53 protein-coding genes, 1 tRNA gene, 2 pseudogenes and 1 riboswitch (2 of these 57 only partly in view) are annotated in these 56,741 nt (G+C 64.2%); of the genes and pseudogenes, 16 read left to right on the forward strand and 40 right to left on the reverse strand.

The window, feature by feature from the left end; genetic code table 11:
• From C513_RS0102180 to creD, 4 genes are all read left to right on the forward strand, one after another.
• Positions 1–242, forward strand: the final stretch of a protein-coding gene (locus C513_RS0102180; protein WP_018714390.1) for a DUF808 domain-containing protein. Its footprint begins 670 nt before the window's first position; the window shows 242 of its 912 coding nt (coding positions 671–912); its start codon lies off the left edge, out of view; it ends in the stop codon at positions 240–242.
• 36 nt (positions 243–278) lie between these two features.
• Positions 279–986 (forward strand): two-component system response regulator CreB, encoded by a 708-nt coding sequence (gene creB / locus C513_RS0102185; RefSeq protein ID WP_018714391.1) that lies wholly within the window; start codon positions 279–281, stop codon positions 984–986.
• Complete coding sequence (gene creC / locus C513_RS0102190; protein ID WP_018714392.1) at positions 983–2,470, forward strand: two-component system sensor histidine kinase CreC; 1,488 nt, start codon at positions 983–985, stop codon at positions 2,468–2,470. Before creB ends, creC begins: the two co-directional genes overlap by 4 nt.
• An 89-nt stretch (positions 2,471–2,559) precedes the next feature.
• Positions 2,560–4,041, forward strand: a complete 1,482-nt coding sequence (creD, locus tag C513_RS0102195; protein WP_018714393.1) for a cell envelope integrity protein CreD — start codon at positions 2,560–2,562, stop codon at positions 4,039–4,041.
• A 77-nt stretch (positions 4,042–4,118) separates the two neighbouring features.
• Here the strand turns inward: creD and metF are convergent, their stop codons facing one another.
• The 4 genes from metF to ahcY are packed head-to-tail and all read right to left on the reverse strand — an operon-like array spanning position 4,119 to position 7,494.
• Positions 4,119–4,949 carry a methylenetetrahydrofolate reductase [NAD(P)H] gene (gene metF, locus C513_RS0102200; protein ID WP_018714394.1) on the reverse strand — a complete coding sequence of 277 codons (831 nt, stop codon included), beginning with the start codon at positions 4,947–4,949 and terminating at the stop codon, positions 4,119–4,121.
• Positions 4,950–4,985: 36 nt separating this feature from the next.
• Complete coding sequence (locus tag C513_RS0102205) at positions 4,986–5,744, reverse strand: TlyA family RNA methyltransferase (protein WP_018714395.1); 759 nt, start codon at positions 5,742–5,744, stop codon at positions 4,986–4,988.
• The gene (locus C513_RS0102210) at positions 5,744–6,016 is read right to left on the reverse strand and encodes a hypothetical protein (RefSeq protein ID WP_018714396.1); all 273 of its coding nucleotides are present in this window, start codon (positions 6,014–6,016) and stop codon (positions 5,744–5,746) included. Before C513_RS0102210 ends, C513_RS0102205 begins: the two co-directional genes overlap by 1 nt.
• 41 nt (positions 6,017–6,057) lie before the next feature.
• Complete coding sequence (ahcY, locus tag C513_RS0102215; RefSeq protein WP_018714397.1) at positions 6,058–7,494, reverse strand: adenosylhomocysteinase; 1,437 nt, start codon at positions 7,492–7,494, stop codon at positions 6,058–6,060.
• 74 nt (positions 7,495–7,568) lie between these two features.
• A riboswitch (S-adenosyl-L-homocysteine riboswitch) is annotated at positions 7,569–7,647 on the reverse strand.
• Positions 7,648–7,842: 195 nt separating this feature from the next.
• On the opposite strand from ahcY, the gene C513_RS0102220 reads away from it, so the two are divergent.
• Together C513_RS0102220 and C513_RS0102225 are read left to right on the forward strand one after the other, a co-directional pair.
• Positions 7,843–8,166, forward strand: coding sequence for a DUF485 domain-containing protein (locus C513_RS0102220; RefSeq protein WP_018714398.1), 324 nt, complete (start codon positions 7,843–7,845; stop codon positions 8,164–8,166).
• 11 nt (positions 8,167–8,177) lie between these two features.
• Positions 8,178–9,842 (forward strand): cation acetate symporter, encoded by a 1,665-nt coding sequence (locus C513_RS0102225; RefSeq protein ID WP_245552784.1) that lies wholly within the window; start codon positions 8,178–8,180, stop codon positions 9,840–9,842.
• Between the two features lie 116 nt (positions 9,843–9,958).
• Here C513_RS0102225 and C513_RS0102230 read toward each other — a convergent pair whose 3' ends face one another.
• Genes C513_RS0102230 through ruvA form a run of 3 tightly spaced genes read right to left on the reverse strand, consistent with a single transcriptional unit; the run spans position 9,959 to position 12,543 of the window.
• A complete protein-coding gene (locus C513_RS0102230) occupies positions 9,959–10,837 on the reverse strand; it encodes a hypothetical protein (protein ID WP_018714400.1) in 879 nt (292 codons plus the stop codon).
• Positions 10,838–10,854: 17 nt separating this feature from the next.
• Entirely contained in the window at positions 10,855–11,931 is a 1,077-nt protein-coding gene (ruvB, locus tag C513_RS0102235) for a Holliday junction branch migration DNA helicase RuvB (protein ID WP_018714401.1), read from the reverse strand.
• Between the two features lie 33 nt (positions 11,932–11,964).
• Positions 11,965–12,543, reverse strand: coding sequence for a Holliday junction branch migration protein RuvA (gene ruvA / locus C513_RS0102240; protein WP_018714402.1), 579 nt, complete (start codon positions 12,541–12,543; stop codon positions 11,965–11,967).
• Between the two features lie 51 nt (positions 12,544–12,594).
• Here ruvA and C513_RS12485 point away from each other — a divergent pair, with 51 nt between their 5' ends.
• Both C513_RS12485 and ybeY read left to right on the forward strand, forming a co-directional pair.
• A complete protein-coding gene (locus C513_RS12485; RefSeq protein ID WP_018714403.1) occupies positions 12,595–13,551 on the forward strand; it encodes a PhoH family protein in 957 nt (318 codons plus the stop codon).
• Positions 13,548–14,039 (forward strand): rRNA maturation RNase YbeY, encoded by a 492-nt coding sequence (gene ybeY, locus C513_RS0102250; RefSeq protein ID WP_018714404.1) that lies wholly within the window; start codon positions 13,548–13,550, stop codon positions 14,037–14,039. Before C513_RS12485 ends, ybeY begins: the two co-directional genes overlap by 4 nt.
• Before the next feature lie 22 nt (positions 14,040–14,061).
• Here the strand turns inward: ybeY and C513_RS0102255 are convergent, their stop codons facing one another.
• From C513_RS0102255 to C513_RS0102265, 3 genes are all read right to left on the reverse strand, one after another.
• Positions 14,062–14,931, reverse strand: a complete 870-nt coding sequence (locus tag C513_RS0102255; protein WP_156816016.1) for an EamA family transporter — start codon at positions 14,929–14,931, stop codon at positions 14,062–14,064.
• A gap of 156 nt (positions 14,932–15,087) precedes the next feature.
• Positions 15,088–16,383: an acetyl-CoA hydrolase/transferase family protein gene (locus C513_RS0102260; RefSeq protein WP_018714406.1), complete on the reverse strand. Its 1,296-nt coding sequence runs from the start codon at positions 16,381–16,383 to the stop codon at positions 15,088–15,090.
• 157 nt (positions 16,384–16,540) lie between these two features.
• The gene (locus tag C513_RS0102265; protein WP_026320458.1) at positions 16,541–17,887 is read right to left on the reverse strand and encodes an acetyl-CoA hydrolase/transferase family protein; all 1,347 of its coding nucleotides are present in this window, start codon (positions 17,885–17,887) and stop codon (positions 16,541–16,543) included.
• Between the two features lie 195 nt (positions 17,888–18,082).
• Between C513_RS0102265 and ilvD the strand changes: the two genes are divergently transcribed.
• Entirely contained in the window at positions 18,083–19,951 is a 1,869-nt protein-coding gene (ilvD, locus tag C513_RS0102270) for a dihydroxy-acid dehydratase (protein WP_026320459.1), read from the forward strand.
• A gap of 68 nt (positions 19,952–20,019) precedes the next feature.
• Here ilvD and C513_RS0102275 read toward each other — a convergent pair whose 3' ends face one another.
• From C513_RS0102275 to C513_RS0102300, 6 genes are all read right to left on the reverse strand, one after another.
• A complete protein-coding gene (locus C513_RS0102275; protein ID WP_018714409.1) occupies positions 20,020–20,628 on the reverse strand; it encodes an IMPACT family protein in 609 nt (202 codons plus the stop codon).
• Positions 20,629–20,703: 75 nt separating this feature from the next.
• Positions 20,704–22,140 (reverse strand): solute carrier family 23 protein, encoded by a 1,437-nt coding sequence (locus tag C513_RS0102280; protein WP_018714410.1) that lies wholly within the window; start codon positions 22,138–22,140, stop codon positions 20,704–20,706.
• 164 nt (positions 22,141–22,304) lie between these two features.
• Positions 22,305–22,745 carry a D-aminoacyl-tRNA deacylase gene (gene dtd / locus C513_RS0102285; RefSeq protein WP_018714411.1) on the reverse strand — a complete coding sequence of 147 codons (441 nt, stop codon included), beginning with the start codon at positions 22,743–22,745 and terminating at the stop codon, positions 22,305–22,307.
• Positions 22,742–23,371, reverse strand: a complete 630-nt coding sequence (locus tag C513_RS12490) for a 2-hydroxychromene-2-carboxylate isomerase (RefSeq protein WP_018714412.1) — start codon at positions 23,369–23,371, stop codon at positions 22,742–22,744. The genes dtd and C513_RS12490 overlap by 4 nt, the downstream gene beginning before the upstream one ends.
• Positions 23,372–23,394: 23 nt before the next feature.
• The gene (locus C513_RS12495) at positions 23,395–23,643 is read right to left on the reverse strand and encodes a DUF1289 domain-containing protein (protein WP_018714413.1); all 249 of its coding nucleotides are present in this window, start codon (positions 23,641–23,643) and stop codon (positions 23,395–23,397) included.
• Positions 23,644–23,685: 42 nt separating this feature from the next.
• Positions 23,686–24,624, reverse strand: a complete 939-nt coding sequence (locus tag C513_RS0102300; protein ID WP_018714414.1) for a hydroxymethylglutaryl-CoA lyase — start codon at positions 24,622–24,624, stop codon at positions 23,686–23,688.
• Between the two features lie 134 nt (positions 24,625–24,758).
• Between C513_RS0102300 and C513_RS0102305 the strand changes: the two genes are divergently transcribed.
• Positions 24,759–24,834, forward strand: a tRNA-Lys gene (locus C513_RS0102305).
• Positions 24,835–24,884: 50 nt separating this feature from the next.
• Here C513_RS0102305 and C513_RS0102310 read toward each other — a convergent pair.
• From C513_RS0102310 to C513_RS0102345, 8 genes are all read right to left on the reverse strand, one after another.
• Positions 24,885–26,927 carry an acetyl/propionyl/methylcrotonyl-CoA carboxylase subunit alpha gene (locus tag C513_RS0102310; protein ID WP_018714415.1) on the reverse strand — a complete coding sequence of 681 codons (2,043 nt, stop codon included), beginning with the start codon at positions 26,925–26,927 and terminating at the stop codon, positions 24,885–24,887.
• Between the two features lie 29 nt (positions 26,928–26,956).
• Positions 26,957–27,691 carry a DUF4126 domain-containing protein gene (locus C513_RS0102315; RefSeq protein ID WP_026320460.1) on the reverse strand — a complete coding sequence of 245 codons (735 nt, stop codon included), beginning with the start codon at positions 27,689–27,691 and terminating at the stop codon, positions 26,957–26,959.
• Positions 27,692–27,788: 97 nt separating this feature from the next.
• Complete coding sequence (locus C513_RS0102320; protein ID WP_018714417.1) at positions 27,789–28,571, reverse strand: enoyl-CoA hydratase/isomerase family protein; 783 nt, start codon at positions 28,569–28,571, stop codon at positions 27,789–27,791.
• 15 nt (positions 28,572–28,586) lie between these two features.
• Positions 28,587–29,456, reverse strand: a complete 870-nt coding sequence (locus tag C513_RS0102325) for an alpha/beta hydrolase (protein WP_156816006.1) — start codon at positions 29,454–29,456, stop codon at positions 28,587–28,589.
• 15 nt (positions 29,457–29,471) lie between these two features.
• Positions 29,472–31,094, reverse strand: coding sequence for a carboxyl transferase domain-containing protein (locus tag C513_RS0102330; protein ID WP_018714419.1), 1,623 nt, complete (start codon positions 31,092–31,094; stop codon positions 29,472–29,474).
• Positions 31,095–31,112: 18 nt separating this feature from the next.
• Complete coding sequence (locus C513_RS0102335) at positions 31,113–32,858, reverse strand: AMP-binding protein (RefSeq protein WP_018714420.1); 1,746 nt, start codon at positions 32,856–32,858, stop codon at positions 31,113–31,115.
• Positions 32,859–33,012: 154 nt separating this feature from the next.
• On the reverse strand, positions 33,013–33,684 hold the full coding sequence (locus C513_RS0102340) for an HAD family hydrolase (protein WP_018714421.1): 672 nt from the start codon (positions 33,682–33,684) through the stop codon (positions 33,013–33,015).
• On the reverse strand, positions 33,681–34,118 hold the full coding sequence (locus tag C513_RS0102345; RefSeq protein WP_018714422.1) for a YchJ family protein: 438 nt from the start codon (positions 34,116–34,118) through the stop codon (positions 33,681–33,683). The genes C513_RS0102340 and C513_RS0102345 overlap by 4 nt, the downstream gene beginning before the upstream one ends.
• A gap of 154 nt (positions 34,119–34,272) precedes the next feature.
• On the opposite strand from C513_RS0102345, the gene C513_RS0102350 reads away from it, so the two are divergent.
• The gene (locus C513_RS0102350; RefSeq protein ID WP_018714423.1) at positions 34,273–34,905 is read left to right on the forward strand and encodes a hypothetical protein; all 633 of its coding nucleotides are present in this window, start codon (positions 34,273–34,275) and stop codon (positions 34,903–34,905) included.
• A 62-nt stretch (positions 34,906–34,967) separates the two neighbouring features.
• Here C513_RS0102350 and C513_RS0102355 read toward each other — a convergent pair whose 3' ends face one another.
• The 8 genes from C513_RS0102355 to C513_RS0102390 all read right to left on the reverse strand — a co-directional run bounded on the left by C513_RS0102355 (position 34,968) and on the right by C513_RS0102390 (position 43,245).
• A complete protein-coding gene (locus C513_RS0102355) occupies positions 34,968–35,771 on the reverse strand; it encodes an HNH endonuclease (RefSeq protein ID WP_018714424.1) in 804 nt (267 codons plus the stop codon).
• 64 nt (positions 35,772–35,835) lie between these two features.
• Positions 35,836–36,963, reverse strand: coding sequence for an acyl-CoA dehydrogenase family protein (locus C513_RS0102360; RefSeq protein WP_018714425.1), 1,128 nt, complete (start codon positions 36,961–36,963; stop codon positions 35,836–35,838).
• A gap of 51 nt (positions 36,964–37,014) precedes the next feature.
• A complete protein-coding gene (locus tag C513_RS0102365; RefSeq protein ID WP_018714426.1) occupies positions 37,015–37,689 on the reverse strand; it encodes an SDR family oxidoreductase in 675 nt (224 codons plus the stop codon).
• 57 nt (positions 37,690–37,746) lie between these two features.
• Positions 37,747–38,928, reverse strand: coding sequence for an acetyl-CoA C-acyltransferase (locus C513_RS0102370; protein ID WP_018714427.1), 1,182 nt, complete (start codon positions 38,926–38,928; stop codon positions 37,747–37,749).
• A gap of 5 nt (positions 38,929–38,933) precedes the next feature.
• On the reverse strand, positions 38,934–40,754 hold the full coding sequence (gene aceK / locus C513_RS0102375; RefSeq protein ID WP_018714428.1) for a bifunctional isocitrate dehydrogenase kinase/phosphatase: 1,821 nt from the start codon (positions 40,752–40,754) through the stop codon (positions 38,934–38,936).
• Between the two features lie 45 nt (positions 40,755–40,799).
• The gene (gene can, locus C513_RS0102380) at positions 40,800–41,480 is read right to left on the reverse strand and encodes a carbonate dehydratase (RefSeq protein WP_018714429.1); all 681 of its coding nucleotides are present in this window, start codon (positions 41,478–41,480) and stop codon (positions 40,800–40,802) included.
• A 66-nt stretch (positions 41,481–41,546) separates the two neighbouring features.
• Complete coding sequence (locus C513_RS0102385; RefSeq protein WP_018714430.1) at positions 41,547–42,728, reverse strand: isovaleryl-CoA dehydrogenase; 1,182 nt, start codon at positions 42,726–42,728, stop codon at positions 41,547–41,549.
• Between the two features lie 94 nt (positions 42,729–42,822).
• Positions 42,823–43,245 (reverse strand): MerR family transcriptional regulator, encoded by a 423-nt coding sequence (locus C513_RS0102390; RefSeq protein ID WP_018714431.1) that lies wholly within the window; start codon positions 43,243–43,245, stop codon positions 42,823–42,825.
• 231 nt (positions 43,246–43,476) lie between these two features.
• On the opposite strand from C513_RS0102390, the gene C513_RS12500 reads away from it, so the two are divergent.
• The 4 genes and pseudogenes from C513_RS12500 (at position 43,477) to C513_RS0102410 (ending at position 48,789) form a co-directional block, all read left to right on the forward strand.
• Entirely contained in the window at positions 43,477–44,064 is a 588-nt protein-coding gene (locus C513_RS12500) for a septal ring lytic transglycosylase RlpA family protein (protein WP_018714432.1), read from the forward strand.
• Positions 44,065–44,296: 232 nt separating this feature from the next.
• Positions 44,297–45,495 (forward strand): annotated as a pseudogene (locus C513_RS13510) (tyrosine-type recombinase/integrase).
• Positions 45,492–46,601 (forward strand): annotated as a pseudogene (locus C513_RS13515) (PDDEXK nuclease domain-containing protein). The pseudogenes C513_RS13510 and C513_RS13515 overlap by 4 nt, the downstream one beginning before the upstream one ends.
• A gap of 385 nt (positions 46,602–46,986) precedes the next feature.
• Positions 46,987–48,789 (forward strand): relaxase/mobilization nuclease domain-containing protein, encoded by a 1,803-nt coding sequence (locus C513_RS0102410; RefSeq protein ID WP_018714435.1) that lies wholly within the window; start codon positions 46,987–46,989, stop codon positions 48,787–48,789.
• A gap of 5 nt (positions 48,790–48,794) precedes the next feature.
• Here the strand turns inward: C513_RS0102410 and hemH are convergent, their stop codons facing one another.
• From hemH to C513_RS0102450, 8 genes are read right to left on the reverse strand one after another with little or no spacing between them, the layout of a single operon-like run.
• A complete protein-coding gene (gene hemH, locus C513_RS0102415; protein WP_026320465.1) occupies positions 48,795–49,808 on the reverse strand; it encodes a ferrochelatase in 1,014 nt (337 codons plus the stop codon).
• A gap of 47 nt (positions 49,809–49,855) precedes the next feature.
• Complete coding sequence (locus tag C513_RS0102420; RefSeq protein ID WP_018714437.1) at positions 49,856–50,758, reverse strand: TIGR01777 family oxidoreductase; 903 nt, start codon at positions 50,756–50,758, stop codon at positions 49,856–49,858.
• Positions 50,759–50,787: 29 nt separating this feature from the next.
• On the reverse strand, positions 50,788–51,486 hold the full coding sequence (locus tag C513_RS0102425) for an SDR family NAD(P)-dependent oxidoreductase (protein ID WP_026320466.1): 699 nt from the start codon (positions 51,484–51,486) through the stop codon (positions 50,788–50,790).
• A 24-nt stretch (positions 51,487–51,510) separates the two neighbouring features.
• Positions 51,511–53,049, reverse strand: coding sequence for a cryptochrome/photolyase family protein (locus tag C513_RS0102430; protein WP_018714439.1), 1,539 nt, complete (start codon positions 53,047–53,049; stop codon positions 51,511–51,513).
• Positions 53,046–53,210: a DUF2256 domain-containing protein gene (locus tag C513_RS13825; protein WP_018714440.1), complete on the reverse strand. Its 165-nt coding sequence runs from the start codon at positions 53,208–53,210 to the stop codon at positions 53,046–53,048. Before C513_RS13825 ends, C513_RS0102430 begins: the two co-directional genes overlap by 4 nt.
• A gap of 3 nt (positions 53,211–53,213) precedes the next feature.
• Entirely contained in the window at positions 53,214–54,761 is a 1,548-nt protein-coding gene (locus C513_RS0102440) for a cryptochrome/deoxyribodipyrimidine photo-lyase family protein (protein WP_018714441.1), read from the reverse strand.
• Positions 54,762–54,774: 13 nt separating this feature from the next.
• Complete coding sequence (locus C513_RS0102445; protein WP_018714442.1) at positions 54,775–55,377, reverse strand: lipocalin family protein; 603 nt, start codon at positions 55,375–55,377, stop codon at positions 54,775–54,777.
• A gap of 18 nt (positions 55,378–55,395) precedes the next feature.
• Positions 55,396–56,370, reverse strand: a complete 975-nt coding sequence (locus tag C513_RS0102450; protein WP_018714443.1) for a MerR family transcriptional regulator — start codon at positions 56,368–56,370, stop codon at positions 55,396–55,398.
• A gap of 118 nt (positions 56,371–56,488) precedes the next feature.
• Here C513_RS0102450 and C513_RS0102455 point away from each other — a divergent pair, with 118 nt between their 5' ends.
• Positions 56,489–56,741 carry the start of an NAD(P)/FAD-dependent oxidoreductase gene (locus C513_RS0102455; RefSeq protein WP_018714444.1) on the forward strand. Its footprint extends 1,052 nt past the window's final position, so the window shows 253 of its 1,305 coding nt (coding positions 1–253); the start codon lies at positions 56,489–56,491; the stop codon falls past the right edge of the window.

A 56,741-nucleotide genomic window follows, 5' to 3' on the forward strand; every position in this document is an offset into this window, starting at 1 on the left:
TGATGCGCGGCCTGTCCTTTTTCGGTACGCTGGCGATGTTCCTGGTGGGCGGCGGCATTCTGGCGCACGGCATCGGCCCGCTGGTCAGCTGGCTGCATGAAGTGTCGCTGGACTGGGGCGGTATGGTCGGCTCCATCACCGGCATGCTGGCCAACCTGGTCGTCGGCATCATCGCCGGTGCCATCGTGCTGATGGTCGTCACGCTGATCCAGAAGTTGCGCGGCAAGCAGCCGGCGCACTGAACCTGATCCGGCAGCAGGCTGTGGCACACTGCGCCCATGCACCCTGCTGACACCCTGCCCCTGCTGCTGGTCGAGGACGATCCGGCCATTGCCGACACCGTGGTGTATGCCTTTGCCCGCGAGGGCATGTCCATGACGCATTGCCTGCTGCTGCAGGATGCGCGCCAGCAGCTGGCGCATGCCCGTTTTGCCGCCCTGATCCTCGATATCGGCCTGCCCGATGGCAGCGGGCTGGATTTTTGCCGCAGCCTGCGCCAGGACGCCGCCACCGCCACCCTGCCGATTCTGCTGCTGAGCGCACGCAGTGACGAGCTGGACCGCGTACTGGGGCTGGAGCTGGGGGCCGATGACTACCTGACCAAGCCCTTCAGCCCGCGCGAGCTGGTCGCCCGCCTGCGCGCCCTGCTGCGTCGCAGCGCCATGCCCACCTCCGCACCGGTTGCCACCGCCCGGCTGCAGCACGATGCTGCCGGCCAGCGCATGCTGCTGCAGGGTAGCCCCCTGCCGCTGACGCGCATGGAATACGGGCTGCTGGCCTGCCTGCTGGAACACCAGGGCCGCATTCTGGCGCGAGACTACCTGCTGGACCGTGTCTGGGGGCTGCAGGCCGACAGCGCTGATCGCACCGTGGATACCCATGTGAAAACCCTGCGCGCCAAGCTGCGCGAGGCCGATCCGGCCCATGACTATATTGTCACGCACCGTGGCATGGGCTACAGCCTGACACTGCCGGCCACGCCATGAAGCGCACTTTCCGTATCGGTCTGGGACTGCGCCTGCTGTTCGGCTTTTTCCTGATCAACGGGCTGGCGGCGCTGTTCGTCCTGCAGATCTTCACGGCCGAAATCAAGCCCAGTGCACGTGAGGTGATGGAGGACACGCTGGTCGATACCGCCCATGTGCTGGCCGAGCTGGCGGCTGGCGACTTCGCGCCCGATGCCCCCGATGTGGCGGCCATCCAGGCCGGGGCCATCGCACCTGCGGCAACATTTGACCGGACACGCTTTGGCCGTGCCGTTGACGCCTATGTGCAGCGCCCGGTGCAGGCGCGCATCTGGGGGCTGCACAAGACCCGGGTGGACTACCGCATTTACGTGACCGATGCCCGTGGCATCGTGCTGTATGACTCCACGGGCCAGGACACGGGGCGCGACTTCTCGCAATGGCGCGATGTCTACCTGACCCTGCGTGGCCAGTACGGTGCCCGCACCACCCGCGACCAGCCGGACGATGAGGCCAGTTCGGTCATGCATGTGGCGGCGCCCATCTACCGGGGCCATGCCATCATCGGTGTGCTGACCGTGGCCAAGCCGAACCGCACGGTGCAGGGCTTTATCGATCGTGCCGAGCGCAAGATCATGGCCCAGGGATTGTGGCTGCTGGGCCTGTCGGCCCTGGTGGGGGTACTGGTGACGCTGTGGCTGGTCTGGCATGTGCGCAAGCTGCAGCGCTACGCCAACAGCGTGCAGGCCGGTGCCACGCCTGCCCCGCCCATTCCCGAAGTGCCTGGCGAACTCGGCGAGCTGGCGCATGCCATGGATGCCATGCGCCAGCGTCTGGAAGGACACGCATATGTCGAGCAGTATGTGCGCACCCTGACGCACGAGCTGAAAAGCCCGATCGCCGTGGTGCGCAGCGCCGCCGAACTGCTGGAGGACGACCTGCCCGACGCCGACCGCCAGCGCTTTGCCGGCCAGATCGGCCAGCAGGCAGAGCGCATGCAGCGCCTGGTGGACCGGCTGCTGCAGCTCAACCAGCTCGAACAGCTGCAGGCCCTGCCGCAGCCCGCACCTGCCAGCCTGGCCGATTGCGCACGCCGTGCCATCGCGCTGCAGCAGGATGCCGCCAGCCTGCGGCAGATCCGGCTGGAGCTGCTGGTGCAGGACAGCGCCACGCTGCAACTGGATCAGGAGCTGGTGGTGCTGGCCTGCTCCAACCTGCTGGCCAACGCCATCGACTTTGCCCCTGCCGGCAGCAGCGTGCAGCTGATCGCCACGGCAGATACGCTGGTGGTGCAGGACAGTGGGCCGGGCGTGCCCGATTACGCCCTGCCGCGTCTGGGCGAACGCTTTTTCACCACGCAGCGTCCGGATGGCCGCCGCAGTGGCAGCGGCCTGGGTCTGGCGATCGTGCAGCAGGTGATGCTGCTGCATCAGGGACGGGTACGGTTTACCCAGCGCAGCCCCGGCCTGCAGGTGACGCTGGAGTTCCGGCCGCAGGAACACTAGCGCCGACTTCACCTCCGCTTCACCGACTTCATGCTGCTCCCGCAGGGACTGGTCATACTGCAGACGATCATCCACTACCGGACTTTGCCATGCGTACCCCCGTTACCAAACTGTTGGCCCTGGGCCTGATCCTGCTGGTGCTGCTGAGCATGCTGTTCAGCATCCGCCAAGTGCTGGAAGACCGCCAGTCCTACCGCGATGCCGCCGTGCAGCGTGTGGTACAGGGCACGGCCGGCCCGCAGAGCGTGATCGGCCCGCTGCTGGTGCAGCAATGCACCCAAAGCTGGACCGAGCGTGGTGCAGACGGCAGCACCAGCAGCATGCGCAAGCAGCTGCGCAGCACCCTGTCGCCTGCCTCCCTGCGCATCAACGGCGCCGAAGTCACGGTCAACCAGTTGCAATCGGGCATTTTCCCGGTCAACACCTTTACCCTGAAAAGCCGCATCGAGGCCCGTTTCGAGGCCAATTCGCTGCGTCCGGATGCCCATCTGCCGAAAGGCGGCAGCATGCAGTGCACCACGCCGGTGTTGATGCTGGCCGTGGGCGACACGCGTGGCATCCGCCACAGCACCATCCAGATCAATGGCCAGACGCTGGAAGCCGCGCCCGGCACCACGCTGTCCCAGGCTCCGCAGGGCATCCACACCTCACTCCAGCCCTTGGTCCAGGGCCAGGACCAGCTGCCCGAAATGCAGGTCCATATCGATCTGGAACTGGTCGGCACCAGCAGTCTGGCGATTGTTCCGATGGGGGACGATACGCAGCTGCAGCTCGCCAGCAACTGGCCGCATCCGGGCTTTGGCGGCGCCTTCCTGCCCGCCACGCGTGAGGTGCGTGACGACGGCTTCGTGGCCAGCTGGCAGGTATCGCACCTGGCCACCAGCGCGGTGGCCGATTTCCATGCCGGCACACCGATCTGCCACGCTAGCACCGACCTCCTGCCGGACTCTCAGACGCATGCCACCAGCGCAGCCGAAGCCGCCACCGCCGTCGTGGACGGCGTGGAAATCGCCAACGACGGTCCGCGCAAGAGCTGTCTGGACAGCTTCCAGGTACGCTTCGTGAACCCGGTTGACCCCTACACCCTGGCCGACCGTGCCAGCAAGTACGGGTTGCTGTTCATCGTGCTGACCTTTGTTGCCGTAGGCATGTTCGAGGTGCTGCGCCAGTTGCGCGTGCACCCGGTGCAATATCTGCTGGTGGGCAGTGCGCTGGCGGTGTTCTTCCTGCTGCTGACCGGCCTGGGCGAGCACTACGCATTCAGCCTGGCCTATCTGGTGGCCGCCACGGCCTGCGTGCTGCTGCTGGGCTTCTACGCCAGCCACATCCTGCACGGCTGGAGGCGTGGTGTGCCGTTCGCCATCGGCATCGCCCTGCTGTACGGCCTGCTCTATCTGCTGCTGCAGTTGCAGGACAACGCCCTGCTCGCCGGCTCGATCGCGCTGTTCGTGGTGCTGGCGCTGGTGATGGTGGCCACGCGCAAGGTGGACTGGTATGCGCTGATGACCCCGGGCCGCAAGCCACAGTCCGATGCGGCAGCAGCCGAGCCTCCGCCAGCCCCTGCCGACTGAGTCGGTCTACCCGAAACGCAACAGGCCGATCCCGTGACGGGATCGGCCTGTCTGCATGCGTGCCCGGCGGCAGCCGCTCAGGCGCCGATGGCCTTGCACAGCTCGGTGGTCGGGCCAGCCTGGTTCATGGTGTAGAAATGCAGCGAAGGCGCGCCGCCTTCCAGCAGGCGCTCGCACAGATCGGCCACCACTTCGTGACCGAAGGCCTTGATGCTGGCCACATCGTCACCGTAGGACTGCAGGCGCAGACGGATCCAGCGCGGGATTTCGGCCCCGCAGGCATCCGAGAAGCGGATCAGCTGGCTGCTGCTGGTGATCGGCATGATGCCGGGCACGATGGGCACGCTCACTCCCAGCGTGGCGGCCTCGTCCACCAGGCGGAAGTAGGCATCGGCATTGAAGAAATACTGCGTGATGACGCCATTGGCACCGGCATCGACCTTGGCCTTGAGGGCGCGCAGGTCCGCCTCCGGGCTGCGCGCCTGCGGATGGATTTCGGGATAGCCGGCCACCTCGATATGGAAATAATCCCCGGTTTCGACACGGATAAAGCTGACCAGATCGCTGGCGTGCATGAACTCGCCGCCCAGGCCGTGGCCGCTGGGCAGATCGCCACGCAGCGCCACCAGGCGCTTCACGCCCATCTGGCGCAGCGTGTCCAGCTGCTCGCGCACGCTGGCCTGCGTGGCGCCGACGCAGGAAAAATGGCTGGCCGCCGGCACGTTTTCCTGCAGGATCTCCTGCACGGTATCGAACGTACCCTTTTGCGTGGAACCGCCGGCCCCGTAGGTGACCGAGCAGAACTCGGGCTGCAGGCTGTACAGCTTCTGGCGCGCCAGACGCAGTTTCTCGGCCCCTTCCGGGGTCTTGGGCGGGAAAAATTCAAAACTCAGGGATGGCGCAGTCATGGCGTCAGTCCTTTTTCAAAAAATCGGTTGTTTGTATCAGCTGCCGGCCTTGCGGCCATGCAGAAAGAATTCGCGGTTGCCATCGCCACCGGCAATCGGGCTGTCCAGCCAGTGCAGCACCTCCAGCTGCAGCCCGGCGCAACATTGACGCAGGCGATGCTCCACCTCGGCGTAATGGGCCGGATCGCGCACGATACCGCCCTTGCCGATCTGCGCCGGCTGCAGCTCGAACTGCGGCTTGACCAGCATCAGCACCCGGCCACCCGGCTTCAGCCAGGGCAGCACAGCGGGCAGCACCAGCGTCTGCGAAATAAAGGACAGGTCGCCTGCCAGCAGATCAAAGCCGTCCTGCCCGTCCAGTGCCGCCGCCACGGCGGCGGCATCACGCGCGTTGAGCTGTTCGTGCGCGCTCACGCGGGCATCGGCACGCAGGCGCGGATGCAACTGGCCCTGGCCCACGTCCAGTCCCGTGACCTGCGCCGCACCGTGCTGCAACAGGCAATCGGTAAAACCGCCGGTAGACTGGCCCACATCCAGGCAACGCAGACCGGTCACATCCAGACCGATGGCCTGCAGCGCTCCTTCCAGCTTGAGCCCGCCACGCGACACATAGCGCGTCTCGGCCGCATCCTGCAATTGCAGTTCGGCCTGCACCGGCAGCTCCTCGCCGTTCTTGCGCACCGGCTGCCAGGCTGCTCCCGGCAGGCGCCACTGCACACCAGCCGCAATCAGGCGCTGGGCCTGGCTGCGACTGCCGGCGAGCTGGCGTTCTAGCAGCAACTGGTCGGCGCGCATCAGGCCTCGCCCTCTTCGTGCAGGTGGTTGGCCAGATCAATGGCGGCACCAATGGCACGGATCGCATGCGGGTTGTTCTTCCAGCAGGAGGACGCCATCAGGTCGGCAATCTGCGCCACGATTTCCACTGGATCGGCACCCACCAGCGCCGCCAGCGGCGCATGGCCCGTCTGCTCCAGCCGCAGCAGCACCGCCGGCCCGACCCCTTTCAGGGCCAGCAGGCGTGCGCGCTCGGCATCGGGAAACACGGCGGGACCCAGGGCTTGGGACATGGCAGCAGCTTCAGGCAGTCAGGGCAGCAATGGCCGTGCCATCAATAGCGGTAGGTATCCGGCTTGTACGGACCCTGCTTCGGCACGCCGATATAGGCCGCCTGCTCGTCGCTCAGTTCGGTCAGCGTCACGCCCAGCTTGCGCAGCTGCAGGCGCGCTACCTTCTCGTCCAGGTGCTTGGGCAGCACATAGACCTTGCCCACGTCATAGCCTTCGGGGTGGCAGAACAGCTCCATCTGCGCGATGGTCTGGTTGGCAAAGCTGCTGCTCATCACATAGCTGGGGTGGCCGGTGGCGCAACCCAGGTTGACCAGACGGCCCTTGGCCAGCAGGATGATGCGCTTGCCGTCCGGGAAGATCACGTGATCGACCTGCGGCTTGATCTCTTCCCACTGGCACTTCTCCTCCAGTGCCGCCACCTGAATCTCGTTGTCAAAGTGGCCGATGTTGCAGACGATGGCCTGGTCCTTCATGGCGGCCATGTGCTCGTAGCGGATCACGTCCTTGTTGCCGGTGGTGGTAACGAAGATGTCGGCCAGCGGCGCAGCTTCTTCCATGGTGACCACGCGGTAGCCTTCCATGGCGGCCTGCAGGGCGCAGATCGGGTCGATCTCGGTGACCCAGACCTGGGCGCTCAGGGCGCGCAGGGCCTGGGCGCTGCCCTTGCCCACGTCGCCGTAGCCGCAGACCACGGCCACCTTGCCGGCAATCATCACATCGGTGGCGCGCTTGATGCCATCCACCAGCGATTCGCGGCAGCCGTACAGGTTGTCGAACTTGCTCTTGGTGACACTGTCGTTGACGTTGATGGCGCGGAACATCAGTGTGCCCTTGACGGACATTTCCTTCAGGCGGTGCACGCCGGTGGTGGTTTCCTCGGTCACGCCCAGAATTTCGGCGCTCTTGCGGCTGTACCAGGTGCCGTCTTCGGCCAGCTTGGCCTTGATGGCGGCAAACAGGATGCGCTCTTCCTCGCTGCCGGGGTTGGCCAGCACGGACGGATCGGTTTCGGCCTGCTTGCCCAGATGCATCAGCAACGTGGCATCGCCACCGTCATCCAGAATCATGTTGGGGCCTTCGCCGGCGCTGCCCTTGGGGCCGAAGTCGAAGATGCGGTGGGTGTAGTCCCAATAGTCTTCCAGCGATTCGCCCTTGATGGCGAACACCGGCGTACCGCCGGCGGCAATCGCGGCCGCAGCGTGGTCCTGGGTGGAGAAGATGTTGCAGGAAGCCCAGCGCACGTCGGCACCCAGCGCCTGCAGCGTCTCGATCAGCACCGCGGTCTGGATCGTCATGTGCAGGCTGCCGGTGATGCGCGCGCCCTTGAGCGGCTGCGCGGCGGCGTATTCCTCGCGGATCGCCATCAGGCCGGGCATTTCGGTTTCGGCAATGGCGATCTCCTTGCGACCCCAGGCGGCCAGGGAGATGTCGGCAATGGCGCTGTCAGCGGGCGCCACGGGATGGTGTTGTGCGTTCATGTGGTTTTGCTCCAAAGGATGTTCGGAAAAAACCAGTGACGGGAGGGGAAATAACATACTCACCGCACCGGATCAGGGGGTGAGCGTCGTTGCAAGAATTGCCCAAGCCTCACGCCATGCTGAATCGATGGCGCTGCAACGCTCCTTGGGATGGCCGCCATTATAGGGTTTTTCACTCCCGGTGTCGAATGCATTTGCTTACAAGTGTTTTCAATACGGGAAAACCCGAGCTGTGTCCCTCATCCGACATAGTGGCTTTTTTCTTGCATTTGCATGGGGTTAGCACGTCAATGCCGCCTATACTCGCGGCGGACGACAAAACCTTTATGTAACCAAGGAGAAACCCCGATGAGTAGTGACGTCTATCAGCGGATCAAGGCCAATCCCAAATTCCACGAGCTGGTTGCCAAGCGCAGCCGCTTTGCCTGGACCCTGGCCATTGTCACACTGGTCCTGTTTTATGGATTCGTGCTGACGGTCGCCTTCAAGCCCGAACTGCTGGGCAAGTTCGTGAGCCCCGGCTCCTCCATGCTCACCGTGGGCGTACTGGTCGAACTGCTCATGTTCATCCTGTTCTGGATTCTGACGGCCGTGTACGTGCGCCGTGCCAATACCGAATTCGATGCCCTGAACCAGCAAATCATCAACGATGCCGTCAAGGGAGGCAAATAATGACGCTCCGCATGCGTAACCTTCTGGCCGGTCTGGCCCTGGCCGGAACTGCCGGCCTGGCCCTGGCCGCCGGCCCCGATATCGGCGGCGCCACCAAGCAGCCCACCAACTGGCATGCCATCGTCATGTTCCTGTTGTTCGTCTGCCTGACCATGGGCATCACCTACTGGGCGGCCCGCCGCACCAAGTCGGCTTCCGACTTCTACACCGCCGGCGGCGGCATCACCGGCTTCCAGAACGGTCTGGCGATTGCCGGCGACTACATGTCGGCCGCCACGTTGCTGGGTCTGACCGCCATGGTGTTCACCTCCGGCTACGATGGCTACATCTACATGATGGCCTTCTTTGCCGGCTGGCCCATCATCCTGTTCCTGATGGCTGAGCGCCTGCGCAACCTGGGCCGCTTCACCTTCTCCGACATCACCGCCTATCGCCTCGACCAGGGCAAGGTGCGTACCATGGCGGCCGTGTCTTCGCTGACCGTGGTGTGCTTCTACCTGATCGCGCAGATGGTGGGTGCCGGCCAGCTGATCAAGCTGCTGTTCGGCCTGGACTACAACATCGCGATTTTCGTGGTGGGTATCCTGATGATGGTCTACGTGACCTTTGGCGGCATGGTCGCCACCACCTGGGTGCAGATCATCAAGGCCTGCATGCTGCTGGCCGGTGGTACGCTGGTGATGCTGTTGGCCTTCAGCCAGTTCGGCTTCTCCTACGACAAGATGGTCGAAAGCGCCATGAACGTGCACAAGCTGAAGGACAAGCTGGTCTACCCCGGCAGCCTGCTGGCTGACCCGGTCACCGCCATCTCCCTGGGCCTGGGCCTGATGTTCGGTACGGCTGGCCTGCCCCACATCCTGATGCGCTTCTTCACCGTGACTGACGCCAAGGAAGCCCGCAAGTCGGTGCTGTATGCCTCCGGTTTCGTGGCCTACTTCTTCAACGTGATCTTCATCATGGGTCTGTCGGCGATCATCATCGTGGGCCAGAACCCCGAGTTCTTCGAAGGCGGTGACCTGGCCGGCAAGCTGGTGGGTGGCGGCAACATGGTTGCCATGCACCTGTCCAAGGCGGTGGGCGGCAACATGCTGCTGGGCTTCCTGGCGGCCGTGGCCTTCGCCACCATCCTGGCGGTGGTGTCCGGTCTGGCCCTGGCTGGCGCATCGGCCATCTCGCACGACCTGTACGCCCGCGTGATCATGAAGGGCAAGGTTTCCGAAGAGAAGGAAATCCGCGTCTCCAAGTACGCCACCGTGGTGCTGGGCCTGGTCGCCATCGTGCTGGGCATTCTGTTCGAGAACCAGAACGTGGCCTTCATGGTGGGTCTGGCCTTCGGCGTGGCGGCTGCTGCCAACTTCCCGGTGCTGATCCTGTCCATGTACTGGAAGGGCCTGACCACGCGCGGCGCGCTGTGGGGCGGCTACGGCGGCCTGATCTCTGCCGTGATCTTCGTGGTGCTGTCCAAGTCGGTGTGGGTGGACGTGCTGCACAACGCAGCCCCGCTGTTCCCGTACACCCAGCCGGCCCTGTTCGCCATGCCGGTGGCCTTCCTGCTGGCCTACATCTTCTCCAAGACGGATGGCAGCGTGAAGGGCAAGAAGGAAATCGAAGCCTTCGACGACCAGTACGTGCGTGCACAAACCGGTTTCGGTGCGGCTGCGGCTTCCAACCACTGATCGCCTGATCCCGCCTTGCGGCACATGCCGCAAGGCCTGAAACGGCAAAGCCCCTGCATGGCCACATGCAGGGGCTTTTTGCTGCCGCTGGCCGCTCAGATCCGGCGGCGCACCGGCTACGGACTGCCGGCCTGCTCGCCCTCTTCCGTGTCACCAATCCAGGGCTGACGGCCAACAGCCGTGGCCGGCAGCTGGATGGGAGGTGCCAGCGGGGCGATCTGCGGCAGGGAGTCCGGCTGCTCCTGCTGCTGCGCTGCGCCCGCGTGCATGAAGGGCTGGCAGGCTTCACGGATACTTTCCCGCTCGCTGCCAGCCAGCGGGGTGCTGCGCTTGTTGAAGCGCTCGCCCTGCAGCACCAGATCCTGCTGGTCCCGCTGCAGTTGCAGATCCAGCAGAGGGCGATGCGCCACATGGTCATAGCTCAGGAACGGCGTACCCTTGTTGGTCAGCGGATAGCCCTGCACCTGGTAGCTGTCCGGCTGGTTCGGCAGGCGATAGCCCACCCACAGCTGCCGCGCCTGTCGGGGCAGGGACAGGCTGTAGGTAGAAGAAAACACATGCTGCGCAGGACTGAACACCGGACGCAACTGATCAGGGGAAAAACCGATGACCACATCCTGCGCATAGGACAGGCGGCGACCGTCCAGCACCAGCGTCCGCGGGCGCAGCGCATCCGCATCCAGCAGCCCCTCGGGCGGGCGCTGGAACAGAGGCAATACCGGGCGTTGATGCGTATCGCGCACTTCCTGCAGCGACAGACTCTGGCCATCCGGTGCCATCTGCCAGCGGCCACCCGCCAGCAGATCCAGACTGCCTCCCATGAAAGCCAGGCAAAACGTCTGGTCTTCGAGCAGATACAGCTCGCTGACCGTATCGACCGTACTGTGGCGGTAGGCTCCGGCCAGATCGGCCGGGGCCGGCGCCTGCGCCATGGCCCCGGAACTGGCCAGGGCCAGTGTTACCGCCCAGGGCCGCCAATGTGTGAATGCCAGCATGCCTGTCTCCTTTGTGTTCATGGGGTATCGTCAAACAGACCCTGCTTGCCCTGCGACGGCGTCACGCCCAGATGGCGGTACGCCGCCATGGTGGCAATGCGGCCGCGTGGCGTGCGTTGCAGAAAGCCCTGCTGGATCAGATAGGGTTCGATCACGTCCTCGATGGTGTCGCTTTCCTCGCCGATGCTGGCGGCGATGTTGTCCAGCCCCACCGGGCCGCCATCAAAGCGGTGCACCACGGCCTCCAGCAGCTTGCGGTCCATCAGGTCGAAGCCCTGCGGATCCACATCCAGCATGGACAAGGCGCCCTGTGCCATCTGCAGCGTGATGCGGCCATCGCCCTTGACATCGGCATAGTCGCGCACCCGGCGCAACAGGCGGTTGGCAATGCGCGGCGTGCCCCGGCTGCGACGGGCGATTTCGAAAGCGCCATCTTCGTCAATCGGTGCTCCCAGCAGGCCGGCGCTGCGGCGCACGATGCGCGTCAGCTCTTCGGCGGTATAGAACTCCAGCCGCGAGACAATGCCGAAGCGGTCACGCAACGGGTTGGTCAGCATGCCGGCACGCGTGGTGGCTCCGACCAGCGTGAAGGGCTGCAGGTCCAGCTTGATGGAGCGTGCCGCCGGACCTTCGCCAATCATGATGTCGATCTGGTAATCCTCCAGCGCCGGATACAGGATTTCCTCGACCACCGGTGTCAGGCGGTGGATTTCGTCGATGAACAGCACATCGTTGGGCTCCAGATTGGTCAGCAGTGCGGCCAGATCCTTGGGCTTTTCCAGTACCGGCCCGCTGGTCTGGTGCAGGCTCACGCCCAGCTCGTGCGCAATGATGTGCGACAGCGTGGTCTTGCCCAGCCCGGGCGGGCCGAACAGCAACACGTGATCGAGTGCCTCGCCACGCTTGCGCGCTGCGCCGATGAAAATCTCCAGTTGCTCGCGTGCCTTTTCCTGGCCCACGTATTCGTCCAGCAGCTTGGGCCGCAGCGCCCGCTCCTGCACCTCCTCGCCCGGAGTGGTGGGAGCAGCCGACACCATGCGGCGGGCAGGCTGCGGTGCGGGATTGGAACTCAGGTTGTCTGTCAGTATCGCCATGGCAGGATTATCCGGTCAGTCGCCGTTGTACGTTCAGGCCAGCGCCTTCAGCGCCAGCTTGATGCCCTCGCTCACGCCGACATCGGCCGGCAGCTTCTTCACTGCAGCGGCGGCTTCGCGTTCACTGTAGCCCAGGGCCACCAGCGCCTGCAGGATGTCGTGCTGCTGCTCGTTCTGCGCCACGGCAGTTCCCGCTACCAGCGGCAGGTCGGCCCCGATCTTGCCCTTGAGCTCCAGCAGCAGGCGCTCGGCGGTCTTCTTGCCAATGCCCGGCACCTTGAGCAGGCGGGCGCTTTCCTGCTGCGACACGGCCTGCGCCAGATCGGCCACATTCATGCCGGACAGGATGGACAGCGCGGTGCGCGCACCGACTCCGGTGATGCGCAGCAGCTGGCGAAACACGCTGCGCTCCTCGGCGGTGGCAAAACCGTAGAGCAGCTGGGCATCCTCGCGCACGACAAAGTGCGTCAGCAGGGTCACCGGCTGGCCAACCGCCGGCAAATGGTAGAAGGTGCTCATCGGCACATCGACCTCGTAGCCGACACCGTGACAGTCCACCAGCACCTGCGGGGGAGTTTTTTCCAGAAGCGTGCCATTCAGCCTGCCGATCATGGGGTATCCTTCTTTTGCATAACGTGTAAAACTTTTCCCCTGATTATCCGCGTGATCCTCCGACATTCCTTTACCCCGCCCAATAACACCCGGCTGGCACACCTGTGCGGCCCGCTGGATGAACACCTGCGCACCATCGAGCGCGCGCTGGATGTCAAGATCGCGCACCGCCACGAACAGTTCAAGGTCGATGGCCACAAGGCCAAGGCCGAGCGTGCCATGGAAATCCTGCAGGCCCTGTACGAGCAGGCCGCGCGCCCGATCACGCCGGCCATGGTGCAGCTGATGCTGGTCGGTGATCCGTCCGAGCTCGGTTCACTCGAAGACACCCAGCTGACCACGCGCCGCACCGACCTGCGCGCCCGCACCAGCAACCAGGGCGTCTACCTGCAGTCCATCGCCGCCAATGACATCACCTTCGGCATCGGCCCGGCCGGTACCGGCAAGACCTATCTGGCCGTCGCCTGCGCCGTGGACGCGCTGGAGCGCGGCAATGTGCAGCGCATCATCCTGACGCGCCCGGCGGTAGAGGCCGGTGAGCGCCTGGGCTTTCTGCCCGGCGACATGATCCAGAAGGTCGATCCCTATCTGCGTCCGCTGTACGATGCGCTGCACGAGCTGATGGGCTACGAACGCGTGCAGAAGGCCTTCGAGCGCAATGCACTGGAAGTCGCCCCGCTGGCCTTCATGCGTGGCCGCACGCTCAACAACGCCTTCGTCATCCTCGACGAGGCGCAGAACACCACGCCCGAGCAGATGAAAATGTTCCTGACCCGCATCGGCTTTGGCAGCAAGGCAGTGGTCAATGGCGACATCAGCCAGATCGACCTGCCGCGTGGCCAGACCAGCGGCCTGATCGAGGCCGAACGCATCCTGCGCCGGGTGCAGGGCATTGCCCATGTGCACTTCACCTCGGCCGACGTGGTGCGCCACCCGCTGGTGGCGCGCATTGTCGATGCCTACGATGCCGCCAGCACCACCACCCGCCGCGACAAGGATCCCGCATGAGCCGCACCCTGCCCCCGCTGAGCCTGTCACTGCAGTTTGGCGATTTTGACGATGCCGCCCTCAAGCAGCGCCACCGCGCCGGGCTCACGCGCCACCGTGTGCAGCGCAGCCTGCGCCACGCCCTGGCCGCTGACGTGGAACAGGCCGAAATCACGGTGCGCATCGTGGACAGCGCCGAAGGCCAGGCGCTGAACCAGAGCTATCGCCAGAAGGATTACGCCACCAATGTGCTGACCTTTGCCTACTCCGAGGCACCCTTCGTGGCCGCCGATCTGGTGCTGTGCGCCCCGGTGGTGGAACGCGAAGCGGCCGAACTGGGCAAGCCGCTGGCCGAACACTACACGCACCTGCTGGTACACGGCGCCCTGCACGCCCAGGGCTGGGACCACGAAACCAGCGACGAGGACGCCGATGCCATGGAGGCGGAGGAAATCCGCATCCTGCACGGCCTGGGGCTGGACAACCCCTATCAGCCGATCCCGGACTGAGACCGGCCACTGCCCGCCGCCGTCAGCGCGGCATCAGCGCCACGATCGCGCCCAGTGCCAGCAGCACGCCCAGCAGGTTGAGCCGGCTCAGGCGCTCGCGAAACAGCAGCGCCCCGACCAGCGTACCCAGCACGATCACGCCCATGTTCATGGCCGAGAATACCAGCGAGGGGTTGCCCGGCAGGCTCTGGTGCGCGCGGATATAGGTGTAGATATTGGCAAAATTGAGCGCCCCCAGCAGTACGCCGGTCAGCAGGTGCGAGCGTTTCCAGCGCGCACGCACGAGCAGCAGGTACAGCAGCATCAGCACACCGGCCAGCACGAACACCACCAGCAACCCGCCCGAAAACGCCGCGCCGGCCAGCGCCATCTGCTTGAACAGGATATCGATCACGCCATAACCCAGCAGCACCACCAACGGCCACAGCCAGCTGCTGCCATGGCTACCGTGGTAGTAACTGCCTGCCGCCGGTGCCGGCTTGCGCAGCAGGCACAACAGTGCGGCCATGGCCAGCCCGATACCCAGCAGCTTCTGGCTGGTCAGCACCTCGCCAAACAGCACAAACGCCAGCAGCAGCGGAATCACCAGCGACAGCCGCTGCGCCGCATCGGTACGCACGATGCCGGCCTCCGTCACCGAACGCGCCAGCGCCAGGAAGATGGTGGGCAGCAGCACGGCCAGTGCCAGAAAGAACAGCAGTGGCTCACCGGTCGACAGCAGCCTTTCCATGTCGGGCCGCAACAACCCCCAGCACAACAGCGAAGCCACGATGTAGTTGGCAAAAATTGCCTGCCGCGCATCCAGCCCACGCGTGCGCCCGGCCTTGAGCAAGGCGCCCACCGATACGCTGCATGTCACGCTGGCGGCCAGATAGGCCAGACCGGTTCCCAGTGACATCCCATTCCTCCCTCTGTCTGTTACAAGACATTATCGTGACAAATGGCTGCGCCAACCCGGGCCGGACGGCATCGGCAACAAAAAAGCAGGTGACCCCGGAGAGCCCCCTGCCTGACAGGTCTGCCAGCGCCAAAGACGGCGCGGCGCAGCTTACAGCAGCTTCATCTTCTTCGCGTCTTCGGTCAGCTGGTCGCGGAACTTGGGATGCGCGATGGCGATCAGCGCCTTCGTGCGTTCCTTGGCGCTCTTGCCGCGCAGCTGGGCCACGCCGTACTCGGTCACCACGTAGTTGATGTCGTTCTTGCTGGTCGTGACATGGGTGCCGGCGGTCAGCGTCGGCACGATGCGGGAGATGGTGTCATCCTTGGCCGTGGACGGCGTGACGATGAAGGCCTTGCCGCCTCTGGAGCGGTTGGCGGCACGCACGAAGTCGGCCTGGCCACCGGTACCGGAATAGGCGCGCGCACCCTGCGACTCGGAGCCGCACTGGCCGATGAAATCGATCTGCATGGTGCCGTTGATGGCGATCAGGTTGTCGTTCTGGCCGGCCAGGTAGGGATCGTTGGTGAACTCCACCGGGTGCATTTCCAGCATCGGGTTGCGATCCATGAACTGGTATAGCTTCTTCGAGCCCAGGGCAAAGGTGGCCACCATCTTGCCCGGCATGTAGTTCTTGCGGCGGTTGGTCACGCTGCCGGCCTCGACCAGCGTCATGATGCCGTCGCCGATCATCTCGGTGTGGATGCCCAGGTCACGCTTGTCGGTCAGCTGCATCACCACCGCGTCCGGGATCGCGCCGTAGCCGATCTGCAGCGTGTCGCCATCGTTGATCATGTCGGCCACGTACTTGCCGATCGCCTGTTGTACCGGGCCGATCTTGGGCAGGCCGACTTCCAGGATCGGGGTGTCATCCTCGACCAGGGCCGTCACCTGGGAAATGTGGATCTGGTTGTTGCCGAAGGCATAGGGCACGTTCGGGTTGACTTCCAGCACGATGGCGCGCGCCTTCCTGATCGCGGCCATGGTGTAGTCGGGGCCCAGGCTCAGGGAGAAATAGCCGTGGGCATCCATCGGCGACACCAGCGCGAACACCACATCGGCGGGCATCAGGCCGCGCCCGATCAGGTCGGGCATTTCGGAGAAATAGCTGGGAATATAGTCACCCCAGCCTTCGTCCACGCACGTGCGCGAGGTGGCGCTGAGGAAGTACGGCATGGGACGGATGTGCTGCACGGTTTCGGGATCGAAATAGCCGAACTTGCGCACCGACAGGATCTGGGAAACCTTGACATCCTGGAAGCTGCGGCGCTGTTCGGACAGGGCCGACAACAGGGCCGGCGGCTCGCCCACACCGGTTGGCACCACAATCGTGTCTCCATTTTGCACGACACCCACGGCATCGGCTGCCGACAGGCGTTTCTCTTGGTACTGCATCTGGAATGACATTCTGGCTCCTCATGTTTCTTGTGTACTGGACAAGCAATTATCCTACTATGCAAATTGCGCCGGACTGGCCATCCCGCCCGGTCAAATCGGCCACGCAGGCACAAAAAAGCCACGTGGCCCCGGCAGGGGCACACGTGGCTGCCGGATGGCAGTCGCCTCAGGCGAGCTTGTTGGAACGGCGCCAGATGCCCATGGCCTCGGCATCCTTGATCAGCTGCTCACGGAATTCCGGATGGGCGATATTGATCAGGGCCTCGGCACGCTCCCAGGTCGACTTGCCCTTCATCTGGGCGTAACCGTACTCGGTCACCACATAATGCACCAGCGAGCGCGGGCAGGTCACGATGGATCCGGGCGATAGCGTCGGCACAATGCGCGACGCCAGCGAACCGTCCTTCTGCTTGTAGGTAGAGCTGATGCAGATCAGGCCCTTGCCGCCTTCGGAGTTGAAGGCACCCAGGATGAAGTCGAGCTGGCCGCCAGTGCCGGAAATCTGGCGCGTGCCGGACGACTCGCTGGACACCTGCGAGAACAGGTCCACCTCGATCGCATTGTTGATGGCCATGACCTTGGGGTTGCGGCCGATGACACAGGGATCGTTGGTGTAATCTACCGGATAGATGGCCGCCGCCGGGTTGTTGTCCAGGAAGTCATACAGCTTCTGCGTTCCCATGGCAAAGGTGTAGACCATCTTGCCCTTGTCGATGCCCTTGTGGCGACCGGTGATGCGGCCGGCCTCGTACATGTCCACATAGGAGTCGGCCAGCATTTCAGTATGCACGCCCAGATCCTTGAGGTCACTCTGGGCGATCAGGGCACCCACGGTATTGGGCAGCGCACCAATACCCAGCTGGATCGTGGCACCGTCTTCGAGCAGCTCCATCACGTAATTGGCAATGCTGCGGTCTGCATCGCTGGCCTGGGTTTCCGGCAGCTGGACCAGCGCCGTATTCGGCCCCTCGATCACCATGTCGACTTCCGAAATGTGGATACCTTCACTCAGGCCGCCGAGGCAACGCGGCGTGCTGGTATTCACTTCCACCACGACCTTGCCCGCCTTGCGCAGGTAGTCAGGCGTCATGGAGCAGCTGGTGGAAAAGTTGAAGAATCCGTGGGCATCCATGGGCGTGACCTGGGCCACGGCCACATCAGGGGCCTCGTACAGGCGCACCGCCTTCGGGCCCTGATGGTAGGAGAACGGAATATAGCTGGCCAGGCCTTTTTCAGCGCATTTGCGGGCCAGACCGGAAAAGTGCCAGTCATTCCAGATGAACGATTCCCGGGCGGGATCGGCCTCGACGCACTTCAGCGGCTTGACGCGGGTAGTCGTCACCAGAATCACGTCGCGCAGCGCATTCTTGCGCAATGCCAGTGCGGCATCAAATGCCTCGATGTTCTGGACAAACTCGCCCATGAAAACCTTGTCTCCCGATTTCACTACGGCAGCAGCGGTTTCGGCCGACACCAGTTTCTGCTGATAAAGACTATTGGTACTCACACTCATCGTTCTCACCTCCTCGTTTTCGTTACAAAAATTTTACCACTGTCAACAGGGGTATTCCCAGGATCGCCTCCAGACCGCACCAATCCCCTGCGCTTCTCCTGTTATTCCGGCAACTGGTCGCCAGTGGGCGTTTTGGCATAATCCCTACCATGCCATGGCATCTGCATGCCGTGCACTGTTTACAAGGAATTTGCCGTGCCCAACTACCGCTCCAAGACCTCCACCCATGGCCGCAACATGGCCGGTGCCCGTGCCCTGTGGCGCGCCACGGGGATGACCGATGCCGACTTCGGCAAGCCGATCATCGCCATTGCCAACTCCTTTACCCAGTTCGTGCCCGGCCATGTGCACCTGCATGACATGGGCCAGCTGGTGGCACGCGAGATCGAGGCGGCTGGCGGCATCGCCAAGGAGTTCAACACCATCGCCATCGACGATGGCATTGCCATGGGCCACAGCGGCATGCTGTACAGCCTGCCCAGCCGCGACCTGATCGCCGACAGCGTGGAGTACATGGTCAACGCGCACTGCGCCGATGCGCTGGTCTGCATCAGCAACTGCGACAAGATCACCCCCGGCATGCTGATGGCCGCCATGCGCCTGAACATCCCCACGGTGTTCGTCTCCGGCGGCCCGATGGAGGCCGGCAAGGTGATCGCGATTGCCAACGGCAACCAGGTCGAGCGCAAGCTGGACCTGATCGATGCCATGATCGAGGCCGGTGACAGCAGCGTGTCCGACGAGACCGTGGCCCAGGTCGAGCGCAGTGCCTGCCCCACCTGCGGTTCCTGCTCCGGCATGTTCACCGCCAACTCCATGAACTGCCTGACCGAAGCGCTGGGCCTGTCCCTGCCGGGCAACGGCTCGCTGGTGGCCACGCACGCACAGCGCAAGGAGCTGTTCCTGGAGGCCGGTCGCCTGATCGTGGATCTGGCCCGCCGCTACTACGAGCAGGACGATGCCAGTGTGCTGCCGCGCAGCATCGCCAGCAAGGCCGCGTTCGAGAACGCCATGAGCCTGGACATTGCCATGGGCGGCTCCACCAACACCATCCTGCACCTGCTGGCTGCCGCCTCGGAAGCCGGCGTGGACTTCAAGATGGCCGATGTGGACCGCCTGAGCCGCGTGGTGCCCTGCCTGTGCAAGGTGGCTCCGGCCACCCAGAAATACCACATGGAAGACGTGCACCGCGCCGGCGGCGTGATCGCCATCCTGGCCGAACTGGAGCATGCCGGCCTGCTGCAGGCCGATATCCCCACCGTGCATGCCCCCACGCTCAAGGCGGCCCTGCAGCAGTGGGACGTGATGCAGCAGCCCGAAGGCAGCGTGGCCCACCAGCGCTATCTGGCCGCACCGGGCGGCGTGCGCACCACGCAGGCCTTCAGCCAGAACCGCCATTACCCGCGTCTGGACACCGACCGTGCCGACGGCTGCATCCGCGACAAGGCGCATGCCTACTCGCAGGAAGGCGGTCTGGCGGTGCTGTTCGGCAACCTGGCCGAGCGTGGCTGCGTGGTCAAGACCGCCGGCGTGGACGAAAGCATCTGGACCTTCACCGGTCGCGCCCGCGTGTTCGAAAGCCAGGATGCCGCCGTCGAAGCCATTCTGGGTGACCAGGTGGTGGCCGGCGATGTGGTGGTGATCCGCTACGAAGGCCCCAAGGGCGGCCCCGGCATGCAGGAAATGCTCTACCCCACCAGCTACCTCAAGTCCAAGCATCTGGGTGCAGCCTGCGCCCTGCTGACCGATGGCCGTTTCTCCGGCGGCACCTCGGGCCTGAGCATCGGCCACGCCTCACCCGAGGCGGCCGAGGGTGGCACGATTGGTCTGGTGGAAGAAGGCGACACCATCGAGATCGACATTCCCCAGCGCCGCATCCATCTGGCGGTGGACGATGCCGTACTGGCCGAGCGCCGCGCCGCCATGGAGGCCAAGGGCAAGGGCAAGGCCTGGCGCCCGGTCAACCGCGACCGCGTGGTATCGGCCGCCCTGCGCGCCTATGCCGCCATGACCACCAGCTCGGACACCGGCGCCGTGCGCGATGTGACGCAAGTCGAGCACTGATCCCTCGCCTGCTGCCCTACAGAATGCCCGCCGCGCGCGGGCATTCTTGTGCCTGCAGCCATCTCCGCTCAGGCCGGCTCCGGCGCAACCTCCACCCCGCGCAGCTGTTCCCAGCCCTGCACACAAGCCTCATGCTGCGCCAGCGGCACGGCCAGCAGCAGTTGGCAATCGAGTTGCAGCTCCTGCTGCAACACCTCGGCCTGATGCTGGCGGGCCAGACGCAGGACTTCACCCAGCTGGGGGTAGCCGCAGCGCACCCGGTAATGCGCACGCACATCCTGCTCCAGCCGTACTGCCTGCGCCAGGGCATCGGCCGTGACGGTCTTGTAGGCCTGGATCAGGCCCGGTACACCGAGCAGCGTGCCGCCGAAATAGCGCACGACCACCACCAGCACCTGCGTCAGCCCGGCCGAATCGATCTGACCCAGAATGGGGCGACCCGCACTGCCGGAGGGTTCGCCATCGTCGTTGGCGCGCCAGCGTGCCCCATCGGCCCCCAGCCGCCAGGCGTAGCACCAGTGCACCGCCTTCGGATGGTCGGTGCGCAGCTGCTCCAGCAGCGGCTTGACATCGGCCTCGGACTGGATCGGCCAGCCAAAGGCCAGGAAGCGGCTGCCCTTGTCCCTGAATTCGGCCTGGCAGGGCTGCGCCAGCGTGGTGTAACGGGTCACGGTCATGCGGCCATTGTCGCACCCACCAACGACAAGGCCCACTGCATGCAGTGGGCCTTGTCGGTCAGACGGCAGCGGGTATCAGTTGCTTGCCGGCTTCTTCTGCGCCTGGCCGTGCTCGTCGCCCGCCTCGATCGAGGCGGTATCGTCGGCGATGATGCTCAGATCGCGCTTGCTGCGCTGCGCCGCATTGGGACGCTCGATCAGCCAGTACAGCACCAGGCCGATCACCACCGCATACACGGTCGCCTTGGCGTCCGGCATGGCCAGGGTCACGGCCACAATGCCGGCCACGCCGCGCTCGGCCGAGTTCTTCAGCTCTTCCATGCCCACCATGATGCAGATGTAGGCCGTCAGCACCAGCGTCAGCGACAGCGCAATCGGTAGCACCGGCTTGAACACCGACACCAGCGGCAGCATGAACACGGCGATCAGGCCGGTGATCCAGAAGGTACCACCACCGGAATAGATCGAATCCATGGACTTGCGGCCCAGCGCATAGCGCTCGGCCAGCGTGGCGTGCGCCGCCGTCCACAGCGGACCGGCCAGACCGGGCCAGGGAGCCAGCAGGGCATGCAGACCATTGCGCAGCGCCGTCACGAGGTGCACGCGCGTCACGTTCAGCTCGATGACTTCGTCCGGGCGCAGGTGATCGGCGCGCTTGCACAGGGCAAAACCGACCAGGATGTCACCAAAGGCAATCACGTAGGCGATGATGGCCGTCGGAATCGCCAGCAGGAACATGTCAGCGCTGGGCATGCCAATCTCGCTGTTGAACACCAGGAAGTCCATCAGCAGGACGAAATCGGGCTGGGTGATGCCCCACTCGATCTCGGGCAGCGGGTATTCGCTCACGGCCCAGCCGATGATCATGGCGATGAACATGCCGGGAATCATGCCGAAGTTGGAAATCATCTTGGCAAAACGGTTGGTCTCGACAATGTGCTTGAACGACAGCGAGAACAGGATGTAGGCCGAAACGATACAGCCAATCAGCAGCGAGATCGGCGTGGCATCGATACGGCCACCGACCTTGAGCTCACCCATCATGGCGGCAATACCGGCACCGATAATGATGCCGGCCTTCAGCGAGTTCGGTATCAGCTTGACCAGCCTGTCGCCCAGCCCGGTCAGCCCCAGGAACAGGAAAATGACGAACACTTCCAGCTGCAGGGCGAACATGGCGCGCACCGCCTCCGGTCCCGGCTCGAAGTTCTGCAGATAAAGCAGCACCACCGGAATCGCCGGCGTAATCCAGCCCGGCACCAGCGGCACTCCCAGCAGCGCGGGCAGCAGATAGCCAATGCCGGCGATGACACAGCCCGCCAGCGCGGCTTCATAGGGCATGCCCAGGTACTTCATCAGCAGCGGGATCATGCCCAGGCTGACAACAAACATGAACAGGCCCTGCACCATTTCCGGGAATTCCCAGCGATAGTGGATGAAGGGGAGTCGGATTTTGAAGGGACCGGCTTTCCAGTACGGATGCTCGGCGCCGTATGCGCGTTCAATGGCCATGCAGGTATCCAATTGTTATTGAAGTGACAAAGCTCTGGTTTATACCTACAGTTGACGTCAACGTTACCTAGGGTATTCCCTTATGCGACTTTGTCACGTGTCTGAAACACGCATGAAAAAACGCGGCCCGAAGCCGCGTTCCACAAAGACAAGCCCGTCCGGATTCAGGCCATGTCCAGCCAGATCGTGACCGGACCATCATTGACCAGCGCTACCTGCATGTCGGCTCCGAAAATGCCGGTCGCCACCTGCGCATGCTGCGCACGGGCCTGCCGGACGGTATGGTCGAACAGGGCCTGCCCCTGCGCAGCCGGTGCGGCAGCGGTAAAGCTGGGCCGGTTGCCGCCGCTGCAATCCGCTGCCAGCGTGAACTGGCTGACGAGCAGCAGACCGCCCTGCACATCCTGCACGCTGCGGTTCATCTTGCCGGCATCATCCGCAAAAATGCGCAGCTTGAGTATCTTGGCCAACAGGCGATCCGCCACCGCTTCATCGTCCTGCGGTTCGGCACAGAGCAGCACCAGCAGGCCCGGTCCGATCTCGCCCGTGAGCTGGCCATCCACCGTGACGCTGGCCTGACGGACGCGTTGCAGCAAGGCCTTCATGCCGCTGCATCAGGCTGGCGTGCCAGCAGCGCCTCGCGCAGCAGCGGCAGGCCTTCCAGGCCCCAGAACAGCTCGGCAGCAGCGCCCTCCTCCTGCGGCATCAGCACCAGCGTGGGTACGCCCCAGACGCCGTGTGACAAGGCCTCTTCGCCGTTGGCGATCAGCCCTGCCTTGACTTCCGGACTGGCCGGATCGCGCACTTCGGGCAGCAAGCCGGTGAGCTGCTGCCAGACCTGCTGCTGCAGCCCGGCATCATCGGCCTGGACACCCGTGCGCCAGATCGCGTCGAACAGCGTGCCGCAGACCTGGCGGCCGGGCTCGCCCTGGGGGCTGGCCGCCAGGGCCATGCGCAACCACGGGAACGGCGCAAACGGGTGCTGCACCGGCCAGTCGAACGGCATGTCCATCTGCTGCGCCAGCCAGCGGGTATGCTGCCGCGACCAGGCCATGCGCTGCGGCATGTCTACCGGGGGCGGTGTGCCATGCGCCTTGAGCAGGCCACCCAGCAGGACCGGACGGTAACGCACCTGGTAGGCCAGGCCATCAAGCGCACGGGGCAGCTGGTGAAAGGCCAGGCAGGCATAAGGGGAGACAAAATCGAAGTAGAAATGGACGACAGGCAGCATGTTCGGGGCTCCTCGGATCGGGATCAGGACTGGCCGCGCTGCAGCAGCTGCTGCCAGAGCGCGCGGCGCTCGTCGTCATCGTACAGCGACCAGGCCTGGATTTCGTCCAGTGTGCGACGGCAGCCGCGGCACAGGCCGTTGCGCTCGTCGATCTGGCAGATGTTGATGCAGGGAGACGCCACCGGTGTGCTGGCGATGGCGCAGGCGCAGCGTTGCGCAAAGGCTTCCGCCTCGGCGCGGGCACCAGCGGAGGTTCGTGGGGAGTAAGGCATGACCGGATTGTGCCGCACAAACTCCCCGTGCCATCCGCCCGTTCAGGCGGTGGCAGCCGCTTCGGCCAGCATGGCGCGGCGGTTGAGGATGGCACGCGCCACGCGCGAGCTATTGGTGCGCTCCAGGAAGTTGCTGATCATCTCGCCGGCATCGATCAGGGCATCCAGGTCAATGCCGGTTTCGATGCCCATGCCGTGCAGCATGTAGACCACGTCCTCGGTCGCCACGTTGCCGGTGGCCCCGCGTGCATACGGGCAGCCGCCCAGCCCGGCCACCGAGGTATCGAACTGCCAGATGCCCATTTGCAGCGCCGCCAGCGTGTTGGCCAGCGCCTGGCCATAGGTGTCGTGGAAATGGCCGCTGACATCGTCGATATCGTAGTGCTGCAGCGTGGCGTCGATGGCGCGCTGCACCTTGATCGGGGTGCCGACGCCAATGGTGTCGGCCACGCCCACATGCTGTACGCCGATCTCCTTCATCAGCCTGGCCAGGTAGCCGACACGCTCGGGCGCGATCTCGCCCTCGTAGGGACAACCCACGGTGCAGGACATGGCGCCACGCACCTTGATGCCGGCCGCCAGGGCCGCCTCGACCACGGGCGCAAAGCGCTCGATGCTCTCGGCGATGGAGCAGTTGATGTTGCGCTGGCTGAAGGCCTCGCTGGCAGCACCAAACACCACGATTTCATCGGGCTTGCCCTCCATGGCGGCCTCGAAACCCTTCATGTTGGGCACCAGCACCGAATAGCACACGCCCGGACGTCGCGTGATACTGCGCATGACCTCGGCGTTGTCGGCCATTTGCGGCACCCATTTGGGGGACACGTAGCTGGTAGTTTCCAGCTTGCGCACGCCGGCATCGACCAGCTGGCGGATCAGCTCGGCCTTGATGGTGGTGGGAACCTGGGTTTTCTCGTTCTGCAGGCCGTCACGCGGGCCCACGTCCACGATCAGGACCGAGGAAGGGTAATCGAATGCCATTGCTTGATGCTCCTGAATGTCGTCAGCCGTCCATGCCGCGGCCGGAAGTTTGCCATCTGTTGCCAGCATGCCTGCACGAAAAAGCGTAGGCAAGATGACAAACCCCTATTTCGAGTTGTATAATTCGCCTTTTCGGGCTCTTAGCTCAGTTGGTAGAGCAGCGGACTCTTAATCCGTTGGTCGTAGGTTCGAATCCTACAGGGCCCACCAAACCATTCTGAAAGCCGGCAAGTCGCATGACTTGCCGGCTTTTTTTCTGCTTACGCGGTCTTCAGCGTCAGCAGTTCGTCGCCATCCTGCACCTGGTCGCCCGGTGCAAACAGCAGCTCGACCACCTCGCCATCGGCGGGGGCGGCAATGGTGTGCTCCATCTTCATGGCTTCCATCACGGCCAGCGGCTGGCCCTTGGTGACCTTGTCACCGGCCTGGACGGCAAACGACACCACCTTGCCCGGCATGGGCGCGGTCAGGCGGCCGCCTTCACTGCTTTCGCCGGAGTGGAACAGCGCATCCACCACGGTGATGCTGCTGGCCCCACGTTGGCTGAACACGTTCAATTCCTCGCCATCCAGCCAGGCCTGCAGCACCTGGCGGTCATCGCCATAGCGCACGTCCATGCGGCCGTCGTCGCGCTCTTCCACGATCAGCGGGCCTTCGGTCAGCACCTCGGGGTGCAGCGTGCCGTTCGGCTTCGCCATCACGATGTAGTAGCTGCCGTCGTGCTCGTAGCGCAGGTCGGCCTGCAGCGGCTCGCCCTTGTACATCAGCTCGAAGTGACGGCTGAAGCTGCCATAGGCGCGCCAGCCATCACGCTGGCTGAACGGGTCCTTGCCCTGCAGCTGATGGTTTTCGCTGAAGATGCGGTGGCCGATGGCAGCAGCCATGGTCATCGGCATGCCGAGCTTGTCCTGACCGAACAGCGCATCGGCTTCACGCGGGATCAGCGCCGTGTCCAGTTTGGCCTGGCTGAAGGAATCGGTGGCCAGGATCTGGCGCAGGAACTGCACGTTGGTGGTCAGGCCGACGATGCGCATGTGGGCCAGCGCGCCGTCCAGGCGTGCCAGCGCCTGTTCGCGGTCTTCGCCCCAGACGATCAGCTTGGCGATCATGGAGTCGTAGAACGGGCTGATGGCATCGCCTTCGCGCACACCGGAATCGACACGGGCATCGGCACGTTCGAAATCCACGCTCCAGTCGGGCGTGCGATAGACCTTGAGCGTACCGGTCACCGGCAGGAAGTTGTTTTCCGGATTCTCGGCGTTGATGCGGGCCTCGATGGCGTGGCCACGGATAGACAGCTCATGCTGCTGTTTCGGCAGCGGTTCACCGGCCGCCACGCGCAGCTGCCACTCCACCAGGTCGAGGCCGGTGATGGCTTCGGTCACCGGGTGCTCCACCTGCAGGCGCGTGTTCATCTCCATGAAGTAGAACTTCATTTCTTCCGGCTTGTCGTAGCCGCCCGGCTGCTCGACGATGAATTCGACCGTACCGGCACCCACGTAATTCACGGCACGGGCGGCGGCCACGGCGGCCTCGCCCATCTGCTGGCGCAGTTCCGGCGTCATGCCCGGAGCGGGCGCTTCTTCCAGCACCTTCTGGTGGCGGCGCTGCACCGAGCAGTCGCGCTCGAACAGGTAGACGTAGTTGCCATGCGTGTCGCCAAACACCTGGATCTCGATGTGGCGCGGGCGGAGCACGTATTTCTCGACCAGCACGGCGTCATCGCCAAAGCTGTTGATGGCTTCGCGCTTGCAGGATTCGAGCGCCGCAGCAAAGTCCTCGCCCTGCTCGACCAGGCGCATGCCCTTGCCACCGCCGCCGGCGCTGGCCTTGATCAGCACCGGGTAGCCGATGCGATCGGCCTCGCGGCGCAGCAGTTCCGGATCCTGGTCGGCACCATGGTAGCCCGGCACCAGCGGTACGCCGGCCTCTTCCATCAGGCGCTTGGATTCGGCCTTCAGGCCCATGGCCTGGATGGCGCTGGCCGGCGGGCCGATGAAGACCAGACCGGCATCGGCACAGGCCTGGGCGAATTCGTCGTTCTCGCTCAGAAAGCCGTAGCCGGGGTGGATCGCTTCGGCACCACGCGCCTTGGCAGCATCGATGATGCGCTGCCACTGCAGGTAGCTTTCCTTGGGCGCGCTGCCGCCGACATGCACGGCCTCGTTGCACAGCTGCACATGCTTGGCGCGCGCATCGGCATCGGAATACACGGCCACGGTCTGCACACCCATGCGGCGTGCGGTAGAAGCCACACGGCAGGCAATTTCGCCACGGTTGGCAATCAGGATTTTCTTGAACATGGACTTGTCTCCTTGGTTTCAGAAGTGCCTCAGGGCACCTGGATATCGGGTTCCTGCGCGCCAAACCAGCTCTTGAGGCGGCGTATGGCGCGGCGCAGGTAACGGATGAGCAAAAAAGTGACCACCAGCATCAGCACCACGGCGATCACCAGCACGACGGCAAACACCAGCGGATAGGCGGTCGCCAGCCAGACGATGCCGATCACCAGACCATCTTCGGCAAAGCTGGCTGCCACATTGCTGAAGGGTTCGGGCGAGGTGTTGATGGCGGCGCGCGTGGTGGTCTTGGCCGCCTGGCTGGTGGCGGCCAGGGTGCCGCCCAGAATCGCGGCCACCAGCGTCATGGTGCCGCCATCGGCACCAAACACGCTGCCGGCCAAAGCCGCGCCGGCGGGAATGCGGATCACGCTGTTGGCCAGATCCCAGATGCTGTCCAGCCCCGGGATCTTGTCGGCAAAGAATTCCATGAACAGCATGAAGCCGCTGGCGATCAGCACCAGCGGGCTTTGCAGCAGCTGCATGCTGTCGGGCAAGGGTATCCAGCCCAGCAGCCCCAGCATGCCGGTGAGGAATACCACTGCATACAGGCGAAAGCCACTGGCCCAGCCCAGCGCACCGGCCAGTGCCAGCATGCCGGTCAGGTCCATGGTGCCCAGTGCGCGCCCGGCGACTTCCCCGGCCGAGTGGCCGGCATCGCCCAGCACTGCACCAGTCTGCTGCAGAAAGGGGAGCCATTGCTGGAACCATTGCGTCAAGGTGTCGATCATGCCGTTCTCCTGGGTGGGCTTCAGCCGCCATGGTACGGCTGCAGGACAGCCATGCCAGCAGGGCCGACCCCGGGAAAACGGTACTTTGTCATGGTCAGGCCGTCAGCCAGGACGGCTTGCGCTTCTGCAGGAAGCTCTGCACGCCTTCGCGGCCTTCCTCGCTGGCACGGATATCGGCAATGCCTTCCACCGTGGCAGCGATCAGTCCGGCATCGATTTCGCGCTCGGCCACATCCTGTACCAGGCGCTTGCAGGCCTTGACCGCTGCCGGGCTGGCGCTGACCAGCGCCCTGGCGATCTCGGCAACCCTGGCTTCCAGCTGATCGGCCGTCACGACGGCGTGCACAAAGCCGATGCGATGCGCTTCGGCGGCATCAAAGCGCTCGGCGGTCAGGAACCAGCGGTGCGAGGCACGTGCGCCCATGGCACGGATCACATAAGGGCTGATGGTGGCCGGGATCAGGCCCAGCTTGGCTTCACTCAGACAGTAGTGGGCGGTATCGACACTGACAGCCATGTCACAGGCCGCCACCAGGCCCATGCCGCCGGCATAGACATCGCCCTGCACCTGCGCAATCACCGGCTTGGAGCAGGTGTAGATCACGCGCAGCATCTCGGCCAGCTTGCCGGCATCCAGCAGGTTCTCGTCACGCGTGTAATCGGCCATGCGGCGCATCCAGTTCAGGTCGGCACCGGCACAGAAGGCGGGGCCTTCGGCTGCCAGCACCACCACGCGCACATCGCTGCGCTGGTCGAGCTCGGCAAAGGCCTGCGTCAATTCAGCGATGACTTCGTCATTGAAGGCGTTGCGCACGTCGGGACGCGACAGCGTCAGGGTAGCGATATGGCCATCAACGGCCAGGGCAAGAGCGGACATGGAATCTCCGGACGATCAGGGCCGGTCGGCAGCCGGCAGCCGGTTCAGGAAACGGCTGACCAGCGGCTGCCAGACCGACGGAAAATGGGTAAACAGGGTGTGGCCATCCTGGCCCAGGGCGCGCGTCTGCACGAACTCGCCGACACCGCCGATGCGGGTATAGGCGGCAAACCACTGGCGTGGCACCTCCTGGCCCAGATAGCGGTCATTCGGCGCGTAAAGCCACAACGTGGGCATGCGGTTGCGCAAGCCCTGCTGGCGCAGCTGCTGCGCCAGCGGGAAGGTGGAACAGGGCTGGCCCGGGCGGGCCACCGGATCGGCTCCGGCCCCTCCCGAGAAGTTGATCACCGCTGCCACGCCCTGCGGGCGCATGGCGGCTGCTTCCAGCGAGGCGATCGCGCCATAGGAGTGGCCAAGCAGCAGCGTGCCGTTGCGGCGGACCTGCGGCTGCTGCTGCACGGCATCGACCACAGCCAGGATCTGCGTTGCGGCGGCACGCAAGCCCGGGCCGTATTCGCGGCGATCGCAGTTGCCGGACGCCTCGACATCGGCCCCGCCAGTCACGCCGTAACCGATGCGCGTGGGTACCGCCACCACATAGCCTTTCTGCGCCAGGTAGCGTGCGGCAGCGCCGTAATGGGCGCGGCCCATGCCGCTTTGAGCGGCACGCGTGACCGGACGGCCATGGCTGATCACGGCCACCGGCAAGGCAGCGCGCTGTGCATCGTCACGGAACACGGTGACCTGCAGCGGACGCTGCACCACCTGACCGGCACGATCCGTCACCTGCACCGGCACCTGGATGCGGGTTTCGACCACGCGCGCCTGTGCCGCCGATGCCAGCAGCATGGCGCACAGGGCGAGAGGCAGGTGACGACGCAGCACGACAGCCTCTTTCCCTTACATGCGGAAGATGCCGAACTTGGGCTCTTCGATCGGGGCGTTGTAGGCCGCGCTCAGGCCCAGGGCCAGCATGCGGCGTGTATCGGCCGGATCGATGATGCCGTCGTCCCACAGGCGGGCAGAGGCGTAGTAGGGGTGACCCTGCTCTTCGTACTGCTGGCGGATCGGGGCCTTGAAGGCTTCCTCTTCCTCGGCGCTCCACTGGCCGCCCTTGGATTCGATACCGTCACGGCGCACCGTGGCCAGCACGCTCGCGGCCTGCTCGCCGCCCATCACCGAGATGCGGGCATTGGGCCACATCCACAGGAAGCGCGGGCTGTAGGCGCGGCCGCACATGCCGTAGTTGCCGGCACCAAAGGAACCGCCGATCACCACGGTGAACTTGGGCACGTTGGCCGTGGCCACAGCCGTCACCATCTTGGCGCCATGGCGCGCAATACCCTCGTTCTCGTACTTGCGGCCAACCATGAAGCCGGTGATGTTCTGCAGGAACACCAGCGGGATCTTGCGGTGGCAGCACAGCTCGATGAAGTGCGCGCCCTTCTGTGCGCTCTCGCCGAACAGGATGCCGTTGTTGGCAATGATGCCGACCTTCATGCCCTCGATGCGGGCAAAGCCGCACACCAGCGTGGTGCCGAAACGCGCCTTGAATTCGTCCAGCTCGGAATCGTCCACGATGCGGGCGATGATCTCGCGCACGTCGAACGGCTTGCGCGTGTCGGTCGGGATGATGCCGTACAACTCCTTCGCGTCGTAGCGCGGCGGCTTCGGCTCGGCGTACTGCGGCAGCGCAGCCTTCTGGTGGTTCAGGTTGTCAACGATGCTGCGTGCCAGCGCCAGCGCATGGGTATCGTTCTGCGCCAGATGGTCGGCCACGCCGGACAGGCGCGTGTGCACATCGCCACCACCCAGATCTTCGGCGGTCACCACTTCACCCGTGGCGGCCTTCACCAGCGGCGGGCCACCCAGGAAAATCGTGCCCTGGTTCTTGACGATGATGGTTTCATCGCTCATGGCCGGCACATAGGCGCCGCCAGCGGTACAGGAACCCATCACCACGGCAATCTGGGCGATGCCCAGTGCGCTCAGGTTGGCCTGGTTGAAGAAGATGCGGCCGAAGTGGTCACGGTCCGGAAACACCTCGTCCTGGTTGGGCAGGTTGGCACCGCCGCTGTCCACCAGGTAAATGCAGGGCAGATGGTTCTGCTGGGCGATTTCCTGGGCGCGCAGGTGCTTCTTCACCGTCATCGGATAGTAGGTACCGCCCTTCACGGTGGCGTCGTTGCAGACGATCATGCAGTCCACGCCGGAGACACGGCCAATGCCGCAGATCACGCCGGCGCCCGGCGCGGAATCGCTGCCGTCACGGTCCGGATACATGCGGAAGGCAGCCATCGGCGCGATTTCCAGGAAAGGCGTACCCGGATCAAGCAGCATTTCCACGCGCTGGCGCGGCAGCAGCTTGCCACGCGCCACATGCTTGTCACGCGCGGCTTCGGGGCCGCCCAGGGCAATCTGCTCGACGCGGGCGCGCAGGTCATCGACCACGGCCTGCATGGCGGCGGCGTTGGCCTGGAAATCTGCCGAACGGGCATTGAGTTTGGAAACAATCACTGGCATCGAAATTCTCCTGGAGGCTTACGCCGTCTTCTGCTCATTCAGGTTGAGCTCTTCCTTCATCAGTTCGCGAATCTTGAACTTCTGGATCTTGCCGGTCACCGTCATCGGGAACTCGGTCACGAAGCGCATGTACTTGGGCACCTTGTAGTGGGCGATCTGGCCCTTGCAGAACTCGCGGATCTGCTCCTCGTCGAGCTGCTGACCGGGCTTGGAAATGATCCAGGCGCACAGCTCCTCGCCAAAGCGCTCGTCGGGCACGCCAACCACCTGCACATCCTGCACCTTGGGGTGACGGTAGAGGAATTCCTCGATTTCGCGCGGGTAGACGTTCTCGCCGCCGCGGATCACCATGTCCTTGATGCGGCCGACGATCTTGACGTAGCCCTCCTCGTCCATGGTGGCCAGGTCACCGGTGTGCATCCAGCCATCTGCGTCGATCGCTTCCTGCGTCTTGACCGGATCGTTCCAGTAACCGTGCATCACGGAATAGCCCCTGGTGCAGAACTCGCCGGTTTCGCCGCAAGGCACGACCTCGCCGGTTTCCGGGCTGACAATCTTGATCTCCAGGTGCGGCTGCACCTGGCCCACGGTGGATACGCGACGCTCCAGCGGCGTGTCCATGCCGCTCTGGCAGCTCACCGGGCTGGTTTCCGTCATGCCGTAGGCAATCGTCACCTGCGACATGTGCATCTCGCCCACCACACGCTTCATCACCTCGATCGGGCACGGCGATCCGGCCATGATGCCGGTGCGCAGCGTGGACAGGTCGAACTCCTGGAAGCGCGGGTGGTCCAGCTCGGCGATGAACATGGTGGGCACGCCGTGCAGCGCGGTACAGCGCTCTGCCTGCACTGTTTCCAGCACCAGCAGCGGATCAAAGGCATCGTTCGGGTAGACAACGCAGGCACCGTGCGTCATGCAGGCCAGGTTGCTCATCACCATGCCAAAGCAGTGGTACAGCGGCACCGGGCAGCACAGACGGTCCTGGTCGGTCAGGCCGATGCACTCGCCCACCAGATAGCCGTTGTTGAGGATGTTGCGGTGCGTCAACGTGGCGCCCTTGGGGAAGCCGGTGGTGCCGCTGGTGAACTGGATGTTGATCGGATCGGTGTTGGTCAGCGTCTTCTGGATCGCCGCCACTTCGGCATCGTCCGCATCACCACGCCCGATCCACTCGCTGAAACGGCGCATCCCGGGGATGTCCTCGCCCTGCCCCGGCTCATCGATCCAGATGATGCCGCGCAGGTGCGGCAGCCTGGACAGCGCCAGCATGCCCGGATGACAGTTCGGCAGCTCGGGAGCCAGTTCCTGCAGCATGCCGATGTAGTTGCTGGTCTTGAAGCTCGGCATGGTGATCAGGGCCTTGCACGCGACCTTGTTGAGCGCGTACTCGACCTCGGCCACGCGGTAGGCCGGGTTGATGTTGACCAGGATGATGCCGGCCTTGGCCGTGGCCACCTGGGTGATCAGCCATTCGGCATTGTTGTGCGACCACAGGCCGACACGATCCCCCTTGGTCAGGCCGCTGCGCAGCATGGCGCTGGCCAGTTGCGTCGCCTTCTGCTGCAGCTCGCGGTAGGTCAGGCGGATGCCCTGATGGCGACTGACCAGCGCCTCGTGGTCCGGATAACGGCCGGCAATCATGTCAAAGTGATCGCCAATGGTGGTTTCCAGCAAGTCAGGCGTGGTGGCTCCACGATCCATGCTGCTGGTCAGTAGTGCGGAGCGGGATGGCACGGCAGTGGGCTGCGTGTCGGCGGTCATGGCTGGTCTCCTCGGTGGTGGTGGGTTCGGTAGCCTACCCTGTATGCGTGATCTTGTTGTCACGTTTACGTAAACGTCAACCATAGATTCTAGCCAGCACCCTCTCTATTGGGAAACCCCTGATCGCACGATTCAGGGAAACTCCCAATACGCCTCAGCGCAACCAGTCGCTGATCTGCGACAGGCGGGTCACCACCGCAAAAGCCCCGGCCTGGCGCAGCGCCTCGGCTGTCACCACCGGATTGTCCGGACTGGCATAGCCTACCACCTGCGCTCCAGCCGCCGCCCCCGACTGCACGCCCGTGATGCTGTCCTCGATCACCAGGCAATCCCCCGCCGGCACCTGCAGCTGTTGCATGGCCGCCAGATAGATATCGGGATGCGGCTTGCTGCGGGCAAATTCATGGCCGCTGAAGATGCACTCCTGCCGAAACCAGCCGGTCAGTCCGGTCAGCGCCAGTTGCAGCGTAATCTTGTCACGATCCGCACCGGAGACACAGGCGATCTGCCCCTGCGTGTGGGTGTGCGCCAGCTGCACCAGCTCGGGCGCACCGGCCACCGGCTGCAAATGCGCGCGCAGGGCCACATCGCGCGCAGCCCAAAAGCCATGCAACCATTCGATGGTGAAAGGCTGGCCGGTTTCGCGCTCGATGCGCGCCGCTTCGTCACGCGTGGCCTTGCCGACGAAGATCTGCATGCACTCCTGCAGCGTCAGCTTCCAGCCGCGCTGCTCCAGCAGATCCCGCAATACGCCCATGGTCAGCGGCTCGCTGTCCACCAGCACGCCGTCGCAATCAAACAGTACGGCGGCAAAACGCTGCGTCACAGCTGCTCTCCGTCCACATAGATCCAGCGCGACATCTCGCCGTCTTCCAGCCGCACAAAGCGGCTGCGTTCGTGCATGCGCTCGGCACGGCCGTTGACGCGCCAGCGCGCGACAAACTCGACTTCGGCATGGCCGGGATCGATCAGCTGGTGGTCTTTCACCTCCAGCCCCAGCCACTGCACGCCCTGCTCAGGCTCCAGCATGTCGGGGCGCTTGTCCGGCTGCCAGGTTGCCAGCAGATAGGCGTTGCGGCCCAGCACAAAGGCGGTATAGCGCGATCGCATCAGGCTTTCGGCATCAGGAGCCGGCAGGTCCATGAAGTTCTCGATATAGCGGCCACAGCAGTCGGCGCCGGTCAGGGCTTGCTGCTTGGGAGACAGGCGACCGCAGGGGCATGGCGCCTGCAGCCAGTCGGTATTCTTGCGTTTGCTCACGGGTCAATCACTCGGTCATCAGATAGGGGGAATGGCCCCTATTCTGCCAGCCGGGCAGTTGCATTTTCACGCTACTGCTTACACCTTGCCGCTTGAAGCGCCGCAGAATATCAGCATCTGCAGATCATTACCACAGCAGTGAGAGGATTGCCTCATGGATCAGAACCAACACCCCGATTCCCCCGTGCCGCACAACCCGCAGGACGATGTCCAGTCCCTGCGTGACCGGGTGCGCCAGCTGGAAGAGGAACTGGCCCGCAACAAGGCCCAGGCCCAGACCGATGCCCGTCCGCAGTCAGCCGTGCCTCCGCAACAGACGCAACGCGAACAGCACGCCTTTGTACGCGACATGGTGACACGCATGAACGAGGTGGATCGCACCGCCCTGCACGACTGGGCCGTGCGCCTGCTGCAGTTGCGTCAGTCCGGCGACACCATGCTGAACAAGGCCAGCCAGGCGCTGAGCGCCACCATCGGCAACAAGGCCGCCCTGCCCAGCATCAAGCTGCTGGCGCGCGAGGCCAAGGGCCGCGCCTGGGACCAACAGGGCACCGGTGGCCGCGTGGCCGTAGGTGCCGGCCTGCTCGTCGCCGTGATGATGGGGCCAGGTGTCCTGCTGGCAGGTACGGCAGGTGTGGCGGCCGGTTTCCCGCTGTGGCTGGTGTTCGGCAGTGGCGATGCCCTGCTGCACGCCGTGGTCGAGGCCACCAGTGGCCCGGACAACTCCAGCACGCCGGTGCATGTGCCGGTGACGGTGGTGGACTCGCAGGAGCAACCGCCGGTGTGATGACTGGCTGACAGGCCTTGAATGACAATGCCCGCTGATGCGGGCATTGTTGCGACTCGTGCTTACTCAGCAATCAACATCTGCTCACGATGCCGACGAATAAATGCCAGCTCTGGCTGAAAACGCTCGGGCAGTTCTATCTGCTTGTCTTCTATCGGCCAAAATGTTTGCCGCAGAAACACGTCAGAAGTCTGACGCATCTGTTCAGACAGAAGGACCCTGCAATCGTCCGACAATGCAAACAGATACTGATCGAACGCCCGATCATGTAATGCGGATAAGCACAAACCGTTTCCAGGATGCAAACGAATTTTGGCATCCTCGCGCCAGGGCACGATATGACTAGCAACCAAAAGTCGGGCATCAGAGATTCCTGTGATACAGCAGCGGTTGCGATATCCACTGAGCACTGCTTGGCGAAAGAAGGACTGTTTACGCCGTTGTGCCACCAGGGCTAAACGCACTTCACCCGTAAAATCCTCACCCGCAGCGATATCCGCCGCCTCCTCTGGCACCTGAAGCCCTTGAGCGTCTCGCAGGGCAGCAAGATACGCTTCACATTGCCCTGCCAACAAATCCCAATTGCTGTGGAAGTCATCCCAGACTTTCTGCACCAGTTTGCCGGCATTGCCCAAGCCCGATACGCCTCGTGCCGCCATGGCAGGATCCAAGCTCGCAAAGTTGCAGCATTTCATGGCCAATGCGCTAGGCGTACGACCAATCCATGCCGCCAACTCCACTACCTTGGGGTTGTGCTGATGCAACTGGCCAAACGGCGTCTGACAATAGAAATAAAACGCTAGCTGTGTTTGCGCCTCAGTCCAATTGCCGCTATGAGGAAAGTCCATGGAGATAGAGTCGCCCATTTTTCTCTGCTCCGATTAAAAGAGCGGCCACTCGCCGCCCTCATCCGATCAGCAAATCAGCCGCTTACAACGCCCGAGTAATAATGATCTTCTGCACGTCGCTAGTCCCCTCATAGATCTGGCACACGCGCACGTCGCGGTAGATGCGCTCCACCGGAAAATCTGCCGTCACGCCATAGCCGCCCAAGGTCTGGATCGCCACGGAACAGACCTTTTCGGCGGTTTCGCTGGCAAACAGCTTGGCCATGGCGGCTTCCTTCAGGCAGGGTCTGCCGGCATCGCGCAGGCTGGCCGCATGCCAGATCAGCTGACGCGCCGCTTCCAGTTGCGTGGCACACTCGGCCAGGCGGAAAGCCACGGCCTGGTGGTTGATGATGGCGGTACCGAAAGCCTCGCGCTCCTTGGCGTACTGCACGGCAAAATCCAGCGCGCTGCGTGCCATGCCCACGCTCTGCGAAGCGATGCCGATACGGCCGCCTTCCAGCGCGCTCAGGGCAATCTTGTAACCCTCACCCTCCTCGCCGATCAGGTTCTCGGCCGGAATGCGGCAGTTGTCGAACAGGATCTGCGCGGTATCGCTGCTGTGCTGACCCAGCTTGTGCTCCAGACTGGCCACTTTCCAGCCCGGGTTGTCGGTACCCACCATGAAGGCGCTCAGACCTTTCTTGCCGGCAGCCTTGTCGGTCACGGCAATCACCACCGCGGCCTGACCATACTTGCCGCTGGTGATGAACTGCTTGGTGCCGTTGATCACGTACTCGTTGCCTTCCTTCACCGCCGTGGTGCGGATGGCAGAAGCGTCGGAGCCGACATGCGGCTCGGTCAGGCAGAACGCGCCAAGAATATCGCCACGCGCCGCCGGCACCAGCCACTGCTGCTTCTGCTGCTCATTGCCGTACTTCATCAGGATCGCGTTGTACGGGCAATTGGTCACGCTGATGGCCGTGCTGGTGCCGCCGTCACCAGCTGCAATCTCTTCCAGCACCAGTGCCAGCGTCACGTAATCCAGACCGGCACCGCCGTATTCTTCCGGCACGCAAATGCCATAGGCACCCAACTCGGCCAGGCCCTTGTGCGCCTCCCTGGGAAAAGTGTGTTCCCGATCCCACTGGGCAGCATGGGGCCACAGTTGTTCTTGTGCAAAAGCGCGAACGGCATCGCGCACCATTTCCTGATCCTGGGTCAGCAGCATGGCTTACTCCTTGTCTGTTCTTGAAAATCGCCGCATGTCGGCTGGCGCAAGCTACCAGTCCAGCGGCTCGCCATCGTATTGGAGGAAGCTGCCATTGGCCGGTCCACTCGCCAGCAGCTGGCGCATGCCGCGCACGCTGTCTTCGACCCTCACCGGCGCCTCGGCACCGCCCATGTCGGTCTGCGCCCAGCCCGGATGCAGCAGCACCATGGTGGCACGCGGGTAATCAAAGCGGGCCGATGCCACGGCCATGTTGAGTGCCGACTTGCTGACGCGATACAGCCAGCTGCCGCTGCTGTCAGCAGCGGCAATGCTGCCACGGATGCTGGAGACAAAGGCGAAAATCCCGCCCTGTCCGCCACACCCCTCTTCCACCAGCGGAGCCACCTGCGGAATCACCTGCATCGCTCCAAGCACATTGGCGTGCATCACCTGGTCAAAATCCTGTTGCGTAGGCGGGCTCAGGGCATCGCCACGCGCAGGCACGCCAGCCACGTGAACCGCCAGATCCAGCGCCACACCATCGAGCTGCCAGCTCAGGCCGCTGACACTGGCCGGATCGGCTACATCCACGCGCAGGGCCCGGCTCACACCCAGCTCTGTCAGCCGGGCCAGCCCGGCGTCATCGCGCGCGGTGGCAATCACCTGATCGCCATTCGCCACATATTGACGCGCCATCTCGTAACCAAGACCACGCGAAGCGCCTATCAGCAGCACCTGAGCCATGCCATCTCCCTTATGGAACAGGGCGCTGCCAGACGGCAGCCGCCCTGTTGTCTGGTCTTACACCAGTTCGATACACATGGAAGTGCCTTCGCCACCGCCGATACACAGCGTGGCCAGGCCCTTCTTCAGACCGCGCGCCTTCAGCGCGTGAATCAGCGTGACCACGATACGGGCACCGGAAGCGCCGATCGGGTGGCCCAGTGCACAGGCACCGCCGTTCACGTTGACCTTGTCATGCGGCACGTTCAGCTCGGCCATCAGCGCCATCGGCACCACGGCAAAGGCTTCGTTCACTTCCCACAGGTCCACGTCCTCGACCTTCCAGCCGGCCTTGTCCAGCGCCTTTTTGGTGGAACCGACCGGAGCGGTGGTGAACCAGTTGGGCTCCTGCGCGAAGGCGGCATGGCTGACGATGCGCGCCAGCGGCGTGCAACCCAGCTCTTTGGCCTTGGATTCGGTCATCAGCACCACGGCAGCAGCGCCGTCGTTGATGCTGGAAGAAGCGGCGGCGGTAATCGTGCCGTCCTTCTTGAAGGCGGGGCGCAGCGTCGGGATCTTGTCGATCTTGATTTTGCCCGGGCCTTCGTCGGTATCGATCACGCGCTCACCCTTGCGGTCAGCCACGGTCACCGGCACGATTTCGTCCTTGAAGGAACCGGCGGCGATGGCATCCTGAGCGCGCTGCACGCTGGCCATGGCGAAGGCATCCTGCTGCTCACGCGTGAAGTTGTACTTCTCGGCACACTCTTCACCAAAGGTGCCCATGCTGCGGCCTTCCTCGTAGGCATCTTCCAGGCCGTCCAGCATCATGTGGTCATACACCTTGTCGTGACCGATGCGGTAGCCGCCACGTGCCTTCTTCAGCAGATAGGGAGCGTTGGTCATGCTTTCCATGCCACCGGCCACCAGGATATCGGCGCTGCCGGCCTTGATGGTATCGGCTGCCATCATGATGGTCTGCATGGCAGAACCACAGACCTTGTGCACCGTCACGGCTGCGGCAGACTTGGGCAATCCGGCCTTCAGCGTGGCCTGGCGCGCCGGAGCCTGACCCTGGCCGGCCATCAGCACGTTGCCAAAGTAGACCTGCTCGACCTGCTCGGGCTTCAGGCCAGCCTGCTCGACGGCCGCCTTGATCGCCACGGCACCCAGATCGCTGGCAGACAGATTGGCAAAGTCGCTCTGGAACGAGCCCATGGGGGTACGCTTGGCAGCGACGATAACGATGGATTCAGCCATGTGGATTACTCCTGTAATGTCGGCAGGTCCTGCTGGCGGGAAAACCGCCGATCCTGCTCATAGGGAAATACATCCAGCACTTCACCACGCTGGATGCGCTCTTTGTGCGCCTGCCAGAACTGGGAGTCCAGCAGGTCGCCGTGGTATTTCATGAAGACTTCGCGCACGGCATCGTTGCCAAGCAGAAAGGGACCGAAGGTCTCGGGGAACACATCCTTGGGGCCGACGTGGTACCAGATCTCGCCCGACATCTCGTCTTCCTCATTGCGCGGGGCCGGTACCTTGCGGAAATTGCAGTCCGTGATGTATTCGATTTCATCGTAGTCGTAAAACACGACTTTTCCGTGACGCGTAACACCAAAGTTCTTCCACAACATGTCGCCGGGGAAGATGTTGGCCGCCACCAGATCCTTGATGGCATTGCCGTATTCGATCACGGCATGCTCCATCTGGTGCCGCGCCTTGGGGCTGTCCAGGCCGGAATCGAAGGATTCCTGCAGATAGATGTTGAGCGGCACCATGCGGCGCTCGATGTAGACGTGCTTGAGGATCACTTCTTGCTGGCCGTCCCCATCGCGGTCGGAAATCTCGATCTGGCTGGGCGCGAACTTCTGGATTTCCTCGATCAGCTCGTCCTCGAAACGGTCACGCGAGAACGCCACCAGGCTGTACTCCATGGTATCGGCCATGCGGCCCACGCGATCGTGGTCGCGCACCAGCTTGTACTTTTCCTTGATCAGCTCGCGTGAGGTGTCCTTCTGCGGCGGGTAGTAGTCCTTGATGACCTTGAACACATACGGGAAGGACGGCAGGTCGAACACCAGCATCACCATGCCCTTGATACCGGGGGCGATGCGGAACTTGTCGGTGCTGTGCAGCAGGTGGAACAGGAAGTCGCGGTAGAACAACGTCTTGCCCTGCTTGGCCAGGCCCAGCGCGTTGTAGATCTCGGCGCGCGGCAGGCGCGGCATCAGGCTGCGCAGGAAGTGCACATAGGCCGACGGCACCTCCATGTCCACCATGAAGTAGGCCCGCGCAAAGCTGAACAGCGACTGCATGTCGTTCTCGCCAAACAGAGCGGCATCGATGAACAGCTTGTTCTGCTCGTTGAACAGGATCGGCAGCGAGAACGGCACCTCGCGGAAACTGTTGACGATCTTGCCCACCACGTAGGCACCCTTGTTGCGGAAGAACAGGTTGGACAGGACCTGGATCTGGAAGTTGGAGCGCAGCCGCCCTTCGCCGATCTGCGCCATCATCAGGGGTTCGATGCGGGCAATATCACGCTCCAGGTCATCGAACTGGGCGTGCAGGCCGTAGTCGTTGATCATGGTGGTGAGCGTGGCTCGCAGCTCGCCGGCGTCCTTGGGATAGTAGGCGCGGTACGAGGTGACCTTGATGTCGGGCTGGCACTCGATGTACTCGGTACTGATGGCCGGCAGCACGAACACGAAGTCGTTGTGGAAGTAGCTGCGGTGCAGGATCTTGGTGGTGACCGAGTTGAAGAAGGTCTCGGCCAGCTCGGGCTGGTGGTGGTTGACCAGCAGCCCGATGTAGATCAGCTTGGCCTGCAGCCAGACATCCATGGGCACCTGGTGGGCATGGAACTCGCGCTCCAGTCGCAACACGCATTCGCGCACGCGCATGTCATAGAAGGCAATGCGCTCACGCTGGGCGCGCTGCTGGCCGTGCCAGTCCTGAATCTCGAAACGCTGCTTGGCGCGCGAGGATTCGGCACGGAACAGACGGTAGTGGCGATCAAAGCCGTCGATCATGGCCTGAGCGATGTCGGCGGCTTCCGGGGCGTCAATTTTCTGCGGGATCATGCTGTCTCCGGATGTCCTGCGGTTGTTGTGGGGTTCAACCTGCCATTATCCGCAGTATTTCTGTTCCCAGTGTTCGAGTGCTGCCAGATAGGCTTCTTTCATGTCGCCAGCACCGCCGGCAGACATGCGCATGTCGTGAATCAGGCCATCGCTGATGCCGTAGACCCAGCCATGCAGCGTCAGGTCCTGGCCGCGCGCCCAGGCATCGGTAACCACCGTGGTCTGCGCCACCTTGATCACCTGCTCGATGGTGTTGAGCTCGCACAGGCCATCAAGCTGACGCTCTGCAGATACGCGCTCCATGCGGCGGATATGGCGATCGTAGACATCGCGCACGTGGCGGATCCAGTTGTCCGCCAGGCCGACGCGCTGCTCGTACAGCGCCGCAGCCACGCCACCACAACCGTAGTGGCCCACCACCAGCACATGCTTGACCTTGAGCTGGTCCACCGCGTACTGCAGGGTAGACAGACAGTTCAGATCCGTCGGCACCACCACGTTGGCCACGTTGCGATGCACGAACACCTCTCCCGGATCCAGACCGGTGATCTGGTTGGCCGGCACGCGGCTGTCGGAACAGCCAATCCACATGTATTCGGGATTCTGCTGTGCCAGCAGGCGCGAGAAAAAGCCGGGGTTCCTGACAACCTTTTGCGCGGCCCAGCGGCGGTTGCTCTCGAACAGGTTTTGCAGGGTGTCGACTGTCTTCTTTTCCGGTTCTGTCATGAAGTTCCTTGAAGGTGCATGGAAAAAAGCCCTGTCCGGGGGACAGGGCCTGCCACACGCCGTGTTTTACATGGTTTCCGCGAACAATTCGCGACCAATCAGCATGCGGCGGATTTCGCTGGTTCCGGCACCAATCTCGTAGAGCTTGGCGTCGCGCCAAAGGCGGCCCAGCGGGTATTCGTTGATGTAGCCGTTGCCACCGAAGATCTGGATGCCGTCGCCGGCCATCTTGGTGGCCATTTCGGCCGTCCACAGGATAACGGAGGCGCAGTCCTTGCGCACCTGGCGCGCGTGACCGCTGCCCAGGGCATCCAGGTTCTTGCCAATGGTGTACAGGAAGGAACGACCCGCCTGCAGCACGGTGTACATGTCGGCGACCTTGCCCTGGATCAGCTGGAATTCGCCGATCGACTGGCCGAACTGCTTGCGGTCGTGGATATAGGGCACGACGTTGTCCATCACGGCCTGCATGATACCAACCGGGCCGGCGGCCAGTACGGCGCGCTCGTAATCGAGGCCGCTCATCAGCACCTTCACGCCGCCGTTGAGCTCGCCCAGGATGTTCTCGGCGGGTACTTCCACGTCCTGGAACACCATCTCGCCGGTGTGGCTGCCGCGCATGCCCAGCTTGTCCAGCTTCTGCGCCGTGCTGAAGCCCTTCATGCCCTTCTCGACGACGAAGGCGGTGATGCCGCGCGCGCCCAGCTCGGGTTCGGTCTTGGCGTAGACCACCATGGTGTCGGCATCCGGGCCGTTGGTGATCCACATCTTGCTGCCGTTGAGCAGGTAGTAGCCGCCCTTGTCCTCGGCCTTGAGCTTCATGCTCACCACGTCGGAACCGGCGCCCGGCTCGGACATGGCCAGCGCGCCAATGTGCTCGCCGCTGCACAGCTTGGGCAGGTATTTCTGCTTTTGCGCCTCGTTGCCGTTGCGCTTGATCTGGTTCACGCACAGGTTGGAGTGTGCGCCATAGCTCAGGCCGATGGAGGCGCTGGCACGGCTGATTTCTTCCAGCGCGATCATGTGCGCCAGGTAGCCCATGTTGGTGCCGCCGTATTCTTCCGGCACGGTCATGCCCAGCACGCCCAGTTCGCCGAATTTCTGCCACAGGTCCATCGGGAACTGGTCAGTTCGGTCTGCCTCGGCAGCACGCGGCGCGATTTCGGCCTGGGCAAAAGTGTATACGGCGTCGCGCAGTGCGTCTATGTCTTCGCCGAGCTGGAAGTCGAGTCCGGGCATGTTGCTCATGGGGGTGTCTCCTGTGTGATCAGTGGGTATTCCGGAATTTTATGACGTTGACGTAAACGTCAAATACAGGTTTCCCCTAATACGAGAGGGGACATCAGTCTGTTTCCCTGGCTGGCACGCCTTGCGGCTCCATCCGTTCCAGCAGCTGGCGCGCCTCGTCCTCGTGCGCCTTGACTTCATCCAGGTTGGCCTGCAACTCGCCCAGCTGGATTTCCAGCTGGCGGCGGTGGTGCGCCAGCGTCTGCAGGTACTTGCGCAGCTGCGGGGCGGTATCGCGCGGGCTTTCGTAGAGATCGATGATCTCCTTGGCCTCTGCCAGACTGAAGCCGAGGCGCTTGGCGCGCAAGGTGAGCTTGAGGTGGATGCGATCACGTGCCGAATAGATGCGTATACGCTGGCCTGCGCCCTCGCGGCTGGGATTCAGCAGGCCCATGTCCTCGTAAAAGCGGATGGCGCGCGTGGTCAGGTCGAATTCCCTGGCGAGGTCGCTGATGGTGTAGGTGATGCCGGTTGCCATGTTGTTGTCTCTCACTGCCGCGCATCTGTTGCACAGCCCTTGTTATATATGCTGCCTGCGATTGTAGGGCGCGCATCGCCGGACGCAATACCTGACGGCCGCTTGAGTTCGGCGACGAAGCTGTCAATAGGCTGAAAAATGCATGACGATGACGTCTTTTATGCCATTTTTTCGTGCAAAACACCACAAAAAAGTTGCGCGCAGCGTCATCGGGCGGTAAATTTTGCCCTTATGACTATTTTCAACACTTTTTCCGGCGTCCGCGTGCTGCTGTCCCGGGTACTGAAAACTGCCGCTGCGATGGCACTTTCCACTACCCTGATCGCACCGGCTGCCGCGCAGTCCGACCAGTTCGCACTGCCTGCCCCCGCCGCTGACAGTTTCTCCAAGGCCCAGAATCTGCGTGACCGCAACGCCGAAGCCGTGCTGCCGAACGAGAAAACCGTCACTTCCCTCAGCAAGCCGACCGAACTGCATGCCGATACCCAGGTAGCCTCCTTCCAGCAGGGCAGCGCCTCCTGGTACGGTGACAAGTTCCACAACCGCCTGACTGCCAACGGCGAGCGCTACAACATGAACGCCATGACGGCTGCCCACAAGACGCTGCCGTTCGGCACGCTGGTGCGGGTGGAAAGCCCGAGCACCGGCAAGTCGGTGGTCGTGCGCATCAACGACCGTGGCCCCTATGCCAAGGGCCGCATCATCGACCTGAGCCGTGCTGCCGCCACGCAACTCGGCGTGAAGGACATGGGCGTGTATCGCGTCAAGCTGTACCGTGCCGACAAGAGCGGCAAGAAGGGCTCGCGCATCACGTCCTGATGGCCTGACCGTCTTGCAGAAAACGCCCTGCGGCTTACGACCAGGGCGTTTTTTCATTTCACCATGACTCCAGTACCGAACTTCGCTGGACTACGCCGAAACCCGATACAGCAGGTTTATCAATAACTTAGGCGAGTTCAACATATGCCGGTGCTTTCCGAAACCTGACCTGGCTACCCCTCTGCTGGCCCCTACAAGGCTCCTGGGAATCGGGTCTTTCCGAGGAGTCATCATGGCGAAAATCAAGCTCACCAAGTCCGCAGTCGATGCGGCACAACCCCAAGCGCAGGCCGTCGAACTCCGGGACACGCTGGTGCCCGGCTTCCTGTGCAAGGGTAAAGCAGCGGGACGCAAGGTGTTCATGCTCCAGTACCGCACGAACGCTGGCGAGCGGCGCAAGCCAGCCCTGGGCTTGTATGCGGAACTGACGGTCGAACAGGCCCGCTCGCTGGCCCAGGAATGGCTGGCCGAGGTTCGCCGAGGCGGCGAACCCAGCGCGGCCAAGGCCGCCGCCCGTTCAGCCCCCACGGTCAAGGAGCTGTGCACCAACTTCATGGAGGACTACTCCAAACAGCGCAACAAGCCCAGCACCCAGCGCGGGTATCAGGCCGTCATCGACCGCTGCATCGTTCCGATGCTGGGCCGTTTGAAGGTTCAGGACGTGAAGCGGCCGGACGTGGCCACGGCGATGAAGAAGATGGCCCACAAGCCCGCCGAGGCCAACCGTGCTTTCAGCGTGATGCGCAAGATGTTCAACCTGGCCGAGGTGTGGGGCCATCGGCCTGATGGCACCAACCCCTGCCGCCACGTCCCGATGTACCCCAACGGCAAGGCTACCCACCTCATCAGCGACGAGGACATGGGCAAGCTGTTTCGGCGACCGGAGCACATCGAAGCCGAGGGTCTGGAGAACTACGTCATCCCGCTGGCGATCCGTCTGCAATTCGAGTTCGCTGGCCGCCGCTCCGAAATCGTGACGCTCCAATGGGATTGGGTGGACATGGACAACCGCCGCGTGGTCTGGCCGGACAGCAAGACGGGTGGCATGTCCAAGCCCATGAGCGAGGAAGCCTATCGGCTGCTCTCGACGGCGCCACGGCAGGAAGGCATTCCCTACGTGCTGCCGTCTCCAAGCCATCCGGGCAAGCATCTGACCACGGGCGAGTATTACAACGGCTGGACCGCGCCCTCAAGGCGGCGGGCGCCACGCACTTCGGCACGCACGGTATCCGCCACCATTCTGCGACCGACATTGCCAACTCGGGCATCCCGGTCAAGGGCGGCATGGCGCTGACGGCGCACAAGACCGTGGCGATGTTCATGCGCTACGTCCACACCGAGGACGATCCGGTGCGCAAGGCGGCTGAACTGGTGGCGAACCGGCGCAAGATGATCACCGAGGCGCAACGTCCCGCAGAGGTGGCAGCATGACCAAGAAGACGCCTGCGGCGGCGGGAGCCGCACCCGCCGCTTTGCCTGCCGGCTACGCCGGCATCCACGGCGGTATGGTGGAAATGCTCGACGCTGCCCGCCAGGCGGCGGCGCGCAGCGTCAATGCGCTGATGACGGCCAGCTACTGGGAGATCGGCCGCCGCATCGTGGAGGCCGAGCAACAGGGCAAGCGGCGTGCGGGGTATGGCGAACAGTTGATGGCCCGGCTGTACGCCGACCTGACCGCTCAGTTTGGGCGGGGCTTTGGCGTGAACAACCTGGAGAACATGCGGCGGTTCTTCCTCGCATACCCTGTCTCCGAGATTTCCCAGACACTGTCTGGGAAATTGGACAACGAGCTGCCTGATGAGAAATCCCAGACGGTGTCTGGGAAATTGAGCCTCGCCGAGCTGGCGCAAGTGTTCACACTGCCGTGGTCGGCCTAAGTCCGGCTGCTGGTGGTCAAGGACACCCATGCCCGGCGCTTCTACGAAACCGAGGCACTACGCGGCGGCTGGAGCGTGCGCCAGCTTGACCGGCAGATTGGCAGCCAGTTCTACGAGCGCACCGCCTTGTCCAAGGATAAGGCGGCGATGCTGGTCAAGGGAGCTGTGTCGAGGCCCGAGGATACCGTCACGCCCGACGACGCGATCAAAGACCCGTATGTGCTGGAGTTCCTGAACCTCAACGACGAGTATTCGGAATCCGATCTGGAGGCCGCGTTAATCCAGCGGCTGGAGGATTTTCTGCTGGAGCTGGGCGAAGGCTTCACCTTCGTCGGCCGGCAGCGGCGCTTGCGCATTGACCAGACTTGGTATCGGGTCGATCTGCTGTTTTTCCATCGCAAGTTGCGTTGCTTGGTCATCATCGACTTGAAGCTGGGCAGCCTGACCCATGCGGACGTGGGCCAGATGCACATGTATTGCAACTATGCCAAGGAGCATTGGGCCTATCCCGATGAGAACCCGCCCGTGGGGTTTATCCTCTGCGCCGACAAGGGCCACGCGCTGGCGCGGTATCCCTTGGAAGGTTTGCCGACGAAGGTGATGGCGGCGAACTACCGTTCTGTGTTGCCGGATGCCGAGCTGTTGCAGAAAGAGCTGTAAACCACGCGGCGCTTGCTGGAGTCGCGTGTGGTGAAGCAGCCCAAGAAGCTCCGGCAATAACCGGGCGTCCCGGCGTGCCGCCGTCGGGCTCGCGGGCTGCGCCCCGCGCTTCGTACCGAATCGCGGCCATTCGGCTTTGATCCCTGACGCCTTCGGCCCCTCGGGCCTGCGCGCTCCACTTGCCAAAACCTGACTGTGTGCAGTGGGCGGGTGTGGGCGGTCTTGCTGTTCCCTTCACCGTATCACGGCGTTCTCGCCGTCAAGGGCGGCGCGCGCGAATGCGCGCTTGCGTCCTGGCGGCCGTCTGCGACCCCTGACTGCTTGCGCTGCGCCGTGCTCCCGACGGTTCCGGGCAATTCCGCCCGAGCAACCGGAGGATGATCATGTGAAGGGCACCGGCCAGCGGCCCGGCTCGCGCCTGGGGCGCGGCCACACAGCAGCGCGCTTCGCCGGCGCCAAGCTGACACCCATGTCGCGGCGCGTGACCATCAAGACGCTGCTGGTCAACCAGCGCCAGGCCAGCCCGCAGTCGCTCGCCAAGCACCTACGCTACATCGAGCGCGACGGCGCGGGCCGTGATGGTGAGCCGGGCCGGGCCTATGGGCCGCAGACCGATGCCGCCGATCTGGATGCCTTCAAGGAACGCTGCGCCGACGACCGGCACCATTTCCGCTTCATCGTCTCGCCCGAGGATGGGGCCGAGCTGGAAGATCTGCGCACCTACACGCGACACCTGATGAATCGAATGGAAGCCGACCTGGGCACGCGGCTGGAATGGGTGGCGGTCGATCACTGGAACACCGACAACCCGCACACCCACCTGATCGTGCGCGGGCGCGACGATACCGGCAAAGACCTCATCATCGCGGGCGATTACATCGCCGATGGCTTCCGGCATCGTGCGTCTGAGCTGGCGACCGAGTGGCTAGGGCCGCGCACCGAGCTGGAGATCCAGCAGACCTTGCAGCGTGAGGTGGAGCAGGAACGGTGGACGAACCTGGATCGCACGCTGAAGCGCGAGCTTGGCGACGGCGGTCAAGTGCAGATTAAACGCTTCAACGAGCCGCGGCTGCAACGCCAGCGCCTATTGCTGATCGGCCGCCTGCAGCGCTTGAAACGTCTGGGCCTGGCCGATGAAGTGCAGGACGGCACCTGGGCAGTCCATTCGGATGCGGAGAAGACCTTGCGCGCCCTGGGCGAGCGCGGCGACATCATCTGCACCATGCAGCGAGCCATGAATGGCGAGCCTCGCGAGCTGGCCGTATTCGAGCCGGGTGACGATGGTCGCAGGTTCATCGGCCGTGTGGCCGCCAAGGGGCTGGTTGACGAGCTGCGCGACCGGGGCTATTTGGTCATCGACGGGGTGAACGGCAAAGCCCACTATGTTGCGCTCAACGCCCGCGTCGAACTGGCGAACTATCCGACCGGCGCCGTGGTGGATGTGAAGGGATCGGCCGACATGCGCGCGGCCGATAAGAATATCGCGGCGCTGGCGAATGATGTCCCGTACCGTACCGACCACCACCTCGCCATCGCGCAGGGTCAGGCGGTGCCCGGACGCGACCCGCAGGAGGTCGTCGCGGCCCACGTCCGCCGGCTCGAAGCCCTGCGCCGCGCCGGCATTGTGGAGCGTGTCACCGAAGGTCTATGGAAGGTACCGGACGACCTGGCTGAGCAGGTCCGGCGCTACGACGCACAGCGCCTGGGCGGCGTGGCCGTGGAACTGAAATCGCACCTGCCCATCGAGCGGCAGGCCCGCGTGATCGGAGCCACCTGGCTGGATCAGCTGATCGGCGGCGGTCGGGGGCTGGGCAACCTGGGCTTTGGCGCGGAAGCCAAGCAGGCAATGCAGCAGCGCGCCGACTTCCTGACCGAACAGGGACTCGCCGAGCGGCGCGGGCAGCACATGATCCTGGCTCGCAACCTGGAGGTGACGCAAGCTGCAAAGGGCATTGCCGCCGACACCGGCCTGGAGCATCGCGCGGTGGCTGATGGGCAGCGCGTGGCGGGGATCTACAGGCGCTCCGTCATGCTCGCCAGCGGGCGCTACGCGATGCTCGACGACGGCATGAGCTTCAGCCTGGTGCCGTGGAAGCCAGTGATCGAGCAGAGGCTGGGGCAGCAACTCGCCGCGACGATGCGAGGCAGCGGTATTTCTTGGCAGGTTGAGCGACAACTTGGAATTTAGTGGCATCAAATGCTTCGAGTGGGTACGGTCTTCCAGCCCGCAAGATGCTGCTCTGCGATGCGCCCCAAGGCTGCGATCCACGCCGGACTGTCATTTAGACAAGGGATGTAGTGAAACGCCTGCCCGCCAGCCTGCAAAAATGCGTGCCGCACTTCCATGTTGATTTCTTCGAGTGTCTCCAGGCAGTCGCTGACAAAACCCGGGCACATCACTTCCACGCTACGGGTTCCGGCCTTCGCGAGCGCTTGCAGCGTCGGCTCGGTGTACGGCTGCAGCCATTGGGCGGGACCAAAGCGAGATTGAAAAGTCACCGTGTATTGCTCGGGCTGCAGTTGTAGCGCCTGCGCCAAAAGACGAGCTGTGTTGCGACACTGGTCGGCATAAGGGTCGCCCAGCCGCACGTTGCGCTCGGGAATGCCATGGAAACTCATCACCAAATGCTGTGCGCGTTGCCCTTTGCCCTCCCAGTGCGCGCGCACGCTACCGGCCAGGGCTGAGATGTAGTCAGGGTGATCGTGGTAATCGTTGACAAAGCGCAGTTCCGGGTACCGGCGCGAGCGCCGTACCCAGTCCGCGACACCGTCGAACAGGCTGGCCGTGGTGGCAGCCGAATACTGCGGGTACAGCGGCAGCACCAACACCCGTTGCACCTCCGCGTCCAGCAGCCCCTGCAACTGAGCGCCAACCGCCGGTTGGCCGTAGCGCATGGCGGGCAGTACCGGCGCTGGTAGGCCGGATTCACGCAAGCGCTGGCCCAGCAAATCGGCCTGGCGTTGGGTCCACACCGCCAGAGGTGAACCGGAATCGCTCCACATTGATGCATATTTCGCCGCCGACCGGCGTGGCCGAACACGCAAGATGACGCCGTGGAGCAGCGGCAACCAGAAGAGGCGAGGAATCTCCACCACCCGTGGATCCGACAAAAATTGGGACAGATAGCGGCGCAGAGCCGCTGGCGTCGGGGCGTCAGGGGTGCCCAGATTGCATAAAAGTACGGCGGTAGATTTTTCTGTGGTCATCGCGAAATTTTCTCGAAGAGCTGAAGAGTTGCCGTGCCAATGCGGCACTAACAGCTGCCCAGCAATTGCTTCAACGCCCCGGCCAATCCGGGATAGCGCCAGGCAAACCCTGTCTGCTGCGTGCGACGCGGCACCAGGCGCTGGCCGCCAAGCAGCAGCACCGACATCTCGCCCAGTGCCAGGCGCAGTGCCCAGGCGGGCACGGGCAGCACCGCCGGGCGATGCAGCGTGCGCGCCAGGGTCTGGGTGAAGTCGGCGTTGCGCACGGCCTCGGGTGCGCAGGCGTTGAAAGGGCCGCTGCAGCCGTCATGCTGCAGCAAGTGGTCGATGAGCGCCACCTGGTCGTCCAGATGGATCCAGGGCATCCACTGCTGGCCGCTGCCCAGGCGCCCGCCCAGGCCCAGCCTGAAAGGCGGCAGCAGCCGCGCCAGCATGCCCCCTTGCGGAGCCAGCACCGGCGCGGTGCGCAGCACCGCCACGCGCACGCCCCACTGGCGCGCTCGCTCGGCCTCTAGCTCCCAGGCCACGCACAGGCGGCTGCCAAAGTCGGCGTTGCCGGGCGCGCTGTCTTCGGCCAGCCATTGCTCGCCGCCGTCGCCATACCAGCCGACGGCCGAGCCCGACAGCAGCACGCGCGGCGGCGTGGCTTGCTGGCCCATCCAGTCCACCAGCGTGCGCGTCAGTGCCACGCGGCTGCGCCACAGCAGGTCGCGCCGCGCAGCGGTCCAGGGGCGGTCGGCAATCGGCGCGCCCGCCAGGTTGACCACGGCGTCCAGGGGCGCGCTGCCGTCAAGCGCTTGCAGCTGTGCGATGCCCTGCGCGCCGCTGCACAAGCGCGGCACTTGCGCCGGGTCGCGGCTCCAGACAAAAAGGTCGTGGCCCTGGCGCTGCCAGTGCTGGCACATGGCCCGCCCGATCAGACCGGTGCCGCCGGTGAGCAGAATTCGCATGGTGAGTTTCCTTCCAATCGTTGTGCGGGTTACCAAGGCAGCCGCTGGCCGTCATAGGCCCAGAAGCCCCCGCTGTCCTCGGGCTGCAAGCCATCGATCACCGCCAAGAGGTCGCGCGCAGCGTCGCGGGCAGGCCGCCAGATTTGCGCGCCGCGAAACGGGGCCGAGAGCGCCGAGTCCACGGTGCCCGGGTGCAGCGCTGCGACCACCGCCTGCGGGTGGGTGCGGGCCAGTTCGATGGCCGCCGTCTTTACCACCATGTTCAGCGCCGCCTTGGAGGCGCGGTAGCTGTACCAACCACCCAGGCGGTTGTCGCCAATGCTGCCGACTTTGGCTGAAAGCACCGCGAGCACGCTGCGCTCGCCGTGCGCCAACTGCGGGGCGAAATGCGCCAGCGCCAAGGCTGGCCCAATGGTGTTGACGGCAAAGCTAGCCGCCATGTGCTCGGCACTCAGGTCTGTCAGACGCTTTTCGGGCTTGCCCGTGGGACCTTGCAGCATGCCTGTGGCCACCAGCACCAGGTTCCATGGGCCTTGTGTAAACAATGAGTGCGCCGCCTCGGCAATGCTGGACGGGGCGTCGAAGTCCACAGCTGGCGTGGTGGAGCGCCCCAACGTGAGCATCTTTGCGCAGTATGGGTCGTCTCGCAATTGGGCGGCCAGTGCACCACCGATAGCGCCTGAGGCGCCAAGCACCAGCGCGCGGTAACCAGCGGGTAGGGATTGCATGGAGAGTCCTTTCGGGTGCTGTAGTCAGAGCGTGTCCAGCCGTTCGCGCAGATGCCCGGCTTGCGTTCGCAGCGCCGCGCGCTGCGCGTCGGACATTTTTTGCAGCTGGCGGTACACCAGCGCCAGGCGCGGGTTGCCTTGCAACGTCGGGGCGTGACGCTTAAAAAAATCCCAGTACAGGGCGTTGAAGGGGCAGGCGCACGCGCCGGTTTTTTGCTTTGGGTCGTAGGCGCAGCCCTGGCAGTAGTCGCCCATGCGCTGCAGATAGGCGGCGCTGCTCACATAGGGCTTGGTGGCAATCACGCCGCCATCGGCGCGCTGGCTCATGCCCAGGGTGTTGGGCAGCTCCACCCACTCGAAGGCGTCGATGTAGATACCCAGGTACCAGCGGTGCAGCGCCTGCGGCTCCAGCCCGGCAAGCAGCGCGAAGTTGCCGATCACCATCAGCCGCTGGATGTGGTGCGCGTGCGCCGTTTGCAGCGACTGCGTGATGGCAAGGTGCAGGCAGCGCATGTGCGTCTCGCCGTTCCAGAACCAGCGCGGCAGCGGGGCGTGATGACCGAGGGCGTTGCGCGTCTCGTAGCCGGGCATGTTGGCCCAGTAGATGCCGCGCACGTATTCGCGCCAGCCCACGATCTGGCGCACAAATCCTTCTACGGCAGCCAGCGGCGCCTGGCCCCCGCGCCAGGCGGCTTTGGCGCGCTGCACCACTTCCAGCGGGTGCAGCATCTTCACATTGAGCGCAAACGACAGCAGCGAATGGAACAGGCGCGGCGCCTGGGCGGCCAGTGCATCCTCATAGTCGCCAAAATGCGGCAGCGCTGTGGTGATGAAGGCATCCAGGCAGGCCAGCGCTTCTGTGCGGTTCAGCGGCCAGCGCAGGGCGGCGGCTTGCGGGTCGCCAAAGCTTTGCACCCCGGCGCGCTGCACCATGCGCCACAAGTCGCTGTGGTCATGCTGGGGGCGCCAGTCGGCGGGCACGGGCGGGGTGCCGGGCCAGCGTTTGCGGTTGTCGTGGTCAAAATTCCATTGCCCGCCTTCGGGGGCGCCGTCGGCGTCCAACAACAGCTTGTAGCGGCGGCGCATGTGGCGGTAGAAATGCTCCATCAGCCACTGCTTGCGCTGGCCCATCAGTGCGGCAAGCTCGCCGCGTTGGGTCAAAAAATGCTCGCTGTCCATCACCGCCCAATCCAACGGCTGGGCGGCGCCCCAGGCCTGCAGTTGGGCGTCCAGCCGCCATTCGTCGGGCTGCTGCCACTCGATGCGCTGGGCGGCGTAGTGCGCGGCCAGTGCTGCCAGGTTGCCGGGGATGGACTGGCGGTTGCCGGGGTCGTCCAATGCGACGTAGCGCACGCGGTGGCCGCCAGCGCGCAAGTAGCGCGCAAAGTCGCGCATGGCGGCGAAGATGGCGAGGATTTTCTGCGCGTGGTGCAGTACGTAGTCGGTCTCCTGGCGCACCTCCATCAGCACATACACCACTTGCTCGTCCACCTGGGAAAACCAGCTGTGGCCTGGGTGCAGTTGGTCGCCCAGCACCAAGCGCAGGGTGTGGGCGGCCGTCATTCCTGCAACCCCGATGGCGGATGCGGGGCCTTGCGCTGGCGGCGACAGCGCTCGGAGCAGAACTTCACCTCGTCCCACACCTTGGCCCATTTTTTGCGCCATGCAAAGGGGCGCCCGCAGCACAGGCAGTGCTTTTGCGGCAGAAGCGGCTTGCGGTGCATGGCTCAAAAATCCAGGCTTTGCTGGGGGGAGGTGAACGGCAGCTGGCGGCGGCCGGCGGTGTGGCGCACCAGGCGCGAGCCGTGTTTTTCCACGATCGCTGCTTTGGCCGCACGTATCGGTTCCTGGTTGCGCAAGGCGTGTAAGCGCGCCTTGGCGGCCTTGGTGGCGCTGGCCAGATCGACCAATGGCGTCGCAATGTCCTGCCCAACGCGCACGCCACAGCGCGCTTGCACCTCGGGCGGCATGCGCCAGGGCTCGAACAGCCAGGCATCGGGCACGCGCCGCAGCGCGGGCAGCCAGCGGCGCACGAACACACCATGGGGGTCGTGATCCTGCGCCTGCTTGATGGGGTTGTAGACGCGCGTGGTGTTGATGCCGGTGGTGCCGGCCTGCATCTGCATCTGGCTCCAGTGAATGCCGGGCTCGTAGTCCAGAAACTGCCGCGCCAGCCACAGCCCCACGGCGCGCCAATGCAGCCACAGCGGGTAGGCAGCCACCGACACCAGCATGGCGCGCATGCGAAAGTTGACCCAGCCGGTCTCGCGCAGCATGGCCACGCAGGCGTCCACCATGGGCCAGCCAGTGCGGCCCGCCTGCAGGGCGTCGAAGTGGGCGGGGTTCCAGTCCTCTTCACGCAGGCCGTCGTAGCCACGGTGCAGGTTGCGCCACTCCAGCTCGGGCTCGGATTCAAGCTTCTGAATGAAGTGGCAGTGCCAGTGCATCCGGCTCATGAAGGCCGCCAAGCACTGGCGCACATGCGCAGCTTGCTGTGCGTCCTGCAACTTGAGCTGCACTTGCCGTTGCTGCGTGGCCTGCACCACTTCGCGCATGCCCAGGCAGCCCAGCGCCAGATAGGGCGACAGGCGCGAGCAAGCCGTGGGCGCCGTCAGCGGCGACGAGATGCCGCCGCGGTAAAAGGCTGCGCGTGCGTGCAGGAAGTCGTTCAGCACCTGCTGGCCCGACGCGCGCCCGCCGCGCTGGCGCTGGGGCGGGTCGTGGGCGTCAGACAGCCCCATGGTCTCCGGCGCGGGCCAGGTGTCGCGCCACGTTAAAGAAATGGATTGCAGGCTGGCCGGCAGCGGCGGCGGCAGGCAGAGTGCCTGCATATGCGCCTGCCACAGGCCGTGCCACTGCTCACGCGAGGGCAGGCGCCGCACCACCCCGTGCTGCGGCCATTCCTGCCAGGCCACGCCCAGCCGGCGGCACCAGCGGGCCACGGCCAGGTCGCGGGCGTAAGTGGCGCCGTTGCCGGTTTCCTCGTGCGATACCAGGCGGGCAAAGGGCTGCTGGGCGTGCAGCCGGGCCAGCACCTCGGGCACTTCGCCCACGGCCAGTTGCAGCCGCGCGCCGCAACTGCGCAACTGCTGCGCCAGGTCGCGCAGGCTCTCGCGCAGAAACTGGTAGTGCTGCAGCGCACTGTCTGGCTGCGTCCACAGGCTGGGCTCTAGCACGTACAGGCACAGCACCGGGCCATGCGCGGCGGCATGTGCCAGCGGGGCATGGTCGTGTACCCGCAAGTCGCGCTTGAACCAGACGACGGTGTAGCCCATGACTCACATCCTCTCAATGCGCCGGATCCTGGCGCTCGTGCGGTACCCAGATCAGCGACGAGGTATCGACGCCCAGCGCCTGCGCCCGCGCCACGATGGCGTCGCGCTGCGCGGCGGGCAGCTGCTTGTCGCGCGCCAGAATCCAGCAGTAGTTGGTGTCCGGCCCCAGCACCAACGCCCAGCGGTAGTCCGGGTCCAGCGCGGCGACGTGGTAGCCGCCGTAGAACGGCCCGAAGAAGGATACCTTGAGGGAGCCCGTGGTGGGCGCGCCGGTGAACAAGGCCTTGCCCACGGCCTCGCGCCACTGGCTGGTGGCGGGCGCATAGCCGCGGTTGACCACGAGCACGCTGCCGTCAGCCTGCGCGGTGTAGGTGGCAGTGACATCGGTCATACCGCGCTCGAACGCGTGATCGAGCCGCGCCAGTTCGTACCAGCGGCCCGCGTAGCGCTGCACGTCAAAAGGGGTGACGGCCGTGACGCCGGGCGGCGGGCGCGTGCTGGCGCAGCCGGCCAGCAGCAGGCCAGTGCCGACAACCAGCAGGGCCAGCAGCCCGAGGCGTTGGCGGCGCGACAGGGGGGTGCGTGCGCTGGCTAACGTGCGTGCAATGAACTGCATGGCCAATCCTTCCTTCGGTCAATGGGCGTGGCGCCACTGCGCCACCAAGGGCTGCAAGCCCGAAAGATGCTGTACGGCGCTGATGCCGGGCAGCGGCCATTGGTGTAGGGCGGTACACGCGCCGCCCACCCACAGTGCGGTGGTGGCCGGCAGTTGGGCGCGCAGCTCGCGCAGGCTGGTCTGCACCACGGCCGCCTTGTGCAGGTTGCTGAAGCTCAGCGCCACCACATCGGCGCGATGCGCCAGCGCCGCCTGGGCGATGTCGGTCAACGGGGTCTGCGTGCCCAGCGACACACAGGTGCAGCCCTCCAGCGCCAACAGCGCCTCGACCATCAGCAGTCCCAGGCTGTGCTGCTCTTGCGGCACGGTGGTGAGCAGCACCTTGGGGCCTTGTGGCACGGGCTGCGGGGTCAGCGAGGCGATCGCATGGCGCAACACGCCGGTGATGACCTCGGTGTACAGATGTTCTTCAAAGACTTCAAAACGCCCCTGCGCCCAGGCTTCGCCCACCGCCGTCGTCAGCGGCGCCACCAGATCGGTCACGAAGGGGGCCAGCCCCATGCGCAACTGGGCATGGCTAAGGCTGTGGCGCAGGGCGCGCGGGTCGTGCGTGCCAATGGCGTGAAGCAGCGCCTCAATCAGGGGATCAGCGCCTGCATCGTCCATGATTGTCTTGGACAAAATGACAGCCGATACCGGGGCGTGCTGCGTCAACAGGTCTTGCAAAGCAGCCTGACCCAGGCCGACCACCTTGCCAGGGCGCAAGCCGGAATCGAGCAGCCGGCTGATCAGCTTGAGCTGCTGCACCTGCTCCAGGCTGTACAGCCTGTCGCCCGAGGAATCACGCGACGGCGTGGGAAACCGATAGCGCCGCTCCCACACGCGCAGCGTGTCCTTGCCCAGGCCGGTCTCGCGTTCGACAGCGGCAATCGGCAGCCCGGCATTGCCGGGCGCGGGCGGTGTCGTGACGGTCGGAAGGGTCAGTGAATTCATGGCGATTGGGGCTGGTTCGTTTAATTGTCTAGGACAAAAATGTTTTTGTCTAGTACATTACGCCACAGGAGCAGCGCAACCGTGCTGCACGGGCAAGCATCACGGATCGGAAAAGTCCATGAAAGTCGCAGTCATTGGATCGGGCATTTCGGGCCTGGCGGCCGCACACCGGCTGCGCGGGCAGGCTCGGGTCACGCTGTTCGAGGCGGGTCGCTACTTCGGCGGCCACACCCACACCGTGGATGTGTCCTTGCCCGATGCGCATGGCCAAACCGTGACGCACGGGGTGGACACCGGCTTTCTGGTGTTCAACGAGCGCACCTACCCCGGCTTGATCGCGCTGCTGGACGAGTTGCAGGTGCCCACGGCCG

This window comes from Allobrachymonas chironomi DSM 19884 (genome assembly GCF_000374625.1).
Classification (GTDB): Bacteria; Pseudomonadota; Gammaproteobacteria; order Burkholderiales; family Burkholderiaceae_C; genus Brachymonas; species Brachymonas chironomi.

Excerpts from the sequence above, each read along its gene's own strand:
- creB (WP_018714391.1), top strand. The coding sequence starts at position 279 with ATGCACCCTGCTGACACCCTGCCCCTGCTGCTGGTCGAGGACGATCCG.
- creC (WP_018714392.1), top strand. The coding sequence starts at position 983 with ATGAAGCGCACTTTCCGTATCGGTCTGGGACTGCGCCTGCTGTTCGGC.
- creD (WP_018714393.1), top strand. The coding sequence starts at position 2,560 with ATGCGTACCCCCGTTACCAAACTGTTGGCCCTGGGCCTGATCCTGCTG.
- metF (WP_018714394.1), bottom strand. The coding sequence starts at position 4,949 with ATGACTGCGCCATCCCTGAGTTTTGAATTTTTCCCGCCCAAGACCCCG.
- C513_RS0102205 (WP_018714395.1), bottom strand. The coding sequence starts at position 5,744 with ATGCGCGCCGACCAGTTGCTGCTAGAACGCCAGCTCGCCGGCAGTCGC.
- C513_RS0102210 (WP_018714396.1), bottom strand. The coding sequence starts at position 6,016 with ATGTCCCAAGCCCTGGGTCCCGCCGTGTTTCCCGATGCCGAGCGCGCA.
- ahcY (WP_018714397.1), bottom strand. The coding sequence starts at position 7,494 with ATGAACGCACAACACCATCCCGTGGCGCCCGCTGACAGCGCCATTGCC.
- C513_RS0102220 (WP_018714398.1), top strand. The coding sequence starts at position 7,843 with ATGAGTAGTGACGTCTATCAGCGGATCAAGGCCAATCCCAAATTCCAC.
- C513_RS0102225 (WP_245552784.1), top strand. The coding sequence starts at position 8,178 with ATGCGTAACCTTCTGGCCGGTCTGGCCCTGGCCGGAACTGCCGGCCTG.
- C513_RS0102230 (WP_018714400.1), bottom strand. The coding sequence starts at position 10,837 with ATGCTGGCATTCACACATTGGCGGCCCTGGGCGGTAACACTGGCCCTG.
- ruvB (WP_018714401.1), bottom strand. The coding sequence starts at position 11,931 with ATGGCGATACTGACAGACAACCTGAGTTCCAATCCCGCACCGCAGCCT.
- ruvA (WP_018714402.1), bottom strand. The coding sequence starts at position 12,543 with ATGATCGGCAGGCTGAATGGCACGCTTCTGGAAAAAACTCCCCCGCAG.
- ybeY (WP_018714404.1), top strand. The coding sequence starts at position 13,548 with ATGAGCCGCACCCTGCCCCCGCTGAGCCTGTCACTGCAGTTTGGCGAT.
- C513_RS0102260 (WP_018714406.1), bottom strand. The coding sequence starts at position 16,383 with ATGTCATTCCAGATGCAGTACCAAGAGAAACGCCTGTCGGCAGCCGAT.
- C513_RS0102265 (WP_026320458.1), bottom strand. The coding sequence starts at position 17,887 with ATGAGTGTGAGTACCAATAGTCTTTATCAGCAGAAACTGGTGTCGGCC.
- C513_RS0102275 (WP_018714409.1), bottom strand. The coding sequence starts at position 20,628 with ATGACCGTGACCCGTTACACCACGCTGGCGCAGCCCTGCCAGGCCGAA.
- C513_RS0102280 (WP_018714410.1), bottom strand. The coding sequence starts at position 22,140 with ATGGCCATTGAACGCGCATACGGCGCCGAGCATCCGTACTGGAAAGCC.
- dtd (WP_018714411.1), bottom strand. The coding sequence starts at position 22,745 with ATGAAGGCCTTGCTGCAACGCGTCCGTCAGGCCAGCGTCACGGTGGAT.
- C513_RS12490 (WP_018714412.1), bottom strand. The coding sequence starts at position 23,371 with ATGCTGCCTGTCGTCCATTTCTACTTCGATTTTGTCTCCCCTTATGCC.
- C513_RS12495 (WP_018714413.1), bottom strand. The coding sequence starts at position 23,643 with ATGCCTTACTCCCCACGAACCTCCGCTGGTGCCCGCGCCGAGGCGGAA.
- C513_RS0102300 (WP_018714414.1), bottom strand. The coding sequence starts at position 24,624 with ATGGCATTCGATTACCCTTCCTCGGTCCTGATCGTGGACGTGGGCCCG.
- C513_RS0102310 (WP_018714415.1), bottom strand. The coding sequence starts at position 26,927 with ATGTTCAAGAAAATCCTGATTGCCAACCGTGGCGAAATTGCCTGCCGT.
- C513_RS0102320 (WP_018714417.1), bottom strand. The coding sequence starts at position 28,571 with ATGTCCGCTCTTGCCCTGGCCGTTGATGGCCATATCGCTACCCTGACG.
- C513_RS0102330 (WP_018714419.1), bottom strand. The coding sequence starts at position 31,094 with ATGCCAGTGATTGTTTCCAAACTCAATGCCCGTTCGGCAGATTTCCAG.
- C513_RS0102335 (WP_018714420.1), bottom strand. The coding sequence starts at position 32,858 with ATGACCGCCGACACGCAGCCCACTGCCGTGCCATCCCGCTCCGCACTA.
- C513_RS0102350 (WP_018714423.1), top strand. The coding sequence starts at position 34,273 with ATGGATCAGAACCAACACCCCGATTCCCCCGTGCCGCACAACCCGCAG.
- C513_RS0102355 (WP_018714424.1), bottom strand. The coding sequence starts at position 35,771 with ATGGGCGACTCTATCTCCATGGACTTTCCTCATAGCGGCAATTGGACT.
- C513_RS0102360 (WP_018714425.1), bottom strand. The coding sequence starts at position 36,963 with ATGCTGCTGACCCAGGATCAGGAAATGGTGCGCGATGCCGTTCGCGCT.
- C513_RS0102365 (WP_018714426.1), bottom strand. The coding sequence starts at position 37,689 with ATGGCTCAGGTGCTGCTGATAGGCGCTTCGCGTGGTCTTGGTTACGAG.
- C513_RS0102370 (WP_018714427.1), bottom strand. The coding sequence starts at position 38,928 with ATGGCTGAATCCATCGTTATCGTCGCTGCCAAGCGTACCCCCATGGGC.
- aceK (WP_018714428.1), bottom strand. The coding sequence starts at position 40,754 with ATGATCCCGCAGAAAATTGACGCCCCGGAAGCCGCCGACATCGCTCAG.
- can (WP_018714429.1), bottom strand. The coding sequence starts at position 41,480 with ATGACAGAACCGGAAAAGAAGACAGTCGACACCCTGCAAAACCTGTTC.
- C513_RS0102385 (WP_018714430.1), bottom strand. The coding sequence starts at position 42,728 with ATGAGCAACATGCCCGGACTCGACTTCCAGCTCGGCGAAGACATAGAC.
- C513_RS0102390 (WP_018714431.1), bottom strand. The coding sequence starts at position 43,245 with ATGGCAACCGGCATCACCTACACCATCAGCGACCTCGCCAGGGAATTC.
- C513_RS12500 (WP_018714432.1), top strand. The coding sequence starts at position 43,477 with ATGACTATTTTCAACACTTTTTCCGGCGTCCGCGTGCTGCTGTCCCGG.
- hemH (WP_026320465.1), bottom strand. The coding sequence starts at position 49,808 with ATGACCACAGAAAAATCTACCGCCGTACTTTTATGCAATCTGGGCACC.
- C513_RS0102420 (WP_018714437.1), bottom strand. The coding sequence starts at position 50,758 with ATGCGAATTCTGCTCACCGGCGGCACCGGTCTGATCGGGCGGGCCATG.
- C513_RS0102425 (WP_026320466.1), bottom strand. The coding sequence starts at position 51,486 with ATGCAATCCCTACCCGCTGGTTACCGCGCGCTGGTGCTTGGCGCCTCA.
- C513_RS0102430 (WP_018714439.1), bottom strand. The coding sequence starts at position 53,049 with ATGACGGCCGCCCACACCCTGCGCTTGGTGCTGGGCGACCAACTGCAC.
- C513_RS13825 (WP_018714440.1), bottom strand. The coding sequence starts at position 53,210 with ATGCACCGCAAGCCGCTTCTGCCGCAAAAGCACTGCCTGTGCTGCGGG.
- C513_RS0102440 (WP_018714441.1), bottom strand. The coding sequence starts at position 54,761 with ATGGGCTACACCGTCGTCTGGTTCAAGCGCGACTTGCGGGTACACGAC.
- C513_RS0102445 (WP_018714442.1), bottom strand. The coding sequence starts at position 55,377 with ATGCAGTTCATTGCACGCACGTTAGCCAGCGCACGCACCCCCCTGTCG.
- C513_RS0102450 (WP_018714443.1), bottom strand. The coding sequence starts at position 56,370 with ATGAATTCACTGACCCTTCCGACCGTCACGACACCGCCCGCGCCCGGC.